Origin of the sequence: Paenibacillus sp. JQZ6Y-1 (genome assembly GCF_040719145.1) — a bacterium.
GTDB lineage: Bacteria > Bacillota > Bacilli > Paenibacillales > Paenibacillaceae > Saccharibacillus > Saccharibacillus kandeliae.
Genome location: NZ_JBFDUZ010000005.1, coordinates 288,357 through 346,027 on the forward strand (window position 1 = coordinate 288,357; position 57,671 = coordinate 346,027).

Genomic DNA, 57,671 nt, shown 5'->3' on the forward strand with positions numbered 1-57,671 from the left:
GCTGGAACTCGATCCCAGACAATTCGCACTGTGCAATGTATGGAGCGTATTCCGCCTCCAAGGCAGCGGTGCATGCAGTAACATTCGCCTTTGCCGCTGCCCTTGAATCGGAACATATCAAAGTGAATGCAGCATGTCCGGGCTTCACCTCCACAGCACTTAACAACTTTGCCGGTACACGTACCGTAGAACAAGGCGCGCACGAGGCCGTTCGATTGGCTATGTTGGACTCAGACGGTCCAACAGGGACATTTTCCGATGAGGATGGACCTGTCGCTTGGTAATATTGATTGCTGCAATCATATGTCCAATTCGGAGGAGGAAGATATCATGCGTGTTTTCGTAACAGGAGCAACTGGTTATATCGGTTCTGCGACCGTTCATGAACTTTTGAATGCAGGCCACCAAGTTATTAGTCTTGCGCGCTCGGACGAAAGTGCTGCAAAACTTCAGCAGAATGGTGTGGAAGCGCACCAAGGTGATATATATGATCTGGATACGCTCCGCGAAGGTACTGCATTGGCGGATGGCGTCATTCATCTGGCATTTAATCATGACTTTTCCCAATTCACCGAATCGCTTGAGACGGACTTGAAGGCGATCGAAGCAATGGCAGACGCGTTGAAAGGTTCCGGCAAACCTTTTGTGATGACTACACATGCCAACGGTACTGCTGCAGAACAAGTCATGCAGTCCGCTGCTAAACACGGAGTACGTACATGTATTATAGAATTGTGTCCTTCCGTACATGGCGAGGGGGATACCGGATTCATTCCAAGGCTGATAGACATTGCCAGAACCCAAGGCTACTCCGCTTATGTAAACAATGGAGACAACTGCTGGACGGCTGTACATCGCCTCGATGCTGCACATTTGTACCGTCTTGCTCTGGAAAAAGCTCCTGCCTGTTCGCGATTACATGGAGTCGCAGACGAAGAAGTGTCCTTCCGCGATATCGCGGGTATGATTGGCAAGCAACTCCATCTGCCGGTGGTCAGCATTCCTCATGAACAAGCTACTACGCATTTTGGTTTTCTAGGCACATTGGCAGCACTCGACATTCCAAGATCCAGTGCCGTTACACGAGATCTTTTAGGATGGTATCCTATACAACCTTCATTACTTGACGATCTTCAGCAACCCCATTATTTTAGTAAAAAATAGAGGAGAAATGCCTTCGGATGAGGAGTCTTCCCAAACATCTCCAAAAAATTGAAAACTCCCTCCACACCAACCAAACGGTCAGCACGAAGGGAGCACTTGCCACGCTATATCGCATCAATACTATTATCGTCATTCCAACTTCAATATTTAATACATTATTGGAATATTGTGTAAATTAAATTATTTTCCCTTAACCGCCTGCGCTACCATTGTCGCAAACACTTTTGCACCCGCCGGATTCACATGCACACCATCCGTTGCAAAGAAGCTGTTCTGCCCCTTACTTGCCGAGTACCAATCCACAACAGTAATACGCGGATCTTCCGCTGCTACAGCATTGATCGTATCATTGACGATGCTTTCCCACGAACGAGGTACACGCGTATTTACCATCACAATCTTTTTCGCACTACCCAGTTCATCGAGCAGGTCTTCCAGCTGCTCACGGGTAAAGGAACCGTTCGTACCCAGCTCCAAAATCACTGTGGAGCCGAGGTGACCTCCGCTGCGCAGCTGCTGCACCACTGCTGGTGCTTCGGTCATTTGACGACCAACGCGTCCGTCGATGGTGATGCCCGGCATCGTTTGGGTCATATAGTGCGCTACATCCAGCATGACGGAGTCGCCGATGGCGGTGACGTTGTTGCCGGAAGTGATTTTATCCAGCGTTTTCTTGGTTGCTGCAGCAGGCAGAGACACATCGGAAGAATCCTGTTTATCACTGCCACTGTCCGCAGAATCGCTGGAGGAATCTTTGGATGAAGCATCCTGATCATCCTGTTTGCTGGATGACGGTTTGTCAGTTCCAGCGGACGATGGATCTGTCTTGTTATCTGTAGCAGAAGTACCGTCTTCGTTGGCATCTGCATTGGAGTCTGTACCTGCATCGGTAGATGCAGAATCCCCTGTACCCTTGTCCATATCATCCGACGATGATGTACTGCTTCCGTCGGTATCGCTAGAGGTCGTGCCGTCTGTTTCTTTGTTCTCCTGATCCGAGCTGCCTTTGGACGACTCGGTATCCTTATCCTTAGAGGAATGGGATACATTAGTTGGTGTCGTTTGACTAGAGCCTGTAATAAACACGCTCTGTGGCTGCTGAGCTTCTGCGGTTTCCTCTGTCGTCTGGTTGGATGACAGCAGATGACCGAGTACAGCTGCGGACAGGATAAAGATTGCCGCTGCTGAGCCGCCAATGATCCAGCCGCGTGAACTGCGCCAGTTGGAGCTACCGATGCGTCCGAAGGAATAACGGAAGCCTTTACGACGGATCGGCTCTTCGACGTACCGATAGGACAGTTCGGCAAGCGCGATGCTGACAGCTACCTGAATAATGGCTTTTAGAATCGAAGGCTCGCCTGTATCGATCTGCGGTGTACTGAGTGTGATCACTGGAAAGTGCCACAGGTACAATCCGTATGAACGCTGTCCCAGCCAGCGTAGCGGCTTGCATCCCACGAGCACGGCAAGGCGACTCGCTGGGTGCGCCAGTACGGCGATGAGAACAGCAGTAATGATGGAAATGAGTACAAGTCCACCACGATACAGGAATGGCTCATATTCATTCGTATGCCAGATGGACCACAATAGGACGATCAGAGCAGCCAAGCCAACGGCATCCAGCAAGCCCTGTGCAGGCGCGGATACATTGGCTTTCAGCTTAATACTTGGCCAAACGACCGCCAGCGCCGCGCCAATCAGCAGGGCGAAGATACGGGTGTCTGTACCGTAATACACACGGCTTGGATCGGTTCCGGGCACATACAGCACTGCCATCAGCAGCGCCGAGATGAACGCGAGACTCATAATCCAGCCGGACAAATTGCCGCGCTTGGGCAGGAATTTCATGCCCAGCATCAGGATAAATGGCCACAGCAGGTAAAATTGCTCCTCCACCGCTAGCGACCATAGATGACCAAGCGGTGAAGCTGGACCGAAGCTTTCAAAATACGATACTTTATGGAAAATAAACCACCAGTTGCTCACGTACAACAGAGCCGCCGGAATATCTCCGTGCAAAGACGCCAGTCTGGCATGATCTCCGATCAGGCACCACAGCCCGACAACTAGAATCATCACATACATGGCGGGCAGCAGACGACGCGCCCGTCTTTTCCAAAAGTCGACCAGATCGAGGCGACGATTGCGCTCCCATTGTCCAACAAGAATGTCTGTGATCAGATAACCAGACAATACAAAAAATATCCCTACGCCGAGCAACCCGCCCGGTGCCCAGTCCGTATTCAAGTGATACAAAATGACCGCCAACACCGCAAATGCACGCAGACCATCCAGTCCGGGCATATACCGGTGATGTTGGAGCGGTTTAGACAACATAATATGTCCACCGCCCTTTATGTATGCTCACAGCCTCCGTGAAGGCAGATGCTTGGTGTAACCGTCGATTCATCTTCTGCATATCTATACGTAACGTCCGAATCTTGATGTCGTTCATATTCAATTATCCTTTCCAAGGGGCCATTATTTATCCCGTGCTGCTTCATATTCCTATGCTCGCAGGAACCGACATGACCCATTATATCCAAGTATTCTGCGTGAATCGTCTCAAAGCAGTTAAAATTAATTTACAGCAAAGTCGCAAATTGACCGCACCTTCCATATAACCACAAAACTGGATGCGTCTGTCTGGATCTGGACACAAGAAAGCAAGGACCCCATCCTACTGGTCCCTGCTCCTTTGTTCATGATCTGTACGCGCTACTGTAAGAATGTCTGGCTGGTTATAATAGTGTATCGCATTCATATTCATCGGCTGGACTCCGACCATGCGGTCGGCAGCAGCCGGTATCATCCTATAGCTCCGTGGTCAAGCAGATTCATGAGCAAGCCGGACCGGCAGGGTAGTCAGACAACGAGAAATTCGCCGTGCTGGTCACAATAGATACATTTCGCAGGTGGGTCCCAATCGGAAAATTCAGTTTCCTTCAGGTCCACCACATCTGGTGCATCTTCGTATTCATCCACAAACTCCTCAAGTGCTTTTTCCACATGTTCCTTGCATACTACATACATTAGCATTCCCATTGTCCCTCTTTCCGTGCCCGTCACTTCAAATTTGATATATTGATTGTTTCGTCGAGTATCGCATCATCTTGCTCTAGATCATTACACGATTATGGTATCATCCAATCGCTGGATGACATCATTGATTCGACGATGCTCTGTTCATCCATTCATAGTTCGTTCAGTCGCGATCCGGGGTGTCCTGAAGCTTGGCAGTAACCGAGCCCTTTTTCCCATCACGGTAATACGTTATGTTTATATCGTCGCCGATGGTCTTTTGATTGTATAAATATTTGCGCAAATCGAGGGTCGATGTAATCTTTTGCTTATCCAGCTGTACAATCACATCATCCACCTTGAGACCAGCTTCCTGAGCGGGTCCGCTTACTTCGAGCACGATTGCGCCTTTGGTGACGTTATCCGGCAGCTTGGGCTTCGGAGCGTCATTTTCCTCTTCCTCATCATAGGAGCGGTAAGCGTACTGACTATCCAGATCCATGCTGTAGACACCGAGGTATGGACGGTTGATCTTGCCTTCCGCCATAAGCTGCTTGGCGTAGTCCATTACTTCATTCATCGGAATTGCAAAACCCAACCCTTCCACACCAGTATCGGAAATCTTCATCGTATTGATGCCGATCACCTCACCGCGCAGATTGACGAGCGCGCCGCCGCTATTACCTTCATTAATCGCCGCATCCGTCTGAATGACGTTCTGCTCCCAGTCATAATTGCCGTCTTGGTTAAGCGATACTGGGATTAGCCGATGGTCATAGCTAATAATCCCTGATGTCATCGTACCATTAAACCCTAGTGGATTGCCAATTGCCATCACCGTTTCGCCCAGCTGTAGCTGATCCGAGTCGCCAATAGCGGCGATGGTATCAATATCCTTGCTATCTACCGACAGAACAGCAATGTCGCTAATAAAATCCGCACCGACCACATTTGCCTTCAGCATCGTGCCATCAGTCATAACTGCATCGACTTCATCCGCACCAGAAATCACATGATTATTAGTCACAATGTATGCCTTGCCGCCTTCTTTGCGGAAAATCACACCCGAACCAAGCGCTGACTCATCCAGCGCTGTCATATCCTGCTCTTCCAGACCTTCCTGATAATTCACAATGCTGACAACCGCAGGACGTACCTTTTCGGCAACCTGAATCAGCTGCTCATACGGACTGCCTGCCGTCTGCTGTACCGGCAATGCCGTGCTTGCAGTCGCTGTGCCAGAGTAATTGCTGTGATACCACAACAATCCGCCCATCACTGCTAGTACGGTAACGGCACTTGTGACCGCGCTCACCAGTACTACCTTCAGCATGGACGTTTGTCGGCGTACCTGTCCCGCGGGTGAGCGGAACGATGGGTACGATCGGCGGGAGGAGGAGACGCCGCGTTTGGAGCTGCGGACTTTGGTGGAGTAGAAATCATCATCAAATAACGCCATGCTCATCGCTCCTCTACTATGCCTGATATGATGTTGCGGCGTTTCTGCTGTCGCTTCCGGTCTCCATCATTGTCCAGATGGAATCACCTGCGCCGAGTCTGCTGGTTGGCGCGTTTCATTCAGCGCATCCCATGGGGTCGGACGGTTATAGTACGTTTCGCATAATTGAAATTCATGATCCTTGTAAAAGCAGCCCCGACTTTCCATCGCATCGCGAACGCTCAGCTTGGCAAGCTCCATCATATTGTGATCCAGACTAAGATGCGCCAAGTAGGTACGCTTCATTTTCTGACATAACAACTCACTTAACGCTTCGCCTGCGGCATCGTTGGATAAATGGCCTACATCGCTTAGAATGCGACGCTTTGTATTCCACGGGTACCGTCCCATGCGCAGCATCTCAATATCGTGATTGGCTTCCAGTACCAGCACATCCGAATTGGATATACTTTGCATGACCTTGTCGCTGACATAACCGAGATCGGTTGCCACACTCAGCTTCTGCTCGCCATCCTTGAAAACATAACCGACTGGCTCTGCCGCATCATGCGAGATACCGAACGATTCGATTCGCAGGGAGCCAAAGCTCAAAAAGTCTCCCGTCTGCATAATCTGCTTTTGCTCTGGTGTAATCTTGCCGACTGCCTTCTCAATCGCCATCCATGTTTTCTCGTTAGCATAGATGGGCAGCCCATATTTGCGCGCCACAGCGCCGAGTCCGCGTACATGGTCGGAGTGCTCATGGGTGACCAGAATGCCTTGCAGCTGGTCGCCGCTGAATTCGCGCTCCTTCATCAGCTCGTCAATCCGCTTTGCGCTCAGGCCCGCATCAATGAGCAGAGCCGCATCTTTATTTCGAACGATGGTCGCATTTCCTGTCGAACCACTCGATAATACTGTAAATTGTATGCCTGTGCCTATCATATATCCTACTCCTCATTTTGTGACGACGGGGCAACGATAACCTCCCCGCTGATTCCCTGTACATAATAGAATGCGCCACTTTCCAGCGCGATTCGCCATACGGGTAGAGCAACTGTAGTATGATCGCCAGTGTTCTGTCCGTAATAGCCCAGGGTAATATCCTTAACCACTGCCCCTTCCGGCAGATCATGTTCAATAATAGTTCCCAATGCGGTCGATGCCGACAGAATCTCCTGTCTCGGCTCATCCGCTTCCTCCTGTTGCAGCGTCAGCTGCGGAGCAAGATAAGAATGAATCTTCTGATTACTATAATACAGCTCTAGATTCATATTAAACAGGGGTAAATCATTATTTATGAGCGGATGCATCACAAAAACGCCTTCTTCCGCAATCAGCGAGTCATATTGATAGTTGGAAAATTGAGGGATTTCCGTCGATAGCTGCTCTTTTAATTCGTCTTCATTAAAAATCAACTGACTATCCGCCGCTCGCTTCAGCTGAATCGGCTCGCTATTGATCGGTGTCAGATCGCGATAGGGAATCGGCCCCAGAATCGGTGTATCACGTGGAATCTGCGCATTCACTTGAATATGCTTATCCTCCAACGCACGTTGGGCATTCTCGCTGAGTGAGGCAATATCCAGATTGGACTGTGCCTGATCGCGAATATCCATCCAGAGCTGGTATCCCAATATGATGTTCAGCAGTAAAAAGGCGGCGATCAGCACCGTTTTTGCCCGTCCCCAGTCCATCTGTTCCTCCTGTCTGCCCACCTGCACAGGTTCCTGTGCCAAGGCGAGCAATCTCACGCAGAATATAGTACAGCTTCATAATATGGTATAGCTTCATTTTGTATCCTATATGGTACTTCATTTCGATATATCAGATGTTGACGGTTCAATAGAAGCAGCAGACTTACTGAAAGCCATCTCGCTTACTTGCTGCTCAGCAGCTGGGTGCTGCCATCCTGTAGCTTCACCATCCAGACTGGTGTTAATACAACCACTCCATTACCTAGTGTGGGGCGATAGGCAGGGGACAGATCAACCACCTGCTTGCCTGCTGGAATCTGACTTTTCAGCAATTTCTCTAGCTGCTGTCCACCGGGCAGACTGTGCATCGCTGCTGCCGATTGACCAGCAGTTGTATCCGTTTCAGGTGACACTGCCGAATCGCCACGACTAGATGGATTGGCATTCAGAGACAGCATAGAGCGCTCATAGGAAGATACCGTATTATGCTCCACTACGAGCCGCATATAGCCGAACTTTACTTTGTCCGTCTCCATCACCGGATAGGAGCGATAATATTGACGGAAAATAAATCCGCCCTTACTATCGCCATTGTTGTTGATATTGAGCATATACGTGCCCGGCCAGCCGCCATGCTGATTCACAAAATCAACTGCAGACAGCACATTGTCCGAGCTATTGTTGCTGCCCGTCGTCGGTGCAGTCGGATCGGTATATGTCATCCATTTTTGCAATGTATCGACCTGTAAACTCCGCTTACTATCGGTATAAATTTCAATGCCGTTCTGTTCATTAATATTGCGAATCGCGCCCGGATCGAAAAACAGATTGCGCTGCATCTGCTCCGTCGTTAGACTGTCCAGCTTCAGCGTCACCACTGGGATGCTCAGACTGCTCTGTGGGATATAATAACCGCCAGCGGTGTACTGATAGCCCATGCTGTTCTCGCCAAGCAGCACATTACGCGTAATTTGCTCACTTTTCAGATCCATATCGTTCGCTTCATACACTACGTCACCACTAGCACTGAAAAAGAATGCCTTTGTCTGGCGATCCTCTGACGAAGTATAGATCCAGATGCGGTTCACCGAATCGCCTTCAAACAGCGAATCCGGGTTCAGCTTCAAACTACGTTCCAGCAGACTAACGGGAATCCCGCTGCTAAATGTCAGCTCAATCCCATCATCACTGCGTACCATATTCCAATCGATGCTCTGCACCGACAGACGGCGGAACTGTCCAAAGCTAGCTTCGCGCAGCCCGTTATAAATGGTATTGTAATCATCCGACGACGGATAAAAGATCGTATGACGATTGCCAGTCATATGAATAATCATTTTATCGGGAAATAGCATATTTTCGATGCTAGAGTGTGGACCGATATCCTCCGCCTGCACATAGCCAGACTCGGAATTAACGACCGAATCCGCACCCGGCATCCGGTAAATGAGGAAGTAGCTTTGCACCAAACTGATAATGATCAGCAGAGCCAGCAAGGCAGATTTGATATTCTCCCTCATTCTTCCACCTCTCCTTCCTCATGCAGCGGCAGCAATACCGTTACCGTGGTTCCCTGTCCCAGCTCCGAATCCAAGGCGATAGAGCCGTTATGGACACGCACTATTTCCTGGGCAATAGACAGACCGAGTCCCGTTCCGCCCATATTACGCGAACGTGCTTTGTCGACCCGATAAAAGCGTTCAAAGATGCGCGCCAGATCCTGCTGCGGAATCCCAATTCCGGTATCCTGAATGAAAATTGCCAGCATATCGTCCTTTGTACTGTATGCGCCCAACGTAATGCTTCCGCCATCCATCGTATATTTCAGCGCATTGGATACGAGATTATCTAGCACCTGATCAATCTGATCGCGGTCAATCCAGACACTGCCTACATTCGGCTGAATGTCGATGTCACATCCGATATGCTTTTGCTTCATTTGAACAAAGAAACGGTCAGATGTATCCTCTAGCAACTCCAGCACACTCGTACGCTGCTTGCGCAAAGTCGCTTCGCTGGAATCAAGACGCGACAGATGCAGCAGATCGCTGACCAGTCGAATCATGCGCTGGGTTTCATTTTGAATGACACCGATAAAACGTTCGGCAAGTGCGCGTTCATCCAGCGCACCGTCCTCCAATGCTTCGGTATAGCTTTTAATGGTCGTTAGCGGCGTACGTAGCTCATGCGAGACATTCGCAACAAACTCGCGTCGTGCACCTTCCAGCTTCTCCTGCTCAGTCACATCCTGCAACACAGCGATAACACCTGCAACGCTGTCTTTGCGGCGGTGTACCGTGCTAAACGTTACACGTACAATCGAACTGCTTTCATCTGGCTCGCTCAGCGTGAGCATCACCTGACGTAGTGTACCAGCTTGCAATTTACCGCGTTCATTTTCGGATAGTGGCAGCAATTTCACCAATTCCTTGCCCGTCATATCCTGCTCGCTGGCAGACAGCATTGCACCTGCGACGCGGTTTACGAGAATAACGCAGCCATGCTCGTCAGTGGCGATCACACCGTCACTCATATTTTTCAAAATGGAGGCAAGGCGTTCTTTTTCCTCTTCATTCTGTGCCAGCGCATCGCGCAAACGTCCGGTCATATAATTAAATGCTTCGCTCAATTGACCGATCTCATCATTGCTGTACACCGTCATATGATGGTCAAATTCGCCTTCTGCTACCTGCTTCGCTCGGCGAGTCATTTCCTTAATCGGCTGCGTAATCGTATGCGCCAGAATGACACCTAGAATCGCCGTCATCACCAGCGCGATTAAGATGCCGTACAGGAAAATGCCGTTGATCCGCTTCATCGTATCGTACAAATCCGCCATCGACGCAACGATATACACCGCCCCAACCGTGCGATTGCCACTAATGATCGGCTCGGCGACGACTCGCTTGCGTTCGCCGGTATCATCGATAATATATTCCTCGTTATTGTTAATCCCTTGTAACGCGCGGCTGACCACAGTCTGTGTATTTCGACGCGCTTCTACACCGGATGTCGTATCCAGTGAAGATGTAAGAATCCGTCCACTTGCATCCAGCACCTGAATTTCCTGAATCTCGGTGCCGCTCATATTGTATAAATTGTCGACGATCTGCTTGAGATCATCGACTGAATTGGAAAAGGTATCGCCGCTGCCAGACCATTTGTTCTCGATCAGTACTGACAGCAGTTGTGCCCGCTGCTGCAAATCTTGAGTAAAATTGCTCGTCAGCGAGTTCTTCATCGCACTGACAAAATACACCCCAATCAATTGCATCGAGATCAGGATGAGCAGTACGTAGATAATAATCAGCCGCGCCTGAATGGTGCGGCTGAAGCCCGGCAGCAGCCGCAATCTGCGCTTCACGTTACATGCCTCCCGCTTTGGGACTGCGCATCATATAGCCAAGTCCGCGCCGCGTCAAAATATACTCCGGCTTGCTCGGATCGTCCTCAATCTTCTCGCGCAGGCGGCGAATCGTCACATCAACGGTACGCACATCCCCAAAATATTCAAATCCCCAAACCGCCTGCAACAAATGCTCGCGGGTCATCACTCGGCCCGCATTTTTTGCCATATAATACACCAACTCATATTCACGATGGGTCAAGTCGAGCGGTTCGCCGTCCTTGTACACCATATACATATCTGTATCAATAAACAGACCGAACAGACTCAGTCCATTTTTGTTCTCTTCTTCTTCCGGTACGCTGACTGCTATAGCGGCAGGCGCTTTTTTCTGCTGACGCCGCATATGGGCTTTGACACGGGCAAGCAGCTCACGCGTACTGAATGGCTTGGTGACGTAATCATCAGCGCCCAGTTCCAAACCAAGCACCTTGTCGATCTCGGCGTCCTTGGCAGTCAGCATAATGATCGGCATATCCAGCCGAGTGCGCACTTCGCGGCACACATCCATTCCATCCTTGCCGGGCAGCATCAGGTCTAGCAGCATCAGATCCGGCTCCTCGGCAAATGCCTGCTCCACCGCACTAATGCCGTCAAAGGCACAGATGACTTCATAGCCTTCTTTTTCGAGATTGAATTTTAGAATATCTGCAATCGGTTGTTCATCATCAACGACCAGAATTTTTCCCTGCATGGCTGGATTCACCTCATAATGACTTTGATGTATTTAGTGTAACATATTCGTGGGGGAGGTTCTTGCTTGGAGTTGGGATTTGATGATATGGGGGTAAACGGAACTCCGCTCTGGGAAAGGATGGGGAACGTCCTCAGGTGGAGCCGCGGGAATCTATGAATTAGGAAGGAGGATAGATTCCCGCCCCTCCAAAGAAGTAAGATATTTTGCATTCGCAAAAATCACTTTTCATTGAACCACGTGTTTGAAAATCACAAACACTGTAAGTCGTCCTTTTCCCCATTCCCTTCCCTCCGCTCAGTGGTATTTATATCAGTTGAAGGATGTAACGCAAAAAGCAGCTTTGCCGATTGAGATGGCAAAGCTGCTTGGGTATGGAAGCAGGCATGGGTTATGATAACATTGCATGTCTGCTGGTAAGATTTCGTTGTGCATTGGTTTTGCTGTTTGCTTATGCTGTTTGTATTTGAACATACGAGCATATGGCTTTTAGTGGAACGTTCATTGCGGTAGTCATCCAAACTCACCATTACTACTGCTATTAACGCAGGTAAGAGAGTGGGTTTTGGAGGGCGCCGCCGCTGTGGATTTCGAAGTGGAGGTGGGTGCCGGTAGATCTACCGGTATTGCCCATGACGCCGATATGTTGGCCTTGCTCCACGACGGTTCCGGTGCTGACATCGATTTGGCTCAAATGACCATACAGCGTTTCGTAGCCGTTACGATGGTCGATGACGATCACGTTGCCGTAGCCGGTCATCGTGCCTGCATAAGTGACGACACCATCATCAGCGGACATGACGGATGAGCTGCCAACGAGGTCGATACCTTTGTGGATATGTCCCCAGCGTTGACCGTACGGACTAGTCACGGTTGCGCCACTCACTGGCCAGATAAAGTTACCGCTACCTTCGCCGACAACGACTTTGGTGCCTTTGATGATGATTTTGGGTGAAGATTCCTTGATAACTTCTTGGCTGACCCATTCTTCGCGCAGCACCTGACCATTGGCTTTGCTCACACGGTAGTTAATGCGTTTGAGACCCTTGCTGCCGGAGGAAATGACTTTGGATTCGCCTGCACGCATATCGTCGCTTTTACGGATTTCTACAGCGGGTTCGGTTACAACCTGCTCAGAATAATCCTCTACTGTCGTTACGGTAATCGGCGGTTGCGGTACGGTAAGTGTCAATTCATCGCCGATTTGCAGCGATGTTTCCTTCACATCCGGGTTATTGCTGAAAATTTCTTTTTGTGAAATATCATAAGAAGACGCGATCGAGCTGATCGTATCGCCTTCTTGTACCGTATACGTTAGCGGTGCTTCCACACCAGTCAGCATCACTTTGGCAAGTTGCTTGCTGCTCAGTAGCTTTTGCGGATTCGCTTTAATTTCGTTGGATGTAACGTTTTCGTTGATTTTAACGGATTCCAGCTTATTAACCTTTTTGCTGTACGCATAGCTTTTTGCCATCTTTTGTACCGACGTTTTGCTCAGGTTAGCAGCAGCGGCTTCGGCTTTTTGCGTATAGGTTTTCTCAACGAGCTTGAGCGCGGCATCGATCGTTTTCTGATCTTTGACCACACCTACCGTTTTATCGCCAACGACCACTTCCACACCTTTGGCATAAGCGGTCAGCATTCCATCTAACTGCTTGAGCGTGCTAGCGGAATCCACCTGTGCTTTGTATGCCTTTTGCTCTGTAGTGGTAATGCCATTGGTGTTCAATACCATCGTCGCATCTGGATATTTTTTCTGATACGCCGTTCGTTTCTCAGTAAAGAGCTTATCCAGATCGGATTTATTTAAAATACTGCCAATTTCCTGCCCTTTTACTGATACCACATAATACGGAATGGTATTCGCAGTGACGTAATGCGTACCCGCCAAAACAAGTCCACCAGCGACAACAACGCCACCGATTGCCACCAACAAACGGCGACGCATCTTGTTTTTCCCCTGACGGATCGAATCCACGGTCAATGTATACCAGTTTTGTGATTGAGTGTCCTGTTCCCCGACGGATGGCTGATCTGGATGATGCTGTTCAGCCTGGGACGCTTGCTGTGATACAGCCTGCTGGTCCGCTTCCCGTTTACCTTTCAAACCTTTCATGACCGTCTCCTTTTGCTGTTCATTCCTGAATTTCATTATTTTTCATTTGCAGATATGGATGTAAATATGCTGACTATACGTTATAGATCGCTTGATTGCCTGCCGAATAAGCACCCGTACCATGACGGATGCTGCAACGGAAGGTAAGAAGCTATAAGGTCAAATGCTATATAAATTATTAAAAATTGTCATATAAAAGTATCAAAAAATTAACCTTTCTAACTCCCCGTTTACTTTACCATAATCCCTACAAAACTTTCAACTTTACAATTCATATAACAGTGCCATCCGAGAAAGTATACAAAAGGTCAAAATTGGACAATATTCATACTCTGCTGTTTTCAAAGAAATCCAGTTTCAGTCATGACAATGCGTTCTTTGCAGCAAGTTAGCATGGAATAACGAATAGGATAAGATATGCAACGACTCATCTGACTGAACAGTAACTAGAAAATACTGTAACAGTTTCGGCAGAGTGTGTTTGAAAAGAGCAGCTACAGCAGCAACATTGCTTCTTATTTTCGTATGATCTTGCTGCGTAGTTCAATACATGCTACATCCTTCCTTCAACTGCCTATGTCCGATATCATTCCCGCTGGCAATTCGGGATAACCATTTCAGAAACGCTCGAATCCAATCCCTTTCCTTCATTCCAACACAAAAAACCGGGCTGCGTGGAATGCAGCCCGGCGAATTCGCTATACTGTATAGCTTTTCGTGCCTTTTATCCGTAAATCGGAGCAACTTGATTTGTTTGCTCACGGTTGCGACCAACGGAGAAGATCGCGATTGGGATACCAGTCAGCTCGGATACGCGGTTTACATAGTTGCGAGTCGTTTCCGGCAGCTCATCCAGCGTTTTCACGCCAGTAATGTCTTCGCTCCAGCCCGGCATTTCTTCATATACTGCTTCACATTCTGCCAGATGTTTCAGGCTAGCAGGGTAGTGGGTGATGAATTCGCCACGATATTTGTAACCGGTGCAGATTTTTACAGTATCCAGACCTGTCAGTACGTCCAGCGAGTTCAGAGACAGACCTGTGATCCCACTTACGCGACGAGCGTGACGAACGACAACCGTATCGAACCAGCCGACACGACGCGGACGACCAGTAACGGTGCCATATTCATGACCTTTTTCGCGGATTTCATGACCGATTTCGTCATGCAGCTCAGTTGGGAATGGACCATCACCAACACGAGTCGTGTAGGCTTTGGCGACACCGATTACCTGCTGAATGCGTGCCGGACCTACACCGGAACCGATGCAGACACCGCCTGCGGACGGGTTGGACGAGGTTACGAATGGATACGTACCTTGGTCGATGTCCAGCATCACGCCTTGTGCGCCTTCAAACAGTACTTTTTTGCCTTCGTCGATTGCGTCGTTCAGGACAACGGATGTGTCTTTTACATACTGACGCAGCTTCTCGGCATACCCAAGATAGTCGGACAGGATCTGCTCCACGTCGACTGGTTGACCACCGTATACTTGGGTGATAACTTGGTTTTTCTCTTTGACCAGATGGCGCAGCTTTTGCTCGAACTCTTCGGCGTCCATCAGATCGGCGATACGAATGCCGACACGGGAAGCTTTATCCATGTAGCAAGGACCGATCCCTTTACCAGTTGTACCGATTTTGTTCGGACCTTTGCGTTCTTCTTCCAACAGGTCGAGTACCATATGATATGGCAAAATCACGTGCGCACGATCACTGATGGTCAGGTTTTTGGTAGAAAAGCCGTTTTCGTGCACATAGTTGATCTCGTCGATCAGTGCAGCCGGATTGATAACCATACCGTTACCGATCACGCATGCTTTGTCTTCGTAGAAAATGCCGGATGGCACCATCGTTAATTTATATTTTTTCTCATTGATTAAAATTGTATGTCCCGCGTTGTTACCACCTTGATAACGAGCTACAACGTCCGCGCTCTCCGAAAGATAGTCGGTAATTTTACCTTTGCCTTCGTCTCCCCATTGTGTTCCCACAACGACTACAGTTGACATGATTCATTCCTCCGTAGGTGTATGTACACCGTATATTTGCGCTGCCTGTTCCGTATAACCGCCGAATCTGAACCTCTTTTGAAAAAGATGACGATTGCATCTAGTCCAACCGTCGGCGCGGCAACAGCACAGCATAAAACCTCCTTGCGAGGAACGGTCGGGCAAATTGCAGGCATACAAACCGTTTCGCGGGCGGAAGTTCATCCCCGTGCGGTAAGGGATTGGCGAAGCTCCTGAACTGACAGGATACTTACATCCAATAACACGATTGCGCTTTACCGCAGCATTTACAGTGTAACAGGACACTTTTTCAAAGTCAAATGAAACGCGAACAATTACAGGATTGAAAATTATCATTGTTCGGAAATGATTCACTCATTTCGCCAAACGCCACCTTTGCCTATGGTAAAACCGCATTTTTCGTAAAATGAAGCATGTTGTTCCGTAAATGACACGGTGACGATCTCTATCTGTCGCTGTGCTGCCTCGTTCAGCAAAGCTTGTACCAATCGGACGCCAATACCATGCCGCTGCACATCTGGATGAACCATCACATCCTCCAGATAGGCATGCTGCAAGCCCGTCCCGCATATATACGCGAACGCAACCAACCGATGTTGCTCGTCCCGACAGCCCGCATAAAATAAGCATCGCTCCAGCAGTAATGGATAGTCATCATCTCGTCGTTCCCATCCGATTGTTGCTCTTAGCTCCGGCACTTCGTCCGTTCCAATGGGGGGATTCATCTCAATGAAAATTAACTTCAACCTCCCTTGTATTAAAATTATTATGTAAAATATGGTTTTAATTGTTTATCGAGACCGTATTGGTTTATAAATACTTAACCGCGGTTTATCCTTCATGCACACAAAGGCATATTTTTTAGAATTAATATGCAACTAATTCAGGCACATTATTACATCACGAAGAAATAGCTGATAAAGGAGGTGCAAATGATGGACAAGATTGCTTCCAAAATGATCGTAAACGGACTGGTTGTTATCGCTTCACTTATGTTCCTCAGTAACGCAGGCTTCTGGGGATCACTAGTGACAGCACTCGTATTAGGAGCGATTGCTTACGTCGTTGGCGACATGTTTATCCTACCAGCGACAAACAATACCATCGCGACCATATCCGATGCCGTGCTTTCCTATCTTGTGCTATGGGCAGCCGTAGCGCTGACTGGTTGGACAATGTCGTACTATGAGATATTGCTGCCAGTCGTTATTATTGGGATCTTTGAATATATGTTTCACTTCTGGCTGCTTCGCGACGGTATCCCAGGTCGTATCAATCGAGCCGAGATGAATAGCCGCGCCTAATTATGGAACCATGCAAAAAAGCCTCTTTTCTCCCGGCGATGAACCGAGTGAAAAGAGGCTTTTTGTGTTTGAGATCATGCAAAGTAACGATCAACTGCCTATATACGATGCAGCTGTCATCTGTTGCAGTTATGACCTTCTATCCAGCGAACATATCCGATTGGACACGCTCGTAGTTGACGAATTTGTTGAAGTTTTTCAAAAAGACCAGTTCGACCGTACCCACCGGACCGTTACGCTGTTTGGCGATAATGATCTCGATGATGTTCTTTTTCTCGGTTTCTTGGTTGTAGTAGTCATCGCGGTACAGGAACGATACGATATCGGCATCCTGCTCAATCGAGCCGGATTCCCGCAAGTCGGACATCATCGGACGTTTGTCCTGACGTTGCTCGACACCACGACTGAGCTGCGACAGTGCGATTACTGGTACATGCAGCTCACGCGCAATCTGTTTCAAGGTACGCGAGATTTCGGATACTTCCTGCTGACGGTTTTCGCCCGCTTTGCCGCGACCGGAGATCAGCTGTAGGTAGTCGATTACGATCATACCCAGACCTTTTTCCTTTTGCAGACGACGGCATTTGGCACGAATCTCGGATACCATGATACCCGGTGTATCGTCGATATAGATTTCTGATTCCGACAACGATGCAATGCCCATCGTCAGCTTCATCCAGTCCTCTTCTTTGAAATCACCGGTACGCATCACACTTGCATCCAGATTCGCTTCGGCACAGATCATACGCTGTACAAGCTGTGCTGCCGACATCTCCAGACTGAAGATGGCAACTGTTTCTTTGGCACGCACCGCGACGTTTTGCGCGATATTCAGTGCAAACGCCGTTTTACCAACGGACGGACGCGCCGCCACGATGATCAAGTCACTGCGCTGGAAACCAGCCGTCATTTTATCCAGATCGATAAAGCCTGTCGGAATCCCCGTCGTGTTGCCGCTGTTCTCGCTCAGTGTTTCCACTTTCTCAAACACTTCCATCAGCACATCACGAATGGCGATAAAGCCACTGCCTGTACGACGGTTGGAGATTTCTAGAATCTTGCGCTCCGCATCGCCGAGCATACTGCCGACATCTTCGCCACCAGTATAGCCTTCGCTGACGATCTGCGTTGCGGTACGGATCAGACGGCGCAGCATCGATTTCTCTTCGATGATCTGTGCGTAATAATCTACGTTAGCTGCGGTCGGCACTGCATTGGCAAGCTTCGCCAAATAGCTAACGCCGCCGATATCTTCCAGCTGCGAACGATCTTGCAGCAATGATGTCAATGTAATCAAGTCGATCGGCTGATTTTCTTCCCCCAGATTTACCATCGCATCGTAGATCAGTTGGTGCGATTTGTCGTAAAAATCTTCTGTATCTACGCGCTCCATCACGCTAATCAGCGCTTCAGCTTGCAGTAAAATGGCACCTAGAACGGCTTGTTCCGCCTCTAGATTCTGCGGTGGGACCCGATCGTAAAACATATCGCCGCCCATGATTACTCCTCAGTGACCTGAACTTTGAGCGTCGCCTTCACTTCGGGATGCAGCTTCACGGATACTTGGGTCACGCCCAGTGTACGGATTGGCTCATCCAGTTCGATTTTGCGTTTGTCGATCTTGTGTCCCTGTTTGGACAGTGCTTCAGCAATCTGTTTGCTCGTAATCGCGCCGAACAGACGACCGCCTTCGCCGGATTTCGCTTTCAGCTGAACAGTAAGTTCTTCCAGCGTTTTACCCAGAGCTTGCGCTGCTTCTTTTTCTTCCTGTTTTTGACGCTCAACCGCAGCGGTTTGGTTTTCCAGAATCTTCACGTTACCACCAGTTGCCGGTTTGGCATGACCATTTTTGATCAGGAAGTTTTGTGCGTAGCCGTCGGATACCTCTTTGATATCCCCTTTTTTACCAGTTCCTTTAACATCTTTTAGCAAAATGACTTTCATTCAAATAACCCCTCTTCCTCATTCATTTGATCCAATACTTGCAACAGCCGCGTTTCCGCTTCGGCAGCCGTACCGTCGAGTTGAACAGCCGCATTGGTCAAATGACCGCCACCGCCCAATCGTTCCATCACGACCTGTACATTCATCTTGCCGAGCGAGCGAGCACTGATGCCGATCAGGCCATCCACACGTTCGCTAATCACAAACGAAGCATGGACATTACTCATATTTAACAGCGAATCCGCGACCTGTGCAATGAGCAACTGCGGCACCTTTTCGCCCGGAGACGTAACTGCCAGTGCAATATGATCGTGGATAATGCGCGTTTGCTTAATAATCTCCGCTTTGGCAATATATTCAGACAATTCTTCCTTCATCATCTGCTGAACCATCACCGTATCGGCTCCATTGCGGCGTAGGAAGCCTGCCGCCTCAAAGGTACGCGAACCCGTATGCAGGGCAAAATGCTTCGTATCGACCGTAATACCTGCCAATAGCGATGTCGCTTCCAGCGTGGTGAATTGTACCTTGTCATGAATATATTGCAGCAGCTCTGTGACCAATTCGCAGGTAGATGACGCATACGGCTCCAGATACACCAGCACCGCATCGTTAATAAACTCCTCACCGCGGCGATGGTGATCCACCACCACTACGCGGCGCGCTCGCTCCACCAGCTTCGGTTCAATCGTCATCGACGCCTTATGCGTATCGACCACGATCATCAGCGTCTGCTCGGTCATAATATTGAGCGCTTCTTCCGGTGTAATGAAATGCACCGACAAACGCTCATCATTGGAAATGCGCTCCATCATGCGTTCAATCGACGGATTAACGCCATCCAGCACAATGTACGCTTCAACCTCGTACATATCGGCAGCCTTGAGCACACCGATACATGCGCCGATGACGTCCATGTCTGGAATTTTGTGACCCATGACCAGCACTTGGTCACTATCCAGCATCAGATCACGCAGCGCATGGGCGATAACCCGTGCGCGTACACGTGTCCGTTTCTCAATCGCATTCGATTTGCCGCCGTAGAACGACAAACGCTGATCCGCCTTGACTGCCGCCTGATCGCCACCGCGTCCAAGCGCCATATCCAGACTGGATTGTGCCAGTTCGCCCAGCTCGCTGATCGTTTCTGTACCAAAGCCAACACCGATACTAAGTGTCAGCGGCACTTTCAGATCAGCAGTCATTTCGCGAATTTCGTCCAAAATGACAAACCGGCTCTGCTCTAGCTCGCGCAGCGATTTCTGATTCAGCAGCAGCAGATAGCGCTCTGATGATAGACGGCGCACATAGATCTGATAATGCTTCGCCCAGTCTGTGATGCGTGTAGCCACGCGTGCAATCAGACTGGTGCGCTGTTGATCGTCCATGCCTTGGGAAGCCTCGTCAAAGTTATCCAGCAGCACGACGCCGACCGCCAAGCGTTCTTCCTCATGGCGATCACGCAAATTCGCAAACTCAGTAATATCCTGCACATAGATCAACCGCTCATCCGGCAGCACGATACATTCCAACGTGCGTGCATCATGCTCCAGCTCAAAGCGAACTTCCTTGATCGCTTCCTTCTCGCGTGCAGCTTCTTTGCGGCTGTCTCTAGCCTTTTTATACTGTTCCTGAAAATCATGAAAGCATTCGTCCAGCGGTGTGCCGACCAGCGTTTTGCGGCCAAACAAACCAGCGATATAACGATTATGCCATTCAATCGAAAATTTATTATCATACAAAACCAGACCGAACGGAAGCGTGCTGACCGCTTCCTCCTCGACACGTCGAATCCGAAACGACAGACCGGCGATATACTCATCTAGCTCCCGCCTGAACGCAAGCTCCGAACGCACCAGCACCGCTGCGAACACGATGACCGCACACAGCGCTACCAGACCTACGATCCAGTTGAACCATGACACCATGACAACTAGAACCAGCATGAGCAGCGATGCCCATACCGACCGATAACCGTGCCAGCGGTTTAGCAAAAAATTAGGCATCCTTTATCACCCTTACCGTTTCGTTCTCGTAATATACTCGCGGAGCGGGAAAGCCAGATCAATAATCCCGATAATCCGCAGTGGCGGAATCAGCACGACGACGATCGCCAGAATAAACGGCAGGAACGAGCCCCATTTCCGTTGACTGGCCCAGAAATACACAAATCCGATCGTCTGGATGGTAAAGGCGAGATGCACAAGCGGCATAAAGTTCAGCACAATCGCCGCCAGCACACCGGTCATATTCGAGCGTGCGATAAACTCCAGAAATACCGCGATCAGATAATACCAGATCAGCGACCGTGGCAATCTCCAATCGCGTGCCGGCTTCAGTCGCGGCACAGAATAGTTCATACTTTCCAGCAGTGGACGTGCCACCGCATGCGTAATGATCGCCATCGTAAAGGACGCGATAATCAGCGCACTGGGAACTAGCGTAAGCGTGTAATTGCTTAGCCCGATAATGTACTCCGGTGTCAGCACATCGCTCAGATTGGGATTCACATCCGCCATCGCCTGAAGGGGCGCAACGGAAATCTGAATCACATCCCGCACGTACTGTCCAAGGCTGAAATGGAACCCAGCTGTCGCAATCAACAGCAGCACGAGCAATTCCAGCAATGTTGTCAGACCACCGGCAAATATCACTTTAAGCGCAGGCTGGTACTTTTTATACATCCTGCCCATAACGATTCCCGGGATCATAAAGAATACTCCTAGAATCGGCAGGAATAGCCCTGCCTGTCCGGCAATAATCAACGCGATTAACCATACGGGAATCAGATGCATGATAAATTGGCGCAGGGTCAAAGTTGAATACAGCACAACGACGGGCACGATTAGAAATAGCATACCGATGACTCTTACAGATGTTATTAGGGATAGCAGCAGAAGCAGATAAGCAACGCTCCATGCTACGGATGTCCAGCGCAGTTTCAAACGATTCACCTCTTACGCACAAATTGTCGGCCTCGCTAAAAAAGATTTACTCATCATTATAGCATAGACGCCGAGGATCACGCACGGATTTGTACAGCGACCGGAGCAGATTTAGATGCCGGACATACGGTTGCGTTCCGGCGCATATTCGCCGCCGCGAACGAACTGTTCACAGTATTCAATAATCTGACTACGGCGTACAATGCCGATAAACCGATTCATATCATCGACAACCGGCACAAAGTTCTGTACCTTGGCCAAATTGATCAGGTCTTCCATATTGGCATCGATCGATACCGGCTTGTCATCCCGCTTGAGCGGAATTTCGGACAATAGAAATTTAGAAGCGTTCTCAAAAGTAACTCTGCCACCGGAGCTTCGCATAAACCAGAGCAGATCTCCTTCTGTGATCGTACCTACATATTTCCCGTCCTTGTCGAGCATCGGAATGGAGGTATAGCGATGATATTCCATCCGTTCGAGCGTCTGGCGTAGCGTCGAATTAAGGGTAACGCAAACGACCTCCTGCTTCGGCAGCAGAAAAAACGCGATATTCATGAAAAAACCTTCCTCCTCGTCGTATTACGACCTGCTGCACCGATGGCAGCATAGTATGATTCATGGATTGGCGTCATACAGGTGTTGACGATGCTTCTCTTCTATTTTAAGCGATAACCAGTCCACAATAAAGCTAGTCATCCAATTAACGTACTTCGGACTGCTGAATGGTCGTTTCGGTATCTCCGTCAGCAGCATTACCAGAAGGTGGCTGCTCCGCCGCATCAGGACCGTCCTTGCTCATCCAATCATCAATCAATTGCTTCGCTTCTTCCACTTCACTCTCATCTGGCACTTCGTAATATACACCATCAATATATTCGCCATCACCTGCAATCGTGAATGCTTTCACTTCCGGCTCGCCAGTGCGCAGCAATTGACTCACCAAACCGGTTAATTGATCTGGTCGCATATCTGTTTTAAAATTGTCACCCATAATAGTCAGCAGCTCGGGAACCTTATCAATCTGCTTCAATTGAAATGCCTGACTAGCAATCTGCTGCAAAAAGATCTGCTGACGCTTCGTCCGACGGAAATCGCTATCCTCGCGGTAGCGCACATAATACAGTGCCTCTTGACCGGAATAGATCGGCTTGTTTGCCTTAATCGTAAATTGCTCATGATTCGGATCGCGGTTCACAATATCCTCTTCAATCGGCAATTGAACACCGCCCAGTGCATCCACCGCATTGACCAATCCCTGAAAATTGACCGAAGCGTAGAAAGTAAGCTTTTCATCCAAAAAATGCTCCACCGTATTCATCGTCATCTCGATGCCGCCAAATGCGTAGGCATGATTGATTTTGTCCATCCGGTCGCGCCCAATAATCTCGGTATACGTATCACGCGGAATGGAAATGAGCAGTACCTTGTTATCCAGCGGACGAACGACCGCGTACATCAGAGTATCCGAGCGCGCCTTCTCATTCTCCCGCTGATCACTGCCGACCAGCAGCATCGAGAATGGCTCAGTCATCACAACCTCTGGCTCCGTTGCCTGCTGTTCACCGCCCGTTTGACGAATCGGCTGATACGTCTGCTGGAGCTGGGTTTCAATTCGATCCGCAACAAACCAGTCGAACATTGCCAATGAAATTGGCTTCCACCATATAAATAGGCTTGCCGTCAAAACCACGACGGCAGCTGCAATGCCAGACCAAATCTTTTGCTTCTTTGTCATTGTCCCATTCCTCATTTCGAGCAGACGTATATTCTTCATTCATTAAACGCTGGATACAGCTTATGACACAATTACATTATTTTACACTGTTTCTTGTACTTTCACCAACGAAAATGACGGATCAAAGTAACCAATTTTCTATACGATACGCATAACAAGCGGGATCATCGCTTTTCTGTTCTGCGATTTCCTTCTATATTAAGTATGGGTTCAACGCAATTTCACGTCTATGTATACAAAAAACTTCCGGTCGCGATGGACCGGAAGTTTGTACATCCTCTCCTTGTTGCTATGCAGCATACACCGTTTCGTTTGTCAGCTGCACAGCATCTCGAAAAAGAATCTTCTATAATATAGTGCTTCTTTTGAGGATAGATATTATTTCGCTTTTGTCAGCGTGATTGCACCAGTGGACTCGTTCCATTTTACATCCCAGCCCAGCAGCTCCGTGATCGAACGCAGTGGCACCAGTGTTCTGCCATCGCCGTTCACCATAGAAGTTGCTTCCAGTGTTTGTGTTTTGCCGTTTACATCAACGGTGTTTTTTCCAACCCAGAATTTCATAGTGTCTTTACCAGCCATTACAGTTACTTGACCAGCAGCTTTATTCCAAGCTACTTTCGCGCCGATGCCTTCAGCCAGATAACGCAGTGGAATGTACGTTGTGTTGTTGCGTACTACTGGTTCTGTATCCATCATTGTTGTTTTGTTGTTAATTTTCAGCTCTTTGCTGTTCAGCTTCATCCAAACCGTAGTCATTGCAGCGTTTGCTGGAGTAGTAGCTGGTGTTTTCGCAGGTGTTTTTGCAGGCATTGGAGCAGCAGCTTTGAATTTATCAGGGTACTGCTTCACAATCGCGCCGCCCAGTGCTTCACCGATACCGAACATTGTTTTGAAGCCTTCACGATCTGCTTTGTATGCCGCAGCATATTGTTTATTCGCATATTGGTTGATGACGTTTTGTACTTGTGTTTCATGAGTAACCAGCGCTTTTTCAGCAGCAGATGCTGGCAGATTGTTCGCTGTTGCTGTTCCCAAGAATGTTGCAAAATCCTTCGTGAACATGGTGATGCGATCCTTCACGGCTTGCAGTGCTTCTTTGTCACCTTTTTTCAGTGCAGTCACATAGTCGCTTTGTGCTTTGATGTGGTTTGTTACCCAGATCGTTTCGAATTGTTGACCACCCGCAGCACCGTAGATTGATGTGATTGCTTTTTTGAATGCAGCAGTGTTAGCTGCTTCAGCATTTACCAGCGCAGAAGAGTCTTTTTCGCCGTTATACTGCTTTTGCATTTGCAGAACGGACAGTGCGAAGTGCTCAGCTGCCAGACGGTTCAGTGCGGAACGCAGATCAGCCGCAGGCGTATCTACTGTGCCGTTGTTGAATTTGGAAGGATATTGAGCCACAATCGCGCCGGAGAGCGCTTTACTTACTGTAAACATTGTGTCAAAGCCTTCACGGTACTCTTTGTATGCACCAGTGTAATCACCAGCTACATATTTTTCGAATACATCTTGTACTTGATCCTCATGCAGTCTCAGTGCATCAGCAGCAGCTTTTTGTGGCAGTTTGCCAGCTGTTGCAGTCGCCAAGAATTTGGAGAACTCGTCTACAAAGCCTTGTACTTGTGCTTCGGCTTTTTTGATCGCCGCTTTATTGTTCATTTTGGTCGCTTTGACCAGATTGTCGGTATATTTGTTATGGGCACGGAAGATACGTTCAAATTCCGCTGCACCCGCTTTGCCATAAATGGCTTCAATCGCAGGCTGCATGTCCAGCGCATTTTGATCCAGCGCATCGTAGGCTTGTTTCGCATCCGGTGCACCTTCGTAGGCTTTTGTCATCGCTACAACAGCCAGTGCAAAGTGTTCGGACAGCAGGTAATCCAGTCCTGCACGCAGATCAGCAGCTTTCGTGCTTACCGTTGGTGTTGCTGTTGTCGTTGTTGCGGCAAAAGCTCCGGTTGTAGGCAGAAGCAGGGAAAGACTTAATACAGGTACAATCAGTTTTTGAATTTTCATTATTCAGGCTCCCTTTGTAAGTGAATTTGGTTTTCTCTGTTTGTCTTGCCGTCCATGATTGGATAAACGGGCAAAGTTCAATTTTGGATCACATCTATGTTCAAAAAAGTGAAATCGATGCTTCCCATTAACCTCGCCAAACCTGCGTATCGCCCTGAAAAACCTGATATGATCTGCTTTTCCCACCGAGCCATTTTTTGTTATACAAAGGTATGGGGAAGTTCCGGATCTTCCGTCAGCCACATTATGTATAAGTCAAAGCATGCGCATAAGTAAGTAAGTGATTGTATCAGTACGGATATGATATAACCACAATTTCATCATTTAAATCTGTGTCTCTATTTATTTATACAAAATAATAACTATTCGTTGTTTGCAGAATTGATAACGTATCCATACACACTATTTGCATACAAGTATTATCAATAAAAAAGAAGCTATACTGGGTATTTATTTCCAGTTGTATAGACTATTTCATACTACTCGTTATACGGATCATTTTGTACGACATGAAGCATTATATATTACTGTCTGGATTATACAGCAATCCAACTATGCACCACTATGTTACGACAATATAAAAAGCGTACAATCTTCTCTCCTGCAAGAGGAAAGAGACTGTACGCTTGAACCTTTCTGCCGAAGCAGAAAAGCAATACTATTCAGTAGTGTATGGCAGCAGTGCGATTTGACGGGAACGTTTAATCGCAGTAGTCAGCATACGTTGGTATTTTGCACTTGTACCAGTCACACGACGCGGCAAGATTTTACCACGCTCACTGATAAATTTACGAAGCAGGTCCGTATCTTTATAGTCGATGTGAGTGATTTTGTTTACAGTGAAATAACACACTTTACGGCGTTTGTTGCGACCGCGGCGTCCACCTGGACGTCTGCCTTCGCCATCTCCGCTTTCACGTCTATTAAAGCTCATCTGATTCATTCCTTTCTTACTTTAAAATGGTAAATCATCATCGGAAATATCTATCGGTTTACCGTCATCGGAAAATGGATCTTGATTGTCACGAGAGTAGCTATTTCCATTGCTGCTGCGGTTACTATTGTTACCGCCGCCGTAAGGTGCTTCCTCACGATTGCCTCCACTATTGCTGTTTCCGCCATCACGGTTGGACTCCAGGAAACGAACATTATCAGCAATAACTTCAGTCACGTAGACACGTTTACCTTCGTTATTCTCATAATTCCGTACTTGAATGCGTCCTTCAACCGCTGTTAAGCGGCCTTTCCGCAAGTAGTTGGCGCAGGTTTCTGCCAGTTGTCTCCAGGTTACGACCGGAATAAAGTCCGCTTCGCGCTCTCCACCCTGGCTCGTAAAAGGACGATCCACTGCCAGCGTAAACTGCGTCACAGCCACACCCGCAGGTGTGTAGCGAAGTTCCGGGTCTTTGGTCAACCGTCCGATCAAAATGACACGGTTCAACAATCCAATCCCCTCCTCAAACGAGTTTACAATTCATAATTCAAACTTACTTTGTAACGTCTACAGTGATCAGATAACGGATTACGTCATCAGAAATTTTCATGATACGCTCAAGCTCAGCAACGACAGCTGGTGTAGCTGCGAAGTTCACGAGAACATAAATACCATCACGAATTTTCTTGATCTCATACGCAAGACGGCGTTTGCCTTGGATATCATGGCTAGTGATCTCACCGTCAGCTGTAATGATGCCTTTGAAACGTTCAGTCAACGCTTCAACCGCTTCCTGTTCCATTTCTGGACGCAGAATGTACATTACTTCATAGTTGCGCATAGTTTTCACCTCCTCTTGGACTAAGGCCCCTGATCAATGCCAGGAGCAAGGAACGAGCAGAAACTCGAACCCTATTATTGTACCAGAAATATACAAGCTCTACAAGGAAAACTTTATATTTATTTACACGAGTGATTTCAGCGCAGATATGGTAGCTAGCTGTATAGGAAAGTGCATATCTTTCTATGATTTTATCTTATCCTTTCCTATCCAATCACACTTCAAGCTATAGTCCAAATGGCGAACTCTACAACAATCTAATCTAATCCCTTGTATTTCAATGTTATATTATTTAACATTAATCTAATAGTTCATTCCTTTATCGCATTAAATATTCTATATACAGGAAGATAAAATGATATTACTTAGCCAATTCCACTTATAAAATTTATATAATCTCACATTGACAAAGCTTTCACTTGCAAAGTATGATGAGTATATCTTCTTTAATGTTACTTAAATTAACATGTCTTTTTGTATAAGCTCATTAATCGGTTTGAGCGTCTCGACCAGGCAACCGTAAATTGTCCCAGGCTACAAGAGGGTGTATCTGTGAAAGCAAACGCATGATGACTTTGGCATCTTGCACCGTATGGTGCAGTGCTGGATGTCATATGCAGCCTTATTTCTTATGCCGGTATGTAACTGCCGGTCTCATGAAAAGGCTTGTTTGCTATCGCTGATCACCCACTTGTCGTCTGGGATTTTTGGTGTTTGCATCCTTTGTTTGTACCAGTTTTCCTTATCATCATGCTTACTACATTTGTATTCCATTTCCTGTTTTCCAACATTTTAATGAGGTGATCATCATGAGTACACGTGCCAAATCCCCTGCTGAAGCTGCCCAAAATCAATTGCCTCGCGATTGTACATTTACACCGGAAGACTGGTATGTATTGTCGCAATACTGGTATCCCATTGCTATTGCTGACGACATTCAGGAGAAGCCTGTTGGTGTGAAGCTGCTGGATGTAAAGCTTGTTTGCTATCGTAGCGGCGACGATGTGGTTGTAGCACGCGACCTGTGCTTTCACCGCGGCGCACCGCTTAGTCTAGGCTGGGTAGATCATGGTGAGATTGTATGCCCATACCACGGGTTTCGCTATAACTGTGAGGGTGCCTGCACATCTGTACCCGCACACCCTGATAGCAAGATCTCGCCCAAGCTAAAGCTAATTATGTATCCATCTATTGAAAAATACGGTCTGATCTGGACATGTCTAGCTGGTCATACCGAGCCGCAAATCCCAGAATTCTCCGGCTGGGATGATCCCGATTATGTGAATGTTTTACCGCCAAGCTTTGATATTGCGGGTTCGTCTGGACGTCAAATGGAAGGATTCCTCGATGTATCGCATTTTGCTTATGTACACACGGAGACATTCGGCGACCGTAACAATACCGAAGTTCCACAATACAAAGTCAAACGTGATGGCAATGTGCTGCTTGCCGATTATTGGAGTACGGTGAGCAATTACGGCAAAGGACAAGAAAATCCGGCACCGGAAGGTTTTATGTGGCTGCGTGCCTTCCGCGTATACCCGCCATTCGCCGCTTCGCTGACTGTTCATTTTCCCGATGATGGCAAGCTGATGATTCTGAACTGCGCATCTCCGGTATCGGCGCGCTATACTCGACTTTTCTGCCCGATCTCCCGCAATTTTGATAAAAGTGTTCCGGCAGAGGATACGATTCGCTTCAATCTGCAAGTGTTTGAGGAAGACCGTGCAATGGTCGAGGCGCAAACGCCAGAGGATCTGCCGCTTGATCTGACTGCCGAAGCGCATATCCCCGCAGACCGCACGTCCATCGCATATCGTCAGCTGCTGACCGAATTGGGATTGGGTCGTCACTACACATCTTGATCTGTCATATCATTCTGTCTGCTTCATTGAGATAAGGGGATGGCAGAGTTCACTATTACATCGCATCCATGTTTCCATAATTGTATTGTACAGAGGCGAATGCGCCAGAATATAGCGTATTTGCCCAAAACATATAAAAAAGCTCCGCCGCAGAGTCTGCAACAGAGCTTAGTCACGAATCATATATGTAGCAATCAATATGGGATGGCGGAGAGAGAGGGATTCGAACCCTCGCACGCCCTAAGACGCCTAACTGATTTCGAGTCAGTCCCCTTATAACCACTTGGGTACCTCTCCGTATAACATGTACCGCTGTGAAAGCGATCCATTTACAACAAAATTGATTATACTTGATTCTTTTTCCGTTGGCAATAGAGCAAACTTATATTTTTACAATTCATTTGGAAGGAATTGTCCGTTTACACGTGTCACGCTGTCCTATACACTTGTGGCTGTACGGATTTTATTTCTTTCGCAGGGGGAATACACGTTATGCATCAGACGCAACATATTCAGGAAGCTAGAGATTACATTGTAAAACAAACCGGAGAACAAACGCCGACTATCGGTATGATTCTCGGTTCAGGCTTAGGCGGTTTGGCGGATGAGATTGAGAATCCGACGGTTATTCCATATGAAAATATTCCGCATTTTGCGACTTCCGGTGCTTTTGGTCATGCCAATGAGCTGGTCATCGGTACACTGATGGGTAAAACCGTCGTTGCCATGAAGGGACGTCTTCACTATTATGAAGGCTTTACACTGGATGAAGTTACATTCCCTGTGCGCATTATGAAGGCGCTCGGTGTACAGCAGTTGATCGTCACCAATGCGTGTGGCGCAGTGAATACTGGTTTTGCACCCGGTGAGCTGATGCTGATTACCGATCATCTCAATCTGGTGGGCAACAATCCGTTGATCGGACCAAATAACGCGGAATTGGGTACTCGTTTTCCTGATCTGTCGCAAACGTATCATCCAGAGCTGCGCAAGATTGCTTTGCAGGTCGCTCAAGAGCAAAATGTATCATTGCAGCAAGGTGTCTATGCGTGGTGGACCGGTCCTGCGTATGAAACACCAGCAGAAATCCGTATGATTCGTACGCTCGGTGCGGATGCAGTTGGTATGTCGACCGTACCGGAGGCGATTGTTGCTGTTCATGGCGGCATTCAGGTGCTCGGTATTTCCTGTCTGACTAATATGGCTTGTGGCATTCTGGATCAACCGCTCAGTCATGATGAGGTTATCGAGGTAGCAGCCAAAGTAAGAACGACTTTCGTCGGTCTGATTAAAGGTGTGCTAGAGCAGATCTAATCCCTAAACTTAAATGCGTCATTGTTAATAGGGTTTATCCCCTTTTGGCAATGACGTTTTGTATGAATTCTTCAGGTATGAGCAAACTACCCTCTCAAACCGATCAAATGAAATCACAAAGCAAAATGATGAACATTTGTTAACTGAATCGCTTAAGCAATATAACAATACCGATATATACCACTGTACAAGCATCGTATGATCCGCTATGATCTATTCTTGTGCAACTACAGTACACTACGCATCCTTTTATCTTTATCCCCAGCTATCTACATAGCAAAAAAGGTTATCCACTGTGGATAACCTTTTTATTTTCTCTATTTTCTTGATAAAGCGGTTTCTCTGTTGATAACTTTCTTACATTGTATTATTCACTCGATGACGTTGCTTGCTCAGGATCGGCTACGGATCGTAGTACCTTCTTCATGTTTTTCTCAAATTTTGCCCGTGGTACCAGTACGCTATGCTTGCAGCCTACGCATTTGATACGAATATCCATGCCCATGCGAATAATCTCCATCTCGTTGCTACCGCAGGGATGCGGTTTTTTCATCTGCACAATATCCCCCAGTTGAAACTGCTTGCGCTCCACCATGACCTCCACCCTTTCCTTCTTTTCAATCTGTCCGTAGCTGTTTATGCTTTGATTTATTAGAAACTACTTTCTACCGATGGTTTATCCACAACCATTTTACCAGATTTTCTGTCATTTGCGGACTGTGGATAAAAATATCAGCCTCTTCTATTGAACCTCATTCTCTACGCAACAAACCGGACAGCTGATATTCGCTGTCCGGTCGTTTGGCATGAGTAGGCGCTGCTATTTATAGCATCATTTCCTTATCCGCATCAATCATTCGATTCGTTAGGATCGCGCTTCTCGGTCACTTCTGTTTTCAATACACCAGTTTGTGGTGCTGCTTGATTCGCTGCTTCCCGCTCAGCAAGCTTCGCTTCTTCTGCGGTTTTACGCTCTTCTTCCAGACGCTGTTCTTCTTTATCCGCATCCAGTTGCTGCTTCACTGCTGTATGAATGGCACGCTCCACATTGGCGCGCGAGTTTGGCTGACATTTAGCGATAATACGTAGGGAATACTCACCTGTAGTCAGCGTCTGAATACCGAGTACTTCTGGTACATCCAGCACTTCATCGCGATCGGTTTTCATCGTTTGTGTTGCGCGCAGAACTAGCTGCTGCGCATCTTCCAGGGAACGATCCATACTCATCGGGATATCAACAACCGCTAATGAATTGGATAACGAGAAGTTGGTAACACTGATAATCGAACCATTCGGAATGATATTTACTTCACCATTCCAGCTGACCAACCGTGTTGTACGTAGACCGACCATCTGTACCGTACCTTTATATGTACCGGTCTGAATCACATCGCCTACTGCAAATTGATCTTCAAAAATAATAAAGAATCCGGTAATAATATCTTTGATAATACTCTGCGCACCAAAACTGATTGCCAAACCAGCAACCCCAGCCCCTGCTAGTAACGGTGCCAAATTAAATCCAAATTCGTTCAGAATCAGCATGATCATAATAAAGTTGAACACGCTGGAGATTACGTTTTTACTCAATTCTCCAATCGTAACGAGTCGACGTGGATTGGTAGCAATCCTGCTTTTATCCCGCCCAGATAATGAACGCTCGATCACCTTGTTGATCAGTTTAATAGCTACTCTTGTCAGAATAAAAATTAGAACGATACGGATCGCCGAAAAGGCAAATTGGGTCCACATTCCCGTATCGGTGAGCCATGTCCAAAATTTGTCGGTAAAGCCGCTGATTTCTTTTGCTGCTGTGTCTGCGGCATTATCATTCGTTAACCAGCGTGCTGCAAATAGCTGCAATGTCGTTTGCAATAGATTCATTGATTGTCCTCCTTGAACGTCGTGATGTCATGATGCATTAGTCGATCGGTTCATAGCCATTCGGAATCGGGCGAAAAATGCCCCGAATCTCCACCTGCTCTTGCCGGATAATCTGCTGCACCGTATCCAGCTCCTGCTGCGGGAATTGCAATGATAAAGCACAACCGGCAGTAATCTGCTTCGGTGTTGGAAACATATCATTTTCAATATCCGCATATTCTAGCAGCATTTCCGCGCGTAGTGCCTGCTGTGTGGAATCAAACGCCATGACCAGAGTGTGCTCCATCTTTTCTTTTACCCCTTCCGATACGAACTGTCACGTTAATCATTGTATTTTATATTCGTGTCTGTATGCTTTCTATGCTGCCATATCATGAATTCAATATATCCATTGTAAGCAGATTGCCGATGCAGATTCAATCTTACTCTATCAAAAAACCGCCGTATACGGGGACAGAAGGTGTCTGTCATCCACTATGCGGCGGTTTTGATTCTCTTTTCCAAAACGTATACGTTGTGTGATCCTTGTGACTGACGCTTGGTTACCTCATCCTTTAGCCGATGTGCGCGCTAGGCTGATAGCTTCCAGTTCTTCCGGCGACAGATTATAAGTAGATTGACCATTCGTAATCGGCTTGGCGTACACGTAGGAGCTATCACGGTTGTGTAAGCCAGTCAGTACCAGACCATCCATATTGTCATTCAGCAGCGCGACCGAGAAGCTCAGATCGCTACCGTGCTCGGAAAAGGCATTGTAGCGCTTGATGCCGGTATATGCCTGCACTTTGTGCAGCTTGTCCTCGATCTGTTGAAAACGGGTACTCTTTTGCTTTTCCCCATCTTCAATCGCATCCATTTGCAGCTTCAGATCCAGCAGTAATGATTCCAGATCCTCGACACCGCTTCCTGCCATCATCATCTCATAACGTTTGCGCATTTTACGCAGTTTGGCGCCCTGTACCATTACAATAATCAGCAGCAGGAGTACCAGTGCAGCGATTACTCCCAGTATCAAAAATAATTGCTCTGTAACCAGACTGTTTAATTCCGCCATCGTTGTCCGCTCTCCTCTTATTTCATTACCGTGCTGGTCAGAGATGCGTGTCCTTTCTTCGCATCGCCTATCCAGTCTGTCATCCAACCAACTGCATCCTGCAAGAGGCACATGTATTTTTTATATAGGCTGTGCCTTACCTGTTCTATAGTCAATCATCCATTGATGTGCTACTTCTGCCATTCCTATCAGGCAATAAGCAGCTACTTCGTGATCCATAAGCCCTTTAGCATTATACTTGCATATATACGCAGATTCCATCTCAATTTTGTAACATTCCAGATGAATATAGCAATTCTACGCATGATTTTCGTTCGATTTGCCGATATGCCGAATAGCTTCCAGTAAACGTTCGACATGCTCTGGCGTCGATCCATATCCTACGCTGGTCCGCACCGCACCCGTTTCTATCGTACCTACTGCACGATGGGCCAGTGGCGTACAATGCATGCCCGCACGTACCGCAATCCCAAACTCACGATCCAGTCGAAAAGCAATCTGTGCCGCATCCTGCTGCTGCATCGTAAACGAGACGATACCAGTACGCGGCTGACCCAACGCTGGACCGAGTACCTGCACACCATCAATATGCTGTAATCCATCCAGCAATTGCATTGTCAGCTGCTGCTCCTGCTCTGCAATATGCTCTACCGTCTGTTCTAGCACATGCCATACTCCGGCTGCTAGCCCTGCGATGCCAGGCGTATTCGGCGTCCCTGCTTCATACCGATCTGGGCGTACAGATGGCTGATCTGGCTCCTCTGACTGACTTCCCGTGCCGCCATAGATCCACGGCGACAGCTCCAGCTTGGGCGATATATACAGCCCGCCTGTTCCTTGCGGTCCAAGCAATCCTTTATGACCGGGAAAAGCAGCCAAATCAATCTCCCACTGCTGCAAATGAACCGGAATATGCCCTGCACTTTGCGCCAGATCAAGCAGAATGGCAGCTCCATGACGATGTGCAAGCTGTGATAGCTCATCCACAGGCAAAATACTGCCAAGCAAATTGGAGCTATGATTGCACACAAGCAGACGTGTCTTTGACGTAAAGGCACGCTCCACTTCTGCCAAATCCAAACGCCCTTGCTCATCCACCGCAATATAGCTTACCTGTATACCAGCTGTTCGTTTCAAATGCTCCAACGGTCGCCAAACCGAATTATGCTCTGTCATCGTAGAAATGACATGATCCCCCGGCAATACATAACCAAAGATCGCCATATTAAGTGCCAATGTCGTATTGCCTGTAAAAGCTATATCGACCGGATTGCGCACATCCAGCAGTGACGCTAGCTGACGACGACATTGAAATAGAACCCGACTGGCGCGCACTGCCATCGCATGGCTCCCTCTGCCCGGATTGGCTGAATCATGCTCCAATGCGTGCTTTACCGCCTCATATACAGCTGGCGGCTTTGGCCACGAAGTAGCCGCATGATCCAGATAAATGACAGCGTGATTATTCTGCTGCTGCATATCGCTCGTCACCGTTTTCCCTCCGTCGTTGGATTATAGGCATTCACGTATCAATTGTGCTCCATAGCATACGTCGGATCACAATTTGTTCAATAGTTCTAGCAATCGCTCCAGCTCTTGACGGCTATGGAAGCTGAGTTCAATCTTGCCTTTATCCTTACTACCGTTACGAATTTTGACAGCAGTTTGTAGACGATCGCGCAATGAATGCTCCACATCCACCAGATAAGGATCGGTTTTCTTATCCTTGTCTTTGTCATTGCTTTTACGGTTCGTTTCCAAGTTTTGCACTGCTTCTTCCAGCTGGCGCACGCTCCAGCTGCTTTGAATCGCCTTATGGGCAAGTGCGAGAATCAGATCTTCCTTTTTCACCCCAACCAGTGCGCGTGCATGTCCCATCGATAATGTTCCACGTGAAACATACTCTTTCACTTCATCCGGCAATGTTAGCAAACGTAAGAAATTAGCAATATGCGGACGAGATTTGCCTACACGAGCAGCCAATTCTTCCTGTGTCAGCTTAAATTCATCCATCAGCGATTGATACGCCGTAGCGATCTCCATCGCATTCAGATTCTCACGCTGCAAGTTCTCTACCAGCGCAATCTCCATTACCTGCTGATCGCTAAATGTCCGTACGACCGCAGGAATATCCTTTTTACCAGCAAGCTGAGACGCGCGGAAACGGCGTTCTCCGGCAATGATTTCGTAGCCTTTTAATACCTTGCGTACAATGATCGGTTGAATAACGCCATGCTGAGCGATAGAATCCGCCAACTCCTGCAAGCCTTCATCATCAAATGCTTTGCGGGGCTGAAATGGATTCGGGCGCAGCTCTTTTAATGGAATCTCAATCACTTTATCATCCTCACTCACAGACAGGGAAGGAATCAGTGCATCCAGTCCCTTGCCGAGACGTTTACTCATATGACACCACTTCCTTTGCCAGCTCTAAATATACTTCAGCGCCTTTGGAACGCGGATCGTACGTAATGATTGCCTTCCCGTGAGAAGGGGCTTCGCTCAATCGGATATTGCGCGGAATGATCGTCCGGTACACTTTATCCTGAAAATATTTTTTTACTTCTTCAATCACCTGTAAGCCGAGATTGGTGCGTGCATCTAGCATCGTCAGCAGTACGCCTTCGATTTGCAGATCGGTATTCAGATGCTTTTGCACTAGCCGTACCGTATTTAGCAGCTGGCTTAATCCTTCCAGCGCATAGTATTCACACTGGATCGGAATAATGACCGAATCGGCAGCGGTCAGCGAATTAATTGTCAAAATGCCAAGCGATGGCGGACAATCAATCAATATGTAGTCATATCCCTGCTTGACCTGTCCAATCGCATTTTTCAAACGCAATTCACGCGAAATGGCTGGGACAAGCTCCACTTCGGCTCCCGCCAGCTGAATCGTTGCTGGAATAATATCCAAATTCTCGATGGCTGTCGTCTGAATCGCTTCCTTTGGAGCCACATCGTTAATAATCACATCATAGATGCAATTTTCCACATCCGCTTTGTTAATACCGACGCCACTCGTCGTATTGCCTTGCGGATCGATGTCAATCAACAGTACCTTCTTGCCCAAAGTGGCAAGGCAAGCACCCAGATTCACGGATGTTGTCGTTTTTCCTACTCCGCCCTTTTGATTCGCTATGGCAATAATTTTGGACAACTACTTCACCCCAGTATTATGAAATTCGCTGATGACAAACGGTGGATAAAGACAGAAAAAGCGGCTGAATGCCGCCTGTCTGTCAGCGTTTTGGTATTTTGATGACGATCTCATAATGATCGTCGTGATCCTGCTCGGATGTATCGATCGCCAAACCGGAGCCAGACACCATATCGATGGATTGACGAATCGTATTCAGTGCTAGCCGTACATCTTTGCTGTAGGAAACGCGTTTGGATTTGGATTTCACCTGGTTTTTCTCTTTATAAAAAGCAACCCGGGCTTCCGTCTGCTTCACATTCCATTCTTTCTCAATAATTTCCTTCATAACACGCAGCTGTAGCTCTACCCCTTCGAGCGATAACAGTGCTCTCGCATGGCGTTCCGTCAATTGACGATTCATCAGCGCCTGCCGAATCTCTTCCGGCAATTGCAGCAAACGAATTTTGTTGGCAATAGTCGATTGGCTTTTACCCAAGCGCTGCGCCAGACTTTCCTGTGTGAGCGAATGCAAATCTAGCAATTTCTGGTACGCAATCGCTTCCTCAATCGACGTTAATCCTTCCCGCTGCAAATTCTCAATCAGCGCAATAGACGCCGCCTGTGAATCGTTAAACTCGCGTATGATCGCCGGTATCGTCGCCAATCCCAGCTTGCTGACGGCTCTCCAGCGTCGTTCCCCCGCGATAATCTCATATTTTCCATTCCGCAGCCGTACAACAATCGGCTGAATGATGCCGTGTGTCTTGATCGTCTGGCAAAGCTCATCAATCTTGGCATCGTCAAAAATCGTACGGGGCTGATATGGACTGGTTGTAATATTGCCAACCGGTATCTGCTTGACCTCATCTCCATTTACACGCTCGGACAAGCCAAACAATTTGGAAATTTGTTCTTTCATTCCGTATGAGACCACCTAATCTTATGATAGCAATACCTGTCTCAATAGACAGGCATACTTAAAATACGGGTATCTGGCATGGACCGATAAATCACCAGCACCCGGAATATATGGCATGTTTCGTCTACTCATTTTATCACTTTTCCGTTGATAATCCTACGATTACTGTATAAATTTATGTGAAAAATTGTGAGTGCTTTTGTTTTGAAAATGAGTTGTAAGTTGAAGTCACAATTGTGGAATTTCACATATTTTCAAAGATGCTTGCCTATACGATATGTTCCACGTGAAACAATCAGAAACGGATCGTTGTATACTGAAATGCGTCACTTCAATATCATAGTTTTGCCTCGCAAGCTGCTTTTTATAAATAATGCAGCAGGTTGTTTCTGCTAGAGCAATCCATCCTATAGATCAAGTAAAGCAAACAGAAAAAATCCTCTTTCTGTACACTCTCCTGCAACGCATAGATAGCGTCTACCAGATGTGTACAAAAAGAGGATTGCTCTGAATAACGATCACCGTTAGTTATTGTTACTCACGCTATAGAGTGAATAGCTTCTGCTTAAATCAGCGGTTCCTTCAGCGGTGTACCCGGTTTACGCGGATACTTCGGCGGTGTGGCGCCTTCTTTTTCAATTACGACAATATGGCGGTCCGATTGCTCAATTGGCAGCTGGAATTCGTGCACCTGCTTGATCTTGCCTTTCAGCAGACCCAGACTGCGACGCGCTTCCTTGATCTCTTCTGTAAGATCACTACCCTTCATCGCGGCAAAGGTTCCACCTGTTTTCACGAATGGCAGGCAAAATTCATTCAGCACAGCAAGACGGGCAACAGCTCTGGCAGTAACCAGATCGTGCGCATCACGATACCCTTCCTTGCGACCGATTTCTTCCGCGCGACCGTGGATTAGCTCTACCTGCTGAAGCTCCAATCGATCCGTTACACTTTGCAAAAACTTGATCCGCTTATTCAGCGAATCTACAATGCGCAGCTGAATGTGCGGAAAAGCGATTTTGAGCGGAATGCCGGGGAAACCGGCACCAGAGCCGATATCAGCCAGCGATTGTACACTCTGCATATCTACATAAAACGCTAGCGTCAGCGAATCGTAAAAATGCTTCGTATACACCTGATCCCGCTCGGTAATGCCGGTCAGATTCATCTTTTCGTTCCAAGTGATCAGTTCTTCGTAATAAGCTTCAAATTGCTGTAGCTGCTGTTCATTGATAAGAATGCCTTTCGCTGCCAGCATGTCTGTAAATTGCTGCTGTATCTGATCCATACTTACCCCCGTGCTGCCGTTACGCGATTATAGTGCTCCAAGTAAACGAGCAGGATCGAGATGTCCGCTGGAGTTACACCAGAAATGCGGGAAGCTTGTCCGATCGATAGTGGGCGGATTTTGGACAGCTTTTGCTGTGCTTCAATCGCTAGACCCTTCACTTCTTCGTACACGATATCTTCCGGCAGTTTTTTCTGTTCCATTTTTTTCAGGCGCTCTACATGAGTGAGCTGTTTCTCGATATAGCCTGCATATTTGGTCTGGATTTCGACCTGTTCCTTCATATCCTCGCTCAATACTTCCGGCGATGGCGAGATGCCCTCGATATGCGCATATGTCACTTCTGGACGACGCAGTACAGTTAACAGATCCGTACCATTTTGCAATGGAGCCGAGTCCAGCGAAGCCAGCATGTCATTCACATCAACCGGTTTCACTTTTACTTTGCTCAGACGCAGCACTTCTTGCTCCACTTTTGCTTTTTTGTCCAAGAAGGTATGGTAGCGAGCATCTGGAATCAGACCAATATCATGACCGATTTCAGTCAAACGCAGATCGGCATTGTCATGACGCAGCAGCAGACGATATTCTGCGCGTGATGTCAGCAAGCGATATGGCTCATTTGTGCCTTTTGTGACCAGATCGTCGATCAGTACACCGATATAACCTTGCGAACGATCCAGCACAATACCTTCTTTGCCTTGTGCTTTGCGTGCAGCGTTAATACCAGCCATCACGCCTTGTCCGGCAGCTTCTTCATAACCGGATGTACCGTTGATTTGACCAGCAGTGAACAGACCGGGAACGCGTTTTGTTTCCAGCGTTGGCCACAGCTGAGTAGGTACCATCGCATCATACTCGATCGCATAACCGTTACGCATCATCGTTACATTTTCCATACCCGGAATCGAACGCAGTACACTCAGCTGCACATCCTCTGGCAGACTGGTGGACAGACCTTGTACATAGTACTCAGATGTATTTTTACCTTCTGGCTCCAAGAAAATCTGATGCTTCGGCTTGTCGTTAAAACGTACAATTTTATCTTCAATGGACGGGCAATACCGCGGACCTGTACCTTCGATAATACCGGAGAACATCGGTGCGCGATGCAGATTGTCGTTGATAATCTGATGCGTTTCTGCTGACGTATACGTCAACCAGCAAGGCAGCTGCTCATTATCGGACGATTCCGTTTCATACGAAAAGAATTTCGGTTTCTCGTCGCCCGGTTGAATTTCGGTTTTGCTAAAATCAATCGTATCGCGGTGTACACGCGGCGGCGTACCTGTTTTAAAACGTACCAGTTCAAAGCCTAGCTCGCGCAAATGATCCGACAGTTTCAGCGAAGGCTGTTGATTGTTTGGACCGCTTTCGTATGCCAGCTCGCCCATAATAATTTTACCACGCAAATACGTGCCTGTAGTCAGGACAATCGATTTGCCTTTGTATGTCGTACCGGTTTGTGTAATAACACCAGTACATACGCCATCTTCTACGATCAGACGATCTACCATACCTTGACGCAGCGTCAGATTTGGTTCGTTTTCCATTGTTTCTTTCATTGCATGTTGATACAGGAATTTGTCCGCTTGTGCGCGCAGTGCGTGTACCGCAGGTCCTTTACCTGTATTCAGCATCCGCATTTGGATAAAGGTTTTATCAATATTGCGACCCATTTCGCCGCCCAATGCGTCAATTTCACGTACAACATGACCTTTTGCCGGTCCGCCAATCGACGGGTTACATGGCATAAATGCAATCATGTCCAGATTGATCGTTACCATCAGCGTGCTACAGCCCATACGCGCCGCAGCCAGTGCCGCTTCGCTACCTGCATGACCGGCACCGATGACGATAACGTCGTATTCTCCACCCACATAGCTCATGGGTATTCCTCCTCTATTGCCCAGACTGCTCTATGCAGCCGCAACATATAAATGTATATCGGTTGAATTCCGAATTGATCCTTACGTCAGCCATCGTTCTTGCTTGTGTAGTATATGATCTAGTATGGGAGGCTTTGTCGCAACGATCATCAGAAACAATAGCGTCTCCATGCGCTCCACTATCCATCCGTCCCATCCCCTATATAATAAATAGATGCGATACATAGTCTCAAGGCATACTAGAGCAGCCCCTCTACCTGATGTAAAAGGGCTACCCGAATAGTATAGCGCAAAATCCACACTTTCATAGAAGTTTTCCGTAATAAATCCAATAAAATATGAAAATTTTAAACAATTTTCACGATAATGCTTCTATATTCCGCACATTACTTGCCCAGACAGAATTGCGAGAAGATCTGATCAATCAACGAATCTGGGGCAGAGTCGCCAATAATCTCGCCTAACTGCTCCCAAGCCAGACGCACATCAATCTGGATCATATCAATCGGTATGAACTGATCAGCTGCTTCGTACGCATCCTGAAGCGAACGCTTCGCCTGCTTGAGCAAGCCGATATGACGCACATTACTCACATACGTTACATCCTGCGCCTCCAGCTTACCGCCAAAGAACAACGCCGAGATCGCTTCTTCTAGCCGATCCACACCCTGCTCATCCCGAACCGACATTTCCACAATCTGCTGCTCGTCAAAATGCTGCAACAGCACATTACGATCCAATTGTCGTGGCAGATCGATTTTGTTCAAAATAACGATCACCTGACGACCGCTAATTTGCTGCATCAATTCAATTTCGTCCTCATGCAGCACTTCGCTATTATTCAATACAAACAGCAGCAGATCGGCATCATTCACTGCACCACGCGAACGCTCAACCCCGATCTTCTCGACCACATCCATCGTTTCGCGGATACCTGCCGTATCTAGCAGCTTGAGCGGGATATTGTTGATCGTAACAAACTCCTCGATCACATCACGCGTTGTACCCGGAATATCCGTTACAATCGCTCGATTGTCATGCGCCAGCGCATTCAGCAGCGACGATTTGCCAACGTTAGGACGTCCTACAATCGCCGTCGTAATACCTTCACGCAAAATTTTGCCTTCGTTTGCTGTCCGCAATAGCTTATCAATCTCAGTCATAACGAGCGACGATTTTTCCTTGATAAATTCGGACGTCAACGATTCTACATCATGCTCAGGATAATCAATATTGACCTCGATATGCGCTAACGTCTCAATCAATGTCTGCTGCAACGGCTTGATCTGACGAGACAGCTTACCTTCCACCTGCTTGAGTGCAACAGAAAAGGCACGATCCGACTTGGAACGAATCAGGTCAATGACGCCTTCCGCCTGTGATAGATCGATACGTCCATTCAAAAAGGCACGCTTTGTAAATTCACCCGGCTCAGCGATTCGTATCCGCTGCTGCAACAGAATATCCATCACACGCCGTACTGCAACCACGCCGCCGTGCGAGCTGATCTCGATCACATCCTCCATCGTAAACGAGCGCGGCGCCCGCATGATCGTTACCAGCACTTCCTCTACCTTCTCGCTAGTTTGCGGATCCATAATAAATCCATAATGAACGGTATGACTGTCTGCTTCATTCAGCGCTATTTTCCCTTTAAAAATGTGGCTAACTTCTTCCACTGCTTCCGGTCCGCTCACCCGAATGACCGATATACTTGCTTCACCGACCGCCGTAGCAATCGCTGCAATCGTATCGCTAATCATGATACTGGTTCACCTCTCCTTGATCTGTTCAGCTTATTCTCTATAGAAACTTGTGTTTAGAAATGATTAAAGAAAAAGCAATGATTCTCTGCCCTCAGGCAAAAAATCATTGCATCACATCCTGACTTCCGAAACGGCAGTCAGCGATTATTATCTCTGTATAGCCTGATTACTCAGACAATGGATTGGAAGCTAAATCATACATGATCATCGCTTGCTTGTACTCTTTACTTGGCACTTACAAACCAAGTTCAGCAAAATGAATGGCTCATAACCTTAACGCAGCGTAATGACCACACGACGATTCGGTTCATCACCTTTACTCGCCGTTTTCACCTTGTTATGGTTTTGCAAGCGAGCATGGATCACTTTCCGCTCCTGCGATGACATCGGTTCTAGTACGACTTCCTTACCAGAACGAATCACCTTGCCAGCAAGACGATCTGCCAGCTCCTCCAGCGTCTTGCGCCGACGATCGCGGAAGTTTTCGGCATCCAGCATAATGCGGATGTATTTGTCTGAATAGCGGTTGGCTACGATATTCACCAGATACTGAAGAGCATCCAGCGTCTGTCCGCGCCGCCCGATCAGCAGACCCAGATCACTACCGGAAATGCTCATCACATAACCGTCGCGTCCGCGCTTCACATCCACATCCAGCTCCAAACCGATACTTTCGCCAACCTCGCGGATAAACTGTACGGCTTCATCGCATGCCTCCGAAGTCGCTGCCGCCCGAGAAACGGACGACTGCGGCTCATCCCATACTTTGCCATCGTCGCCGACAGGCAGTACACCGGAGGTAACCGGATTTGACTTGCTGCGTTCCTTGTCTGTTAACTCGATCGCCGGACGTGGTGCACTGCTAGGGATACCGACTGGCTTGGACTGCGTTTCCACTACGGTCAGCTCCACTTTGGCAGGCTTCACGCCGATCAAACCGAGAAATCCTTTGGATGGTGCTTGCAGCACCTTCACCTGAACATGTTCTTTGGTCGTATGCAATTGGGCAAGCCCTTCTGCAATAGCATCATCAACTGTTTTTCCAGACGCAATGACTGTAGTCATCTATATGTTCGGCCCTCCTCAATCGTAGTAGGGATACTCAGGAACATTCCGGATTTCGGTAAAGGTAATGATATTAACGACGTTTCTTTTTGGATTTCTTTTTGTTGCGGTTTTTGTTGCCCGCTTTGGACGTATTGCCGCTTGTATCCACAGCGACACCCAGATCGGTAACGATCGGTTGGTTGTTGCGATACAGGAAGTAGTTTTGCACGATGGTATAGATGTTACTGTATACCCAGTACAGTGGCAGGGCAGCAGGGAAGCTCCACGACATGATGGCGATGATTACCGGATAGATGTACATCATCATTTGCATCGGACCTTGCATCGATGCAGGGTTCATTTTCATCATCATCCATGTTTGCAGGAATGTCGTAGCAGCAGCGATAATCGGCAGGATATGCCATTTATCTGGCTCACCCAGTTGGAGCCATAAGAACGTATGCTCACGAAGAGCACTATTATAAATAATCGCGTTGTACAGGGCGATGAAAATCGGCATCTGAATCAGCAGCGGGAAACATCCGGCAGCCGGATTGATCTGATTTTCTTGGAACAGCTTCATAGTCTCCGCTTGTTGCTTTTGCGGATCGTCTTTGTACTGTTCACGCAGTTTTTGCAGCTGCGGCTGAATCGCCTGCATCGCTTTCGAACTTCTCACCTGTTTGAGCGTCAACGGCAAAATCAGTGTACGTACAATCAACACCAGGACGAGGACGGCCAGACCATATTCACCATTAAACCAATCGGCGAATGTGTCCAGGGCGTAGGCAAACCAGTATACGACATAGCGGTTCCACCATCCGTGGTTTAATAAATCTGCTGTTGTATGGGTTTGTACCGTACTTGGCGTACAACCAGCCAACAGGGCTACCACTGCAAATGCAGCGATAAGGAGAAACCATTTTCCTCCACGAGTCTTCAATTGCGACACTTCAAAACCCCTCTCTTGACCATTGCATTTCCTTGCAAATCATATCATATTTGACAGCACAAATAAACCGAAAGCGTTACCGTCCTGGGCGTTTTAGCAGGGAAGATTTGCGAAGCACATGCAAAATGCTTTTTTCTAGATCTTTATAAGGAAGCGACAATGCCCCTTTGCGGACAATAAATACCATATCGATATGTGGCACGATCTCATGCGCATGATGACGCACGATCTCCTTGACCACACGACGCATCCGGTTACGAACGACGGCATTGCCGACTTTTTTGCTGACTGAAATGCCTGCCCGAAACTCTTCAATACCCTTTTTGTGAAACCAGTACACAACAAACTGGTGATTGGCAAAAGACCGTCCGTGACGGTAAACGCGGCTGAAATCAGCGCGATTGCGTAAACGCAGCTTTTTTTGCACCGTACATTCTCCTCAACTCCAGCGTCGGACGACCACAACGCATGTTTCATTACACAAACCTTTTTGTGAAGCGAATAAGCTCCGTTGATTGGTATCTTAACTAGCTGTATGCCTAAACAGCCAATCCACCGCTGTATCCGGTTGCATGTTTATCATTTCCTTTTATAGAAATCTGCCAACCGTTCAAACGGACGTCAATGTGGCTTAACGTGAGCAATGGATCAACCGGTAATCTGTTTCACCTATTCGTCCTCCGCCGACGGCACAATCATAGCAGTGATTGTATCGCCGACGTACCCTATAGGGCAACGAATCCATATACTAAGAAAAAAAGACCACCGTAGTGGTCTTTGTGTACATATTAGGCGCTGATGACTTTTCTGCCTTTAAGGCGACGAGCCGCCAGCACTTTACGGCCGTTTTTCGTACTCATTCTTTTACGGAATCCGTGTACTTTGCTACGTTTTCTTACGTTTGGTTTGAATGTCGGTCTCATATTGTGCACCTCCTTGCAGGTAATTATATCCCATATTGATTCTATGTCTGCTCACATAAAAATACCATTTTATATTTAATCATGGAAATGACCATGCCGTCAATGGATTTTCCGCAATTCCTTAAAAATAAATAAAAAAGGGCTACATCCCCTTCTGATATATCGAACATCAAACGCCCAAAACCCGCGCCCTGCTTGCATTCGCAACATATTTTGGAAAAGGACAAAATATAGCTTGTATTTGACCTCCTGCTTCCATCAGACGTCGCTCGCAGTCTGCTCAACATATATGATACAACTACTATTAAGAAGAATTTATTTTATATATTAGAAAAGAGGGATCTATGGTGGATCATCAATTGCTGGAAGAGCTGGATCAATGGCGACAGGATGAATTATATTGGCCAATCATTCAACGGATCGAAAAGATTCCACAGCAGGAACGTACATATGAACTGAACGAACGACTGATCACCGCCTACAATAACGAGGAAGATTATAAAGCAGCGTTGGAAGTACTAACAGCTACCGCTGCCGAAGGCGAACAGGATGCCAGATGGCATTTCCTTTTCGGATTCGCCTGTTATTATCTGGCTCGTTACGATCAGGCGCTGGCTGCTTTTACACAAGCAGATCGGCTACAGCCGGAAAATGAACAAACCGAACAATGGTTGGAGGAAACTCGCATTCGGGTAGACCAAACGAACAAAGATCGTATGCGTTATGAACAGGATCAGCAAGCATGGGAGCAGCAGTACAGCAATCAACCGCCATTTAGCAATTTTGATCTTCCTTCGTTCTGGGGTGATCAGCAAAAGGAGCATGAACCATTCTCAGATACCAAAGTCTCCGCTGCTCTGGATGAACAGCTTATTTTGTCCGTAGAACAGAAGCTTGGTTATAAACTGCCGCATTCGTATCTTGTGCTCATAAACAGTCAAAATGGCGGTATACCAGCACGCACTGCGTTTCCATTGCCCTATTCGGAAGAAGATGATATACACAATGTCGCCATTGATAGCATTTTGGGCATGGATTTAGACGACGAAGATTCCATAGGTGAGAAAAGCCGATTTATGATTGAAGACTGGGGCTACCCCGATCTGGGCATTGTCGTTTGTGATTGCCCATCTGCTGGGCATGATGTAATTATGCTGGATTACCGATTTTGTGGACCGCAAGGCGAACCCTGTGTGATTCATGTGAATCAGGAAGATGATTACCGGATCACCTATCTGGCTCCCCATTTCGAAGCCTTTATCCGCGGTTTAGAAGTAGAAGACTATATTTGAACCTATAGTTGAACTGTGAAATGAAAGAAGCACAGTCCTATAGAAAACTAAACATTCCAGCTAGCGGTGCAAATCTTAGGCAAAAGATTGCTACAGCCATTCATATCTCACTATAAGAAAATCGTAACCTCAGTGATTCGGAAGGGTAGCAGCGAATCGCATCTCTCTATACTACATTCCAATTTCCAAAAGACGACTTCGGTATATACCGAAGTCGTCTTTTTACGTTCGCGTAAATATATCAGAGCGAACTAGTTCGTTTCATAAAACCGAAGAGGGGTTTGTCATTTATCCACAAACCATTTCCAAGCCAAACTTATACACAGTTATCCACCAACAGCGAAATTGTCTGTGAATAGTGAAAATTATTTTTCCACAACTCACCGTCAGGTTCCGAACAAACTATAAACAATATCTTGTGGTGTGCATAACTTTTATACACAACAGATTGAATTTGTGGATAAATTATCGGTTTTCGTTGAAATACAAGGCTCTTTTTGCTATTATGATATTGTTTTCGTTGTGAATAGAGAATGTGAATAGAAAAATTATCAACAGCCTGTGGATAAAGTTGTGAACAATTTCATCTTATCCATTTTTTACTTTATCCACCGATTGGGTATTCTGGGGATAATTCGACATCATTAATCATAGCAATTTTCATCATTTCCGATATCTGCGCATGGCTTCAGCCACATTGGAAGTTTAAAAGGAGTGACAGTCTGTGGACAGCCATACCTCCGAATTATGGCAGCAAATACTATCGATTATTCAGACAAAACTCAGCAAGCCGAGTTTTGACACCTGGTTCAAGGCAACCAAAGCGCTGACATTTACGGAAAACTCAATCGTTATCTCAGCACCGACCACCTTCGCCGTTGAATGGCTAGAAAGCCGGTATACCAAACTAGTCAGCTCCACGGTTTTTGAATTTTTGGGAAGACAGGTTGATGTGAAATTTGTCATTGAGGAAGCTGTTCCGGAAGAAGCTCTCATCCCGCAGCAGGCACCGGTTCAACCGGCAGCCGTGCAAACGGAAGAGCCACTCGCCAACATGCTGAATCCCAAATATACATTCGATACATTCGTCATTGGGGCGGGCAACCGTTTTGCCCATGCAGCCTCGCTGGCGGTCGCCGAAGCGCCAGCCAAAGCGTACAATCCGCTGTTTTTGTACGGTGGTGTCGGTCTCGGCAAAACGCATTTGATGCACGCGATCGGTCACTACATTTTGCAGCACAATCCCAATAGCAAAGTTGTGTACATTTCCTCCGAGAAATTTACGAATGAATTTATTAACTCGATTCGTGACAACCGCGGGGAAAGCTTCCGCAACAAATACCGGAATATCGACATTCTGCTGATTGATGATATTCAATTTTTGGCGGGTAAAGAGTCGACACAAGAGGAATTTTTCCATACGTTTAACGCGCTGCACGAGGAAAGCAAGCAGATCATCATTTCCAGTGACCGGCCGCCAAAGGAAATTCCGACGCTCGAAGAACGATTGCGTTCGCGGTTTGAGTGGGGTTTGATTACGGATATTCAGCCTCCTGATCTGGAGACACGGATTGCGATTTTGCGGAAAAAAGCGAAAGCGGAAAATCTGGATATTCCCAACGAAGCGATGATGTATATCGCCAATCAGATCGACACGAATATCCGTGAGCTGGAAGGCGCTCTCATCCGTGTAGTGGCGTATTCGTCGCTCACCAACCAAGATGTGACATCGCATCTGGCAGCGGAAGCACTGAAAGATATTATTCCTTCCAGCCGTCCTAAAATCATTACAATTCAAGACATTCAGCAACGAGTTGGCGAATATTACAATCTCAAGCTGGAAGATTTCAAAGCACGCAAGCGGACCAAAGCAGTTGCCTTTCCACGGCAAATCGCTATGTATCTGTCACGCGAGCTGACCGACTATTCCTTACCGAAGATTGGCGAAGCTTTTGGTGGACGTGACCATACAACCGTCATTCACGCACACGAAAAAATAACCCAATCGCTCAAATCCGACCAGGAATTGTTTAAAGTGGTCAACAACCTGATGGACAAGATCAAAAATCCATCCTGAACAACAACAAGCCTATACACACTTTATACACATGTGGATAGGCTTAATTTTATGCCGTCATGACTGGGCTGAAGTGGGTTATCCACATATTCACCGCCCCTACTACGATTACTACTATATTTTAAATATATACTTCTTACTAAAACGCACCTCACGGTGCATGTGTAAAAAGGATATCGCAAAGCATGAATGATGCTGATTAGGAGTGAAACTATGAAGATCCAAATCTCGAAAAACTATTTGAATGAATCGATACAACATGTATCCAAAGCTATTTCCAGTCGTACTACGATCCCTATCCTGAGCGGTATCAAATTCGACGTGAACTATGCAGGTGTAACATTGACCGCTAGCGATACAGACATTTCTATCCAATCGTTTATCCCAGCAGAAGATGCAGACAAAACGATTGTACAGATCGACCGCCCAGGCAGCGTCGTATTGCCAGCCAAATTCTTTGTAGAAATCATCAAAAAACTGCCATCTCAAGAAATCGAAATGGAAGTCAAAGATGGATTTCAAACGTTCATCCGTGCAGGTGCCACCGATATTCAACTCGTTGGTCTGGACCCAGAAGAATTCCCGGTACTGCCAAACATCGAAGAAAATCAGCAAATTTCCGTTCCAGGCGATCTGTTGAAAAATATGATCAAACAAACCGCATTCTCCATCTCCACACAGGAAACAACACCGATCCTGACTGGTGTGCTGTGGAATCTGGCGGATAGCGAATTGAAATTTGTCGCTACCGATCGTCACCGTCTGGCAAGTCGCACAGTTAATCTGGGTAACGAAACCGATGTTCGTTTCAGCAATGTAGTTATCGCTGGTAAAACGCTGAACGAACTGAGCAAAATCATTCCCGATCAAAATCAGCTACTGGATATCGTCGTTGCCGACAACCAAGTGCTGTTCAAAATCGACCGCGTATTGTTCTACTCCCGCATTCTGGATGGAACCTACCCAGATACGTCGAAAATCATTCCGACCAGTTTCAAAACCGAACTGGTGATGGATACAAAAAAACTAGCGGATTCGATTGACCGTGCATACTTGCTGTCTCGTGAAGAAAAAACAAACATTGTCCGCATGCAAACGCTGGAAAATGGCGCTGTTGAGATCTCCTCCAGCTCTTCCGAGCTCGGCCGCGTTACCGAGCAGCTGGATATTGCGCGTTTTGATGGGGAACCGCTGCGCATCTCGTTCAACTCCAAATATATGCTGGATGTACTGAAAGTGATCGAAAGCGAGCAATTGTCGATCCAGTTTACTGGCATCATGAGCCCAATTATCATCAAGCCACTGGACGAAAGCCGTAGCCTGTATATCATCCTGCCATACCGTACAACGAACTGATATGCATAAATAAACAGGTTTATACACGACCGAAACGTGGAAGAAAAAAACTTATTCACATGTGTATAAATATCTTTACAGCATGTCCACTCCACAAAGACACGTCATGTAGGGCTGCCCTCGAGGCAGCCTTTATCATGACCTTTACCCCCTGCCTTCTGGCAAAATAACGAAAAATAGCCGGGTACTTTGCCCATAACCGTAGTAGTGCATGCTTGGACTATGGTATGATGCAAAGACCTGGCTATTCATTTCTGAGCGGCCCTAATTAATCAGTCATCCCGAAAGGACGGTTTATCCCTATTATGAAAATGATTTCGATTTCGACGGAATATATTAAGCTAGACCAATTTTTGAAACTGGCGGATTGCGTATCCACAGGAGGAAGCGCCAAAGCATTGCTGCAAGAACAGATGGTCAAAGTGAACGGAGAGCTGGAAGAGCGTCGTGGTCGCAAGCTGTATGCTGGGGATGAAGTGGACGTGCAAGGCGAAGGCAAATTCAAGGTTCAACGTGAGCAATAAACCGGAGGATTGTACCGATGTTCATTAACCAAGTCAGCCTACAACATTATCGCAATTATGAGCATCTACAGCTGGATTCCTTTGCACCAGTTAATCTGTTTATCGGACAGAACGCGCAGGGCAAAACGAATCTGATCGAAGCGCTGTTTGTGCTGGCGTTATCCAAGTCGCATCGGACGAACAAGGATAAGGAGCTGATCTCCTTTGATTCGGATCATGCCCGAATCACCTGCGAAGCGGACAAAAAGTACGGCAAGGTCAAACTGGAGTTGAATTTTTCCGCACGAGGTAAAAAGGCAAAGATCAACGGGTTGGAGCAGCGTAAGTTGAGCGATTTTATCGGTACGATCAATGCGGTTATGTTCGCACCGGAAGATCTGGAGATTGTGAAAGGCTCGCCGGGCATTCGTCGCCGGTTTCTTGATATGGAGATTGGACAAGTGCAACCGAGCTATCTGCATCATTTGCAGCAGTATCAAAAGGTGCTTGTGCAGCGTAACAATTTTCTGAAGCAGGCATGGAGCTCTGGCAGTAAGGACAGCACCATGCTGGATATCTGGAACGAGCAGCTGGTGGAGCATGGCGTGAAGATCGTCAAAAAGCGCAAGCAATTTATCCACAAGCTTCAGGGCTGGGCAGAAAATATCCACATGGGGATAACTGGTGGCAAGGAGAAATTGCTGCTATCGTATGTCCCGTCATTCGGCGAATCGGAAGAAGAAGATGAAGCTGTCTTATTTGAGCAATTTATGATAAAATTATCACAAGTGAAAGAACAGGAATATCGCCGTGGCGCGACTCTGGCAGGTCCACATCGGGACGATCTGACCTTTCACATTAATGGCAATGAAGCAGCTGTTTTCGGCTCACAAGGTCAGCAGCGCACAACCGCTTTATCGCTGAAACTGGCTGAAATTGAATTGATTCACGAAGAGATCGGGGAATATCCGATTCTTTTGCTGGACGACGTCCTATCCGAACTGGACCCTTATCGTCAAACCCAGCTGATTGAGACATTTCAGGACAAAGTGCAGACTTTCATCACGGCGACCGGAATCGAGAGTATCAATGCCGGACGTCTGAAGGAAGCCCAGATTTTCCATGTCCATCAGGGGCATATTGAGAAATAAGGGAGGCCCGTTCTTATGTATATTCACCTGGGCGGCGAGAAAATTATCCGTTTTTCCGAACTTGTAGCTATTTTTGACATATCGATTGAGAAGTCTTCCAAAATTTCAAAGCAGTTCGTTAGCTTTGCCCACGAAGACAAAAAGGTGGAAGCGATCGGCGAAGAAGAACCGAAGTCGATTGTGGTAACCAAAAACAAAGTGTATTACTCCCCCATTTCCTCTGCCACGCTGAAAAAGCGAACCAATAGCTTTTTGATGAACGCATAGCTGCAGCCGCTGTTGGCGGTTGCCTTAAAATACAGAAGTAGGTGAAATGTCATGTCGACGAATCAACCGGCTTATGATGCCAGTCAGATTCAGGTGCTTGAAGGTTTGGAAGCCGTTCGTAAGCGTCCGGGTATGTATATCGGATCGACCAGCTCCAAAGGCCTGCATCACCTGGTCTGGGAAATTGTAGATAACAGTATTGACGAGGCATTGGCCGGATACTGTGACCATATTGAAGTAACGATTCATGAAGACAACAGCATTACCGTTGTCGATAACGGACGCGGAATCCCGGTTGGCGTGGAAGCGAAAACACAGCGCTCCGCGCTTGAAGTCGTTATGACCGTACTGCATGCCGGCGGTAAATTCGGCGGCGGCGGATATAAAGTATCCGGCGGTCTGCACGGTGTCGGCGTATCCGTTGTAAACGCATTGTCTGAGCATGTGCGCGTTGTTGTAAAACGTGAAGGCAAAGTGTATCAACAAGAATACAAACGCGGCGCACCAGTCGAAGACATCAAAGTGCTGCGCGATATGACGGATGAAGAAGGAACCGGTACGACAGTAACCTTCCGTCCAGATTCGGAGATCTTTACCGAAACGACCGTATATGATTACGATACGCTGTTGGGTCGTATTCGCGAGCTGGCGTTCCTGAACAAAGGCATCGCACTGACACTGACCGACGAGCGTACCGATGTATCTAACCATTTCAAATACGATGGCGGTATTATCGAGTATGTACAGTACTTGAACCAAACGCGTGAAGTTATTAACGAGCAGCCGATCTACGTGGAAGGTACACGCGACCAGATTCAGGTCGAGATTGCCCTGCAATACAACGAAGGCTATACGGAGAACATTTACTCCTTTGCCAACAATATCAACACCCATGAAGGCGGTACGCACGAATCCGGCTTCAAGAGTGCGCTGACACGGATCATCAACGATTATGCTCGTCGTAACGGTTTGCTGAAGGATAACAACGGCAACCTGACCGGTGAAGATGTACGTGAAGGCTTGACCGCGATCATTTCGGTGAAGATTCCTGAGCCGCAATTTGAAGGTCAAACAAAAACCAAACTCGGCAACAGTGAAGCTCGTGGTATTGTCGAATCGCTGTTCTCTGAGAAGCTACAGGAATTCCTGAACGAGAATCCTTCGGTGGCACGCCGCGTACTGGACAAATCATTGCAGGCGTCCAGAGCACGTGAAGCGGCGCGTAAAGCCCGTGAACTGACTCGCCGTAAGAGCGTATTGGAAGTTAGCGCATTGCCAGGTAAACTGGCAGACTGCTCATCCAAAGACGCATCGATCAGCGAACTGTACATCGTAGAGGGTGACTCTGCGGGTGGTTCAGCAAAACAAGGTCGTGACCGTCATTTCCAAGCGATCCTGCCGCTGCGTGGTAAAATCCTAAACGTGGAAAAAGCACGTCTGGATCGTATCCTCGGCAACGCAGAGATTCGTGCCATCATCACAGCACTTGGTACGGGGATTGGCGACGATTTCGATCTGTCCAAAGCTCGTTACCACAAAGTGATCATCATGACCGATGCTGATGTCGACGGTGCGCATATTCGTACGCTGCTGCTGACATTCTTCTACCGGTACATGCGTCAGATCATCGACGCAGGCTACGTGTATATCGCTCAGCCGCCACTGTTCAAAGTGGAGCGCAACAAAACAGCAGTCTATGCTAACTCGGAAAAAGAACGCGATGAGATCATCGCTGGCTTTGGTGAAAATGCCAAATTTAACGTTCAGCGCTATAAAGGTCTGGGCGAGATGAACGCGTCCCAGCTGTGGGAAACAACAATGGACCCAGAAAGTCGTGTGATGCTGCAAGTGAGCATTCAAGATGCGATCCTTGCCGATGCCATCTTTGATACGCTGATGGGCGACAATGTGGAACCGCGCCGTGACTTTATCCAAGAAAATGCCAAGTACGTCAAAAATCTCGATTTCTAACGAGAAAATAGCGTAATTATACAAATGACAGAGGAGCATCTGCCACACGGTGGATGCTCCTTTTGCTTTTTATGAACCTTTGCCGGAAAACGGCAAGAAAATTGATTTTTCCTTCTCAAAACTGTTGTAAATAGCGCGAAAACACAGGACATTACACGAAAAAAATGGTATAATAAAGTGATGTAGCACCGGGCATGACTTCATCATTTGATCGCCCTTGTGGCGAGTGCTTTTAACCCTAATACTGGTGACAGAAAACTTATTTTTATACAAAGACCGGCTGGAGCGTAGAAGTCTCCACGATCAGGTCAACAAGCATCCATTTGTGTAAACGAAGGCTGCGATAAGGAGGCTAAGCTTAGCATGGCGGAAGAGAATTTTTCGCAGATCAAAGACCGGGATATCGGTACAGAAATGCGCGAGTCCTTTATGGACTATGCGATGAGTATTATCGTCAGCCGGGCTTTGCCTGATGTGCGTGACGGTTTGAAGCCTGTACACAGACGTATTTTATATGCGATGTCGGAACTCGGCATGTCCCCAGACAAGCCATACAAAAAATCGGCGAGAATCGTCGGCGAAGTTATCGGTAAGTATCACCCGCACGGTGACTCTGCCGTGTACGAAACGATGGTACGGATGGCGCAGGATTTCTCCATGCGTTATATGCTGGTCGATGGTCATGGTAACTTCGGTTCCATTGACGGCGATATGGCAGCAGCGATGCGTTATACCGAGGCACGTATGTCCAAGATGGCGCTAGAGATGCTGCGCGACATCAACAAAGACACCATCGACTTTATCCCAAACTATGACGGTGAAGAGCGCGAACCGGTAGTACTGCCGGCACGCTATCCAAACCTGCTCGTTAACGGTGTTTCGGGGATCGCGGTCGGTATGGCAACCAATATCCCGCCACATAATCTGAGCGAGGTTATTGATGGCGTACAGGCGATGATCCAGAACCCAGATATTACGTCGATGGAGCTGATGGATTATATCCACGGACCGGATTTCCCGACTTCGGGTTATATTCTCGGTCGCTCCGGTATCCGTCAGGCATACCAGACAGGTCGCGGCTCGATCACGATGAGAGCCAAAGCTACCATCGAAGAAAACAACAACAAAGCACGGATCGTCGTTAACGAGATTCCGTACCAAGTCAACAAAGCGCGTTTGGTTGAGAAGATCGCTGAGCTCGTTCGTGAAAAACGAATCGAAGGCATCACCGATCTGCGTGACGAGTCTGACCGTAATGGTATGCGGATCGTCATCGAGCTGCGCCGTGATGTGAATCCAAGCGTTGTTCTGAACAATCTGTACAAGCACACAGCGATGCAATCTACATTTGGTGTGAACATGCTGGCGATCGTGAACAACGAACCGAAGCTGCTTGGTTTGCGTGAAGTTATTCATCACTATATCCAGCACCAGATCGAAGTCATCCGTCGTCGTACCGAATTTGAGCTGAAAAAAGCGGAAGCTCGCGCTCATATTTTGGAAGGTCTGCGTATTGCACTGGACAATCTGGACGAAGTCATCGCCCTGATCCGTGCATCTCAGACTAGTGAAGCGGCACGTGAAGGACTGATTGAACGCTTCTCGCTCAGTCAAGAACAGTCTCAGGCGATTCTGGACATGCGTCTGCAACGTCTGACTGGACTGGAACGTGACAAGATCGAGAATGAATATAACGAACTGCTGCGCATGATTGCCGAATATCGCGATATTTTGGCAAACGAATACCGTGTACTGGAGATCATCAGCGAAGAGCTGAATGAGATCAAGGAACGGTTTGGCGATGAGCGTCGTACTGAGATCACAATCGGCGAAGAGAGCATTTTGGACGAAGATCTGATTCCACAGGAAGAAGTCGTCGTTACCGTAACCCATACCGGTTATATCAAACGCTCTCCAGTAACGACTTACCGTAGTCAGCGTCGTGGTGGACGCGGGGTAATGGGCGTGGATATGAAAGATCAGGACTTTGTCCAGCATCTGTTCGTAACCAACTCTCACCATCACCTGCTGTTCTTCACAGACAAAGGGAAGGTCTACCGGATCAAGGCATACGAGATTCCAGAACTGGGTCGTACCGCACGCGGAACACCAGTGATCAACCTGATTCAGATCGAACAGGGCGAGTCGGTCAATGCGGTCATTCCGGTTCAAGACTTTGAAGGCGACCAGTATCTGTTCTTCGCTACCCGTCAAGGTGTGGTGAAGAAAACGCGTTTGGATGACTACACGAACATCCGTAAGGGTGGTCTGATTGCCATCAATATGCGTGAAGATGATGAACTGATTCAGGTTAAACTGACCGATGGCAAACAGGACATCATTATGGGTACAGCGTACGGTATGTCGATCCGCTTTAACGAGAACGATGTCCGTTCAATGGGACGTAGCGCGACTGGGGTCAAAGGGATTACCCTAGACGAAGGCGACCGTCTGGTCGGCATGGATCTGATCCAAGACGAACTCAAAGTATTGATCGTTACAGCCAAAGGCTACGGTAAACGTACACAGGGCGATGAATATCGTCTGCAAACGCGTGGCGGTAAAGGGATCAAAACGATGAACGTCACTGACAAAAACGGTGAACTGTCTGGTCTGAAGGTCGTTGGCGAGGATGACGATTTGATGATCATTACGACTAGCGGTACGCTGATTCGGATGGGGATCGAAACGATCTCTACGATGGGTCGTAATACGCAGGGCGTGCGTCTGATTCATATCCGTGATGAAGATGCAGTAGCAACCGTATGTATTACCGAGAAGAGTGAAGAGCCAAAAGAAGACGAACTGGACGAAACGAACGTCGATGCAGCAGAAGGAACGGAAGCAGGCGCAGCGGTAGAGGACAGCGAAGCTTCGGAAGCTCCAGCAACGGACGAAGGCGAAACGACAGAAGAGTAATCTTTTCAGAAGTTCTTTTGCTCATTTGAACCTTTGCACCGAAAATAAACGAAATAAGCGATTCAGCAATCCGTGAATCGTGCCATAGCATAACGAAAAGAGCATGAATCCGACCTGCATACAGGTTTCCGATTCATGCTCTTTTTTACTCTCATTTTATAAATAAAGTATCGATTCAATCAGCAAGTTCTCAAGTAAGGAAGCAGCCATTATATCGTTGGATCAAATCGAGTGTATTAGGATTGCATTGCGACAACTAGTAATTAACCTACTTTATAACTAATAAATTGAATAATTAGATTGTATTATAGGTCTTTGGGTGCTAATATATGTACATAATTATAAGTCATAGTACCTATATATAATAATTGGTAATTTGAATATCAATCTTCATCATCACTTCTTTCCTACCTTTTTCTCCTCTCTATTGCTTTGTATAGCTCCATATTCCAATAAATACGATTTCGTTTTAGTCATACAAGCGGTTTGCGATTACATACATCATGTCCGTTACACCGATATCCGTTTTGTAGTCATTCCATCGTGATCTAACCACATGACTTGCTATCATCAATGATTGCCCTATTGCTAAATGGAAACTGTAGGTTCCTAAGCGTTTATAGACGTTATTGTATTGCTCTATTCCTGTGTAACCGTATCCACTATGTTCTAAAATATATCGTTGTCCGACATTTGTATGCTTTTGCTGCGCCACATTGTAACATCAACCCACATCTCATACGAAAAGAGGTTATCCATCATGGCAATGACTCCTGTATCTGAATTAAAGCCGGGT

Annotated in this window: 50 protein-coding genes, 1 tRNA gene and 1 riboswitch (2 of these 52 cut by a window edge); of the genes, 14 read left to right on the forward strand and 37 right to left on the reverse strand. The window is 47.3% G+C overall.

The features are described 5' to 3' along the window. Both ABXR35_RS21290 and ABXR35_RS21295 read left to right on the forward strand, forming a co-directional pair. Window positions 1–284: the final stretch of an SDR family oxidoreductase gene (locus ABXR35_RS21290; RefSeq protein WP_367064074.1), read on the forward strand. Its footprint begins 469 nt before the window's first position; the window shows 284 of its 753 coding nt (coding positions 470–753); its start codon lies off the left edge, out of view; the stop codon is at window positions 282–284. Window positions 285–330: 46 nt separating this feature from the next. Further along, window positions 331–1,164 carry an SDR family oxidoreductase gene (locus ABXR35_RS21295; RefSeq protein WP_367064075.1) on the forward strand — a complete coding sequence of 278 codons (834 nt, stop codon included), beginning with the start codon at window positions 331–333 and terminating at the stop codon, window positions 1,162–1,164. A gap of 180 nt (window positions 1,165–1,344) precedes the next feature. Here the strand turns inward: ABXR35_RS21295 and ABXR35_RS21300 are convergent, their stop codons facing one another. From ABXR35_RS21300 to ABXR35_RS21350, 11 genes are all read right to left on the reverse strand, one after another. Next, complete coding sequence (locus ABXR35_RS21300; RefSeq protein WP_367064076.1) at window positions 1,345–3,501, reverse strand: acyltransferase family protein; 2,157 nt, start codon at window positions 3,499–3,501, stop codon at window positions 1,345–1,347. A gap of 528 nt (window positions 3,502–4,029) precedes the next feature. Continuing rightward, entirely contained in the window at window positions 4,030–4,197 is a 168-nt protein-coding gene (locus ABXR35_RS21305; protein ID WP_367064125.1) for a CxxH/CxxC protein, read from the reverse strand. A 172-nt stretch (window positions 4,198–4,369) separates the two neighbouring features. Next, window positions 4,370–5,644, reverse strand: a complete 1,275-nt coding sequence (locus ABXR35_RS21310) for a S1C family serine protease (protein WP_367064077.1) — start codon at window positions 5,642–5,644, stop codon at window positions 4,370–4,372. Between the two features lie 66 nt (window positions 5,645–5,710). Beyond that, complete coding sequence (locus ABXR35_RS21315; RefSeq protein WP_367064078.1) at window positions 5,711–6,568, reverse strand: MBL fold metallo-hydrolase; 858 nt, start codon at window positions 6,566–6,568, stop codon at window positions 5,711–5,713. Window positions 6,569–6,573: 5 nt separating this feature from the next. After that, complete coding sequence (gene yycI, locus ABXR35_RS21320; protein ID WP_367064079.1) at window positions 6,574–7,362, reverse strand: two-component system regulatory protein YycI; 789 nt, start codon at window positions 7,360–7,362, stop codon at window positions 6,574–6,576. 140 nt (window positions 7,363–7,502) lie between these two features. Then, the gene (locus ABXR35_RS21325) at window positions 7,503–8,840 is read right to left on the reverse strand and encodes a YycH family regulatory protein (RefSeq protein ID WP_367064080.1); all 1,338 of its coding nucleotides are present in this window, start codon (window positions 8,838–8,840) and stop codon (window positions 7,503–7,505) included. After that, window positions 8,837–10,684, reverse strand: coding sequence for a cell wall metabolism sensor histidine kinase WalK (gene walK, locus ABXR35_RS21330; RefSeq protein WP_436669399.1), 1,848 nt, complete (start codon window positions 10,682–10,684; stop codon window positions 8,837–8,839). The genes ABXR35_RS21325 and walK overlap by 4 nt, the downstream gene beginning before the upstream one ends. Before the next feature lies 1 nt (window position 10,685). After that, window positions 10,686–11,420 (reverse strand): response regulator YycF, encoded by a 735-nt coding sequence (gene yycF, locus ABXR35_RS21335; protein ID WP_367064081.1) that lies wholly within the window; start codon window positions 11,418–11,420, stop codon window positions 10,686–10,688. A gap of 541 nt (window positions 11,421–11,961) precedes the next feature. Continuing rightward, entirely contained in the window at window positions 11,962–13,536 is a 1,575-nt protein-coding gene (locus ABXR35_RS21340) for a peptidoglycan DD-metalloendopeptidase family protein (RefSeq protein WP_367064082.1), read from the reverse strand. A 724-nt stretch (window positions 13,537–14,260) separates the two neighbouring features. Further along, a complete protein-coding gene (locus ABXR35_RS21345; RefSeq protein ID WP_367064083.1) occupies window positions 14,261–15,547 on the reverse strand; it encodes an adenylosuccinate synthase in 1,287 nt (428 codons plus the stop codon). A gap of 371 nt (window positions 15,548–15,918) precedes the next feature. Further along, window positions 15,919–16,314, reverse strand: coding sequence for a GNAT family N-acetyltransferase (locus ABXR35_RS21350; protein WP_367064084.1), 396 nt, complete (start codon window positions 16,312–16,314; stop codon window positions 15,919–15,921). A gap of 186 nt (window positions 16,315–16,500) precedes the next feature. Here ABXR35_RS21350 and ABXR35_RS21355 point away from each other — a divergent pair, with 186 nt between their 5' ends. Then, on the forward strand, window positions 16,501–16,872 hold the full coding sequence (locus ABXR35_RS21355; RefSeq protein WP_367064085.1) for a DUF2512 family protein: 372 nt from the start codon (window positions 16,501–16,503) through the stop codon (window positions 16,870–16,872). 139 nt (window positions 16,873–17,011) lie between these two features. On the opposite strand, the gene dnaB is transcribed toward ABXR35_RS21355, so the two are convergent. The 10 genes from dnaB to rpsF form a co-directional block, all read right to left on the reverse strand. Next, the gene (gene dnaB / locus ABXR35_RS21360) at window positions 17,012–18,370 is read right to left on the reverse strand and encodes a replicative DNA helicase (protein ID WP_367064086.1); all 1,359 of its coding nucleotides are present in this window, start codon (window positions 18,368–18,370) and stop codon (window positions 17,012–17,014) included. 2 nt (window positions 18,371–18,372) lie between these two features. Further along, entirely contained in the window at window positions 18,373–18,816 is a 444-nt protein-coding gene (rplI, locus tag ABXR35_RS21365) for a 50S ribosomal protein L9 (RefSeq protein WP_367064087.1), read from the reverse strand. After that, complete coding sequence (locus tag ABXR35_RS21370; protein ID WP_367064088.1) at window positions 18,813–20,822, reverse strand: DHH family phosphoesterase; 2,010 nt, start codon at window positions 20,820–20,822, stop codon at window positions 18,813–18,815. The genes rplI and ABXR35_RS21370 overlap by 4 nt, the downstream gene beginning before the upstream one ends. Window positions 20,823–20,834: 12 nt before the next feature. Beyond that, window positions 20,835–21,761, reverse strand: a complete 927-nt coding sequence (locus ABXR35_RS21375) for a DUF2232 domain-containing protein (RefSeq protein ID WP_367064090.1) — start codon at window positions 21,759–21,761, stop codon at window positions 20,835–20,837. Between the two features lie 111 nt (window positions 21,762–21,872). Then, window positions 21,873–22,319: a CBS domain-containing protein gene (locus ABXR35_RS21380; RefSeq protein WP_367064091.1), complete on the reverse strand. Its 447-nt coding sequence runs from the start codon at window positions 22,317–22,319 to the stop codon at window positions 21,873–21,875. Between the two features lie 145 nt (window positions 22,320–22,464). After that, window positions 22,465–23,499: an LCP family protein gene (locus ABXR35_RS21385; RefSeq protein WP_367064092.1), complete on the reverse strand. Its 1,035-nt coding sequence runs from the start codon at window positions 23,497–23,499 to the stop codon at window positions 22,465–22,467. A 378-nt stretch (window positions 23,500–23,877) separates the two neighbouring features. Then, window positions 23,878–25,521: a copper amine oxidase N-terminal domain-containing protein gene (locus ABXR35_RS21390; protein WP_367064093.1), complete on the reverse strand. Its 1,644-nt coding sequence runs from the start codon at window positions 25,519–25,521 to the stop codon at window positions 23,878–23,880. 658 nt (window positions 25,522–26,179) lie between these two features. Further along, window positions 26,180–26,455 carry a 30S ribosomal protein S18 gene (gene rpsR, locus ABXR35_RS21395; RefSeq protein WP_188778322.1) on the reverse strand — a complete coding sequence of 92 codons (276 nt, stop codon included), beginning with the start codon at window positions 26,453–26,455 and terminating at the stop codon, window positions 26,180–26,182. Window positions 26,456–26,476: 21 nt separating this feature from the next. Beyond that, entirely contained in the window at window positions 26,477–26,965 is a 489-nt protein-coding gene (gene ssb, locus ABXR35_RS21400) for a single-stranded DNA-binding protein (protein WP_367064095.1), read from the reverse strand. A 43-nt stretch (window positions 26,966–27,008) separates the two neighbouring features. After that, the gene (gene rpsF, locus ABXR35_RS21405) at window positions 27,009–27,296 is read right to left on the reverse strand and encodes a 30S ribosomal protein S6 (protein WP_367064096.1); all 288 of its coding nucleotides are present in this window, start codon (window positions 27,294–27,296) and stop codon (window positions 27,009–27,011) included. Window positions 27,297–27,750: 454 nt separating this feature from the next. Beyond that, window positions 27,751–27,853: riboswitch (purine riboswitch) on the forward strand. Between the two features lie 252 nt (window positions 27,854–28,105). On the opposite strand from rpsF, the gene ABXR35_RS21410 reads away from it, so the two are divergent. Beyond that, window positions 28,106–29,161 (forward strand): Rieske 2Fe-2S domain-containing protein, encoded by a 1,056-nt coding sequence (locus ABXR35_RS21410; protein WP_367064097.1) that lies wholly within the window; start codon window positions 28,106–28,108, stop codon window positions 29,159–29,161. A 205-nt stretch (window positions 29,162–29,366) separates the two neighbouring features. Here ABXR35_RS21410 and ABXR35_RS21415 read toward each other — a convergent pair. Beyond that, window positions 29,367–29,458: transfer RNA gene (locus tag ABXR35_RS21415), tRNA-Ser, on the reverse strand. A 195-nt stretch (window positions 29,459–29,653) separates the two neighbouring features. Here ABXR35_RS21415 and ABXR35_RS21420 point away from each other — a divergent pair. Beyond that, window positions 29,654–30,475, forward strand: coding sequence for a purine-nucleoside phosphorylase (locus ABXR35_RS21420; protein ID WP_367064098.1), 822 nt, complete (start codon window positions 29,654–29,656; stop codon window positions 30,473–30,475). Between the two features lie 367 nt (window positions 30,476–30,842). On the opposite strand, the gene ABXR35_RS21425 is transcribed toward ABXR35_RS21420, so the two are convergent. The 15 genes from ABXR35_RS21425 to rpmH all read right to left on the reverse strand — a co-directional run bounded on the left by ABXR35_RS21425 (window position 30,843) and on the right by rpmH (window position 45,339). Continuing rightward, entirely contained in the window at window positions 30,843–31,067 is a 225-nt protein-coding gene (locus ABXR35_RS21425; RefSeq protein ID WP_367064127.1) for a DUF951 domain-containing protein, read from the reverse strand. 257 nt (window positions 31,068–31,324) lie between these two features. Beyond that, complete coding sequence (locus ABXR35_RS21430) at window positions 31,325–32,359, reverse strand: mechanosensitive ion channel family protein (protein WP_367064099.1); 1,035 nt, start codon at window positions 32,357–32,359, stop codon at window positions 31,325–31,327. Window positions 32,360–32,396: 37 nt separating this feature from the next. Next, on the reverse strand, window positions 32,397–32,645 hold the full coding sequence (locus ABXR35_RS21435; RefSeq protein WP_367064100.1) for a putative Se/S carrier protein: 249 nt from the start codon (window positions 32,643–32,645) through the stop codon (window positions 32,397–32,399). 261 nt (window positions 32,646–32,906) lie between these two features. Further along, the gene (locus ABXR35_RS21440; protein ID WP_367064101.1) at window positions 32,907–33,413 is read right to left on the reverse strand and encodes a DUF4446 family protein; all 507 of its coding nucleotides are present in this window, start codon (window positions 33,411–33,413) and stop codon (window positions 32,907–32,909) included. A gap of 297 nt (window positions 33,414–33,710) precedes the next feature. Further along, entirely contained in the window at window positions 33,711–34,892 is a 1,182-nt protein-coding gene (locus ABXR35_RS21445) for an aminotransferase class V-fold PLP-dependent enzyme (protein ID WP_367064128.1), read from the reverse strand. 78 nt (window positions 34,893–34,970) lie between these two features. After that, a complete protein-coding gene (locus tag ABXR35_RS21450; protein ID WP_367064102.1) occupies window positions 34,971–35,819 on the reverse strand; it encodes a ParB/RepB/Spo0J family partition protein in 849 nt (282 codons plus the stop codon). Continuing rightward, on the reverse strand, window positions 35,812–36,573 hold the full coding sequence (locus tag ABXR35_RS21455; protein WP_367064103.1) for a ParA family protein: 762 nt from the start codon (window positions 36,571–36,573) through the stop codon (window positions 35,812–35,814). The genes ABXR35_RS21450 and ABXR35_RS21455 overlap by 8 nt, the downstream gene beginning before the upstream one ends. 82 nt (window positions 36,574–36,655) lie before the next feature. Beyond that, window positions 36,656–37,474 carry a nucleoid occlusion protein gene (noc, locus tag ABXR35_RS21460; RefSeq protein WP_367064104.1) on the reverse strand — a complete coding sequence of 273 codons (819 nt, stop codon included), beginning with the start codon at window positions 37,472–37,474 and terminating at the stop codon, window positions 36,656–36,658. Window positions 37,475–38,039: 565 nt separating this feature from the next. Beyond that, entirely contained in the window at window positions 38,040–38,762 is a 723-nt protein-coding gene (rsmG, locus tag ABXR35_RS21465; protein ID WP_367064105.1) for a 16S rRNA (guanine(527)-N(7))-methyltransferase RsmG, read from the reverse strand. A gap of 2 nt (window positions 38,763–38,764) precedes the next feature. Then, window positions 38,765–40,651, reverse strand: coding sequence for a tRNA uridine-5-carboxymethylaminomethyl(34) synthesis enzyme MnmG (mnmG, locus tag ABXR35_RS21470; protein WP_367064106.1), 1,887 nt, complete (start codon window positions 40,649–40,651; stop codon window positions 38,765–38,767). Between the two features lie 386 nt (window positions 40,652–41,037). After that, a complete protein-coding gene (gene mnmE, locus ABXR35_RS21475; protein ID WP_367064107.1) occupies window positions 41,038–42,414 on the reverse strand; it encodes a tRNA uridine-5-carboxymethylaminomethyl(34) synthesis GTPase MnmE in 1,377 nt (458 codons plus the stop codon). A 276-nt stretch (window positions 42,415–42,690) separates the two neighbouring features. Beyond that, a complete protein-coding gene (gene jag, locus ABXR35_RS21480; protein ID WP_367064108.1) occupies window positions 42,691–43,482 on the reverse strand; it encodes an RNA-binding cell elongation regulator Jag/EloR in 792 nt (263 codons plus the stop codon). Between the two features lie 73 nt (window positions 43,483–43,555). Next, the gene (locus ABXR35_RS21485; protein ID WP_367064109.1) at window positions 43,556–44,416 is read right to left on the reverse strand and encodes a YidC/Oxa1 family membrane protein insertase; all 861 of its coding nucleotides are present in this window, start codon (window positions 44,414–44,416) and stop codon (window positions 43,556–43,558) included. Window positions 44,417–44,492: 76 nt separating this feature from the next. Continuing rightward, window positions 44,493–44,843 (reverse strand): ribonuclease P protein component, encoded by a 351-nt coding sequence (gene rnpA / locus ABXR35_RS21490; RefSeq protein ID WP_367064110.1) that lies wholly within the window; start codon window positions 44,841–44,843, stop codon window positions 44,493–44,495. 361 nt (window positions 44,844–45,204) lie between these two features. Further along, the gene (gene rpmH, locus ABXR35_RS21495; RefSeq protein ID WP_017815451.1) at window positions 45,205–45,339 is read right to left on the reverse strand and encodes a 50S ribosomal protein L34; all 135 of its coding nucleotides are present in this window, start codon (window positions 45,337–45,339) and stop codon (window positions 45,205–45,207) included. Between the two features lie 344 nt (window positions 45,340–45,683). On the opposite strand from rpmH, the gene ABXR35_RS21500 reads away from it, so the two are divergent. The 9 genes from ABXR35_RS21500 to ABXR35_RS21540 form a co-directional block, all read left to right on the forward strand. Continuing rightward, window positions 45,684–46,631, forward strand: coding sequence for an SMI1/KNR4 family protein (locus tag ABXR35_RS21500; protein ID WP_367064111.1), 948 nt, complete (start codon window positions 45,684–45,686; stop codon window positions 46,629–46,631). Window positions 46,632–47,355: 724 nt separating this feature from the next. Then, the gene (gene dnaA / locus ABXR35_RS21505; protein WP_367064112.1) at window positions 47,356–48,708 is read left to right on the forward strand and encodes a chromosomal replication initiator protein DnaA; all 1,353 of its coding nucleotides are present in this window, start codon (window positions 47,356–47,358) and stop codon (window positions 48,706–48,708) included. A 213-nt stretch (window positions 48,709–48,921) separates the two neighbouring features. Further along, window positions 48,922–50,064, forward strand: a complete 1,143-nt coding sequence (gene dnaN / locus ABXR35_RS21510) for a DNA polymerase III subunit beta (protein ID WP_367064113.1) — start codon at window positions 48,922–48,924, stop codon at window positions 50,062–50,064. 305 nt (window positions 50,065–50,369) lie between these two features. Beyond that, complete coding sequence (gene yaaA / locus ABXR35_RS21515) at window positions 50,370–50,588, forward strand: S4 domain-containing protein YaaA (RefSeq protein ID WP_367064114.1); 219 nt, start codon at window positions 50,370–50,372, stop codon at window positions 50,586–50,588. Window positions 50,589–50,605: 17 nt separating this feature from the next. Next, window positions 50,606–51,718 (forward strand): DNA replication/repair protein RecF, encoded by a 1,113-nt coding sequence (gene recF, locus ABXR35_RS21520; RefSeq protein WP_367064115.1) that lies wholly within the window; start codon window positions 50,606–50,608, stop codon window positions 51,716–51,718. Window positions 51,719–51,733: 15 nt separating this feature from the next. Next, window positions 51,734–51,985, forward strand: a complete 252-nt coding sequence (gene remB, locus ABXR35_RS21525) for an extracellular matrix regulator RemB (RefSeq protein ID WP_322907167.1) — start codon at window positions 51,734–51,736, stop codon at window positions 51,983–51,985. A 51-nt stretch (window positions 51,986–52,036) separates the two neighbouring features. Then, window positions 52,037–53,956: a DNA topoisomerase (ATP-hydrolyzing) subunit B gene (gene gyrB, locus ABXR35_RS21530; protein ID WP_367064116.1), complete on the forward strand. Its 1,920-nt coding sequence runs from the start codon at window positions 52,037–52,039 to the stop codon at window positions 53,954–53,956. 363 nt (window positions 53,957–54,319) lie between these two features. Continuing rightward, window positions 54,320–56,875 (forward strand): DNA gyrase subunit A, encoded by a 2,556-nt coding sequence (gene gyrA / locus ABXR35_RS21535; RefSeq protein WP_367064117.1) that lies wholly within the window; start codon window positions 54,320–54,322, stop codon window positions 56,873–56,875. Between the two features lie 760 nt (window positions 56,876–57,635). After that, a protein-coding gene (locus tag ABXR35_RS21540) for an HD-GYP domain-containing protein (protein WP_367064118.1) crosses the window boundary here: on the forward strand, window positions 57,636–57,671 show its 5' portion. It continues 1,032 nt past the right edge of the window; 36 of the gene's 1,068 nt are visible here — the first part of the coding sequence; its start codon is at window positions 57,636–57,638; its stop codon lies off the right edge, out of view.

Coding starts and splice junctions, on each gene's coding strand:
- ABXR35_RS21295 (WP_367064075.1), top strand. CDS start 331: ATGCGTGTTTTCGTAACAGGAGCAACTGGTTATATCGGTTCTGCGACC.
- ABXR35_RS21300 (WP_367064076.1), bottom strand. CDS start 3,501: ATGTTGTCTAAACCGCTCCAACATCACCGGTATATGCCCGGACTGGAT.
- ABXR35_RS21305 (WP_367064125.1), bottom strand. CDS start 4,197: ATGTATGTAGTATGCAAGGAACATGTGGAAAAAGCACTTGAGGAGTTT.
- ABXR35_RS21310 (WP_367064077.1), bottom strand. CDS start 5,644: ATGGCGTTATTTGATGATGATTTCTACTCCACCAAAGTCCGCAGCTCC.
- ABXR35_RS21315 (WP_367064078.1), bottom strand. CDS start 6,568: ATGATAGGCACAGGCATACAATTTACAGTATTATCGAGTGGTTCGACA.
- ABXR35_RS21325 (WP_367064080.1), bottom strand. CDS start 8,840: ATGAGGGAGAATATCAAATCTGCCTTGCTGGCTCTGCTGATCATTATC.
- yycF (WP_367064081.1), bottom strand. CDS start 11,420: ATGCAGGGAAAAATTCTGGTCGTTGATGATGAACAACCGATTGCAGAT.
- ABXR35_RS21340 (WP_367064082.1), bottom strand. CDS start 13,536: ATGAAAGGTTTGAAAGGTAAACGGGAAGCGGACCAGCAGGCTGTATCA.
- ABXR35_RS21345 (WP_367064083.1), bottom strand. CDS start 15,547: ATGTCAACTGTAGTCGTTGTGGGAACACAATGGGGAGACGAAGGCAAA.
- ABXR35_RS21355 (WP_367064085.1), top strand. CDS start 16,501: ATGATGGACAAGATTGCTTCCAAAATGATCGTAAACGGACTGGTTGTT.
- dnaB (WP_367064086.1), bottom strand. CDS start 18,370: ATGGGCGGCGATATGTTTTACGATCGGGTCCCACCGCAGAATCTAGAG.
- rplI (WP_367064087.1), bottom strand. CDS start 18,816: ATGAAAGTCATTTTGCTAAAAGATGTTAAAGGAACTGGTAAAAAAGGG.
- ABXR35_RS21370 (WP_367064088.1), bottom strand. CDS start 20,822: ATGCCTAATTTTTTGCTAAACCGCTGGCACGGTTATCGGTCGGTATGG.
- ABXR35_RS21380 (WP_367064091.1), bottom strand. CDS start 22,319: ATGAATATCGCGTTTTTTCTGCTGCCGAAGCAGGAGGTCGTTTGCGTT.
- ABXR35_RS21385 (WP_367064092.1), bottom strand. CDS start 23,499: ATGACAAAGAAGCAAAAGATTTGGTCTGGCATTGCAGCTGCCGTCGTG.
- ABXR35_RS21390 (WP_367064093.1), bottom strand. CDS start 25,521: ATGAAAATTCAAAAACTGATTGTACCTGTATTAAGTCTTTCCCTGCTT.
- rpsR (WP_188778322.1), bottom strand. CDS start 26,455: ATGAGCTTTAATAGACGTGAAAGCGGAGATGGCGAAGGCAGACGTCCA.
- rpsF (WP_367064096.1), bottom strand. CDS start 27,296: ATGCGCAACTATGAAGTAATGTACATTCTGCGTCCAGAAATGGAACAG.
- ABXR35_RS21410 (WP_367064097.1), top strand. CDS start 28,106: ATGAGTACACGTGCCAAATCCCCTGCTGAAGCTGCCCAAAATCAATTG.
- ABXR35_RS21420 (WP_367064098.1), top strand. CDS start 29,654: ATGCATCAGACGCAACATATTCAGGAAGCTAGAGATTACATTGTAAAA.
- ABXR35_RS21430 (WP_367064099.1), bottom strand. CDS start 32,359: ATGAATCTATTGCAAACGACATTGCAGCTATTTGCAGCACGCTGGTTA.
- ABXR35_RS21435 (WP_367064100.1), bottom strand. CDS start 32,645: ATGGAGCACACTCTGGTCATGGCGTTTGATTCCACACAGCAGGCACTA.
- ABXR35_RS21440 (WP_367064101.1), bottom strand. CDS start 33,413: ATGGCGGAATTAAACAGTCTGGTTACAGAGCAATTATTTTTGATACTG.
- ABXR35_RS21445 (WP_367064128.1), bottom strand. CDS start 34,892: ATGCAGCAGCAGAATAATCACGCTGTCATTTATCTGGATCATGCGGCT.
- ABXR35_RS21450 (WP_367064102.1), bottom strand. CDS start 35,819: ATGAGTAAACGTCTCGGCAAGGGACTGGATGCACTGATTCCTTCCCTG.
- noc (WP_367064104.1), bottom strand. CDS start 37,474: ATGAAAGAACAAATTTCCAAATTGTTTGGCTTGTCCGAGCGTGTAAAT.
- rsmG (WP_367064105.1), bottom strand. CDS start 38,762: ATGGATCAGATACAGCAGCAATTTACAGACATGCTGGCAGCGAAAGGC.
- mnmG (WP_367064106.1), bottom strand. CDS start 40,651: ATGAGCTATGTGGGTGGAGAATACGACGTTATCGTCATCGGTGCCGGT.
- mnmE (WP_367064107.1), bottom strand. CDS start 42,414: ATGATTAGCGATACGATTGCAGCGATTGCTACGGCGGTCGGTGAAGCA.
- jag (WP_367064108.1), bottom strand. CDS start 43,482: ATGACTACAGTCATTGCGTCTGGAAAAACAGTTGATGATGCTATTGCA.
- rpmH (WP_017815451.1), bottom strand. CDS start 45,339: ATGAGACCGACATTCAAACCAAACGTAAGAAAACGTAGCAAAGTACAC.
- ABXR35_RS21500 (WP_367064111.1), top strand. CDS start 45,684: ATGGTGGATCATCAATTGCTGGAAGAGCTGGATCAATGGCGACAGGAT.
- dnaN (WP_367064113.1), top strand. CDS start 48,922: ATGAAGATCCAAATCTCGAAAAACTATTTGAATGAATCGATACAACAT.
- yaaA (WP_367064114.1), top strand. CDS start 50,370: ATGAAAATGATTTCGATTTCGACGGAATATATTAAGCTAGACCAATTT.
- recF (WP_367064115.1), top strand. CDS start 50,606: ATGTTCATTAACCAAGTCAGCCTACAACATTATCGCAATTATGAGCAT.
- remB (WP_322907167.1), top strand. CDS start 51,734: ATGTATATTCACCTGGGCGGCGAGAAAATTATCCGTTTTTCCGAACTT.
- gyrB (WP_367064116.1), top strand. CDS start 52,037: ATGTCGACGAATCAACCGGCTTATGATGCCAGTCAGATTCAGGTGCTT.
- gyrA (WP_367064117.1), top strand. CDS start 54,320: ATGGCGGAAGAGAATTTTTCGCAGATCAAAGACCGGGATATCGGTACA.